This is a genomic window from Streptomyces albiflavescens (assembly GCF_014645835.1).
Taxonomy (GTDB): Bacteria; Actinomycetota; Actinomycetes; order Streptomycetales; family Streptomycetaceae; genus Streptomyces; species Streptomyces albiflavescens.
In genome coordinates this window covers 57,672-115,342 of sequence record NZ_BMMM01000026.1, presented here as the reverse complement: position 1 = coordinate 115,342, position 57,671 = coordinate 57,672, and the positions used below count along the sequence as shown (strand labels likewise).

The window sequence follows — 57,671 nt, the reverse complement described above, 5'->3', positions numbered from 1 at the left end:
CTGCGGCTCCGCGATGTTCTGCATGTGGTTCTTCATGACGCTGTACGCGCAGAACGTGCTCGGCTACTCGCCACTGGGCGCCGGGCTCGCGCTGGTGCCGAGTTCGCTCGCGGTGGTCCTGGGCTCGAAGCTGGCACCGCGCTTCATGCCGGTGGTCGGCGCGCGCAATGTGGCGGCCCTCGGCACACTGGTGGCCGCGGCGGGCTTCGGCTGGCAGTCGATGTTGACGGCGGACGGCTCGTACCTGACGGCGATCATGTTCCCGGGGATCCTGATGATGGCGGGCGCGGGCCTGGCCGCGACACCGCTCGCCGCGCTCGCGACCTCGGGGGCGGCACCACGGGACGCCGGCTTGGTGTCCGGGCTGGTCAACACCTCGCGCACGATGGGCGGTTCGCTCGGACTGGCGATCATGTCGACGATCGCCGCGGCCCGCACGGGGGACAGTGCGTCGGGGGAGGCCCTGACGGCCGGGTACGCGCTGGCGTTCCGGACAAGCGGGATCCTGCTGCTCGGCGGGACGGTGCTGATGCTGGTGTGGCTGCCGCGAAAGACATCCGGGATCTCCCGGGGCTGAGGCGACGAGCAATCCCGGGGTCGAGCGAATCCCGGGCCGAGGCGAATTCCGGGGCCGAGGCGACGAGGAAATTCCGGGGCCGAGGCAACGAAATCTGATCCTCGTGGACTCCTTTAGACATCTAGGAGGTGCCCATGGGGGATCGGAAGCAGGCTCGGGACGAGGAGTTCCAGAGCTTTGTCATCGGCCGCTGGCCTCGGCTGATGCGTACGGCATTTCTCCTCACGGGGGAGCAGCACGCGGCGGAGGACCTGGTCCAGACGACGCTGGAGCAGGTGTACGTGGCCTGGCGCCGGGTCGGCGCGGCGGATGACCCGGAGGCCTATGTACGGCGCGTGATGATCAACGCCCATGCCCGCAAACACCGCAGAAGGCTCAAGGAGTTCCTCGCGCCGAAGGACGACTCGGGCCTCACGCACGAGCTGCCCGACAGCGGTGACCGGATCGCCCAGGCCGACGACCGCAGCGCGCTGCTGATGGCGCTGGCCCAACTGCCCGCGCGACAGCGCGAAGCGGTGGTCCTTCGCTACTGGGAGGACCTGAGCGAGAGCCAGGCGGCGGAGGCGATGGGCTGTTCGGTGGGCGCGGTGAAGAGCAACGCGGCCAAGGGGATCGCGAAGCTCCGCGCCATACCGGGCCTGGCCGACATGGTGACGCACGGAGGGCGGAAGTGATGAGCGCGGACCGGGAGACGAACCACGACATGGCGACACACAGGGACATCGCCCTTCTGCTGGCCGAGGCCGCGGACGAGGTGGAGATCGGTATAGCCCCCTACCAGGCGGTGGTCCGTGGCGGCCGGCGCCGCAAGACCCGCCGCTGGGCGGTCGCGAGCGCCGCGGCACTGGTGATCGCCGGTTCGACGGGGGCGCTGGCGCTGGCCAGGACGACGGACGATGGCGGGGACCGGGTCGCGCCGGTCGCCACCCAGCCGCCGACGGCCGAGGAGCGGCATGTGTACGAGCCGCAGCGGAGCACCGTGGCGAGGGGCGTCGACCACGGCAAGGAATGGTTCGTCACCATTGACGTCTGGGGGGCGCCGAAGAACGCGGTGGAGGCGCAGAACCAACGGAATGCGATGAGCGAATACGGGGTCACGCCCACCGGAACGCGCGTCGCCTCGGATCTCATCGGCAAGGGCTGGGTGTTCGGCCACCTGCTCGTGGGCGACGGCCCCCCGACCACGGTGCTGGACGGAGCGGTCGAGAAGGGCGACTCCCTGTCGGGCAAGGACATCGAGGCTTTCGCGATGCCGCTGGAATCCGGCAACTCCCATACGGCCGGCGCATCCCATCGGCTCGTGATCGGCAAGGTCGCGCCGACCGCACAGCAGGTCACCTGCACCTGGAACGACGGCACGACGATCAAGGCCGAGAGGCCTGCGCCGGGCACGGGCCTCACCGGGGGCATCGAGGATCTGATCCGCCCGGTGGACGGCTCCCAGCCCGACTGGTTCGTGTGCCTGGGGGCGGAGGGCAAGAGCTTCAAGTCGGTGAAGGTGACGAAGTGAGGTAGGGGGAGCGGGGTCCGGCCTCGCGGCCGGGCCCGGCTGTCCGTGTCCCCCAGCTACAACCACCCCTGCTGGCGGGCCTCCCGCATCGCCTCCATGCGGTTGCGGGTGCCCGTCTTGCCGATGGCGGAGGAGAGGTAGTTGCGGACGGTCGACTCGGAGAGGTGGAGCTTGGCGGCGATGTCGGCGACGGTGGCACCGTCGACGGAAGCCTTCAGTACGTCGCACTCGCGGGCGGTGAGCGGATTGGGCCCGGCGCTCAGCGCCGCCGCGGCGAGCGCCGGGTCGATGACCGTCTCCCCGGTCAGCACCCGCCGGATCGACTCGGCCAGATCCTCCACGGGCCCGTCCTTGACGAGGAACCCCGCGGCGCCCGCCTCCATGGCCCGCCGCAGATACCCGGGCCGCCCGAAGGTGGTGAGGATCAGCACCCGGCAGTCGGGCGCCTGTTCGCGCAGTTCGGCGGCGGCGTCCAGCCCGCTCATCCCCGGCAGCTCGATGTCCAGCAGCGCCACATCCGGCCGGTGCGTCAAGGCCGCGTCCACGATCGCGTCCCCCGCGGACACCTGCGCGACCACCTCGATGTCCGCCTCCATCCCGAGCAGCAGAGCGAGCGCGCCCCGCATCATTCCCTGATCCTCGGCAAGCAGGACACGAATGGACTTGGCGGGCCGGTGGTCTTGGGGCATCTCGTTCACGGGGCAAGGGTAGGGCGCGGGGCGGGCTCCGGTGCCGGTGCGGTACGTCGGCGCTCAGGCCGATACCTCCGACACCTCCGTCAAGTCCGCCGAATCCACCGCATCCACCGGAAGCTCGGCCCTCACCCGGAACCCCCCGCGCGAAGCCGTTCCCGCCTCCAGTGAGCCGCCTGCCGTGGCCAGGCGTTCGGTGAGGCCCTTGAGGCCGGTGCCGCCGATGCCCTCCACGGGCTCCGCGGGGGAGGTACCGGTGCCGTTGTCGGTGATGGTCAGGCGGACCCGGTCGGGGGTGCCGTCGACGGTGATGTCGCAGCGGGTCGCGGCGCTGTGACGCAGGACGTTGGTGACGGCCTCGCGGAGCACCCAGCCCAGCAGGGCCTCGGTCTGGGGGACGAGGGGCGGACCGGACTGCCGTACGACCGGTTCGACGCCCGTCGCGGACAGCGCCGAACGGGCGCGGTCAAGTTCCGTGGCGAGGCTGCCCTCGCGGTAGCCGGTGACCGCCTCGCGGATCTCCGTGAGGGCCTGGCGGCCGACCGACTCGATGTCGGTGACCTGGACGAGGGCCGCGTCCAGGTCACGGTGGGCCAGTCTGCGGGCCGCCTCCGACTTCACCACGATGACGGAGAGCGTGTGGCCCAGCAGGTCGTGCAGATCGCGGGAGAAGCGCATGCGCTCCTTCTCCACGGCGCGGCGCGCCAGCTCCTCGCGGGCGGAGCGCAGTTCGCGTACGGCCTCGGAGAGGGAGAGGATCGCGGCCGTCACCATCGTCGACAGGAAGGTGCCGTACGCGACGTTCACCGCGTCCCAGCCCGCCCGGAAGACGGAGACCACGGCCGCCAGCGTGGTCAGGCCGAGGCTGATCTGACCGAGCCACGGCCCTCGCAGGACGGCCCCGGTGGCGAGCCCCAGCAGCGGGAAGAAATACAGCCAGCTGCCGCCGTACCCGATGGCCAGCCCGCAGGTGAGCAGGCCCATCAGGATGAGCGCCACGCGGGTGGAGCGGGCCTCGCGCGTCTCCCTCGTGAAGACGCGGAACGTCACATAGATGTACAGGGAGTTGAAGGCGAACAGGCCGATGCCGCCGATCCAGGGCTGTGGGGTCTTGCCCTGGAAGAGGTTGGAGAAGGCGCCCATGCCCATGAGCAGCCACGGCAGCAGCGCGAAGCCGGTGGGCGGCGGGCCGGGATTCTCGGGCATCTTCCCGCCGTTCTTGCGGGCGGCCCGCTGCTCGGCCTTGAAGCGTTCCATGTCGGCCTTCCAGCGCGTTCGTTCCGCCCGCCACTGGCTCACCTGGCAGGTGACCCCTCGGATCCAGGACATCTCCCACTCCCCCTGGCTCAGACGGTCCGTGCGGACCGACGGTACGAGAACACAGCGTACGAACCGAACGCCAGCAGCCAGGCCGTCAGCACCGCCATCGCGCCGAGACCCGGAGCGTGGCCGTCCGCGACCGACACGCCGAGCTGCGCGAAGCGGTTCGTGGGGGTGTACGCCGACAGGGAGCGCAGCCAGCCGGGGAACAGGGCGAGCGGGAACCACAGGCCGCCGATCACCGAGAGCCCCAGGTTGCACACCATGTTGGCGACACCCGTCGTCTGCGCGGTCAGCCGGTAGCCGTTGCCGAGGCCCAGCAGTGTGAACGGTATCGAGCCGAGCCACAGCAGCACCGCGATCGCCGCCCACTGCCAGACGTCCATCCGTACGCCGTTGACCAGTCCGCCCGCCGCCAGTACCGCGGTGATCGCGGGCAGCACGGTCACCGAGCCGGTCAGCGCCCGCCCCAGCACCACTTCGCGCGGTGTCATCGGTGTCACCCGAAGCTGCCGCAGCCAGCCGATCACCTTGTCCTCGGCGACTCCGCCGCCGGTGTTCAGGGCCGAGCCCACCGCGCCGTACGCGGCCATGCCGACCATCGAGGCGGTCTTCCACTCGCCGTCATCGCCGCCGCCGAGGTTGGTGAAGAGGAGGTACATCATCACCGGCATCGCGATGCCGCCGATCACGAAGCCGGTGTCGCGCAGCGTCCGGCGCACTTCGAGCCGCAGGTAGTCCAGCATCACACCGTCTCCAGAACATCCGAGGGCGCACTCGAGGTGAGCGCCATGAAGGCTTCGTCGAGCGACGCGGGGACGACCTCCAGGCCGCGTATCGCCCCCTGTTCGGCCAGCGCGATCACTGTCGCGTCCGAGTCGTCCGTCCGCAGCCGGGCGCGGTCCCCGCGCACCTCCACGGAGACCACGCCGGGCAGGAGGGTCAGCCCCTCCGTGCCACGGCCTGCCAGGTCGAAGGAGACCAGATTGCCGCCCACCGACCGCTTCAGCTGCTCCCCGGTGCCGTCGGCGACGATGCGGCCGTGGTCGATGACGACGATCCGGTCGGCGTGCGCATCGGCCTCCTCCAGATAGTGCGTGGAGAAGAGGACCGTGTGGCCGCGCCGGGCATACGCCCGCATCGACTCCCAGAAGGCGTGCCGCGCCTCCACGTCCAGTGCGGCCGTCGGCTCGTCGAGCACGATCAGCGCGGGGTTCCCGGCCAGCGCCATCGCGAACCGCACCCGCTGCCCCTGACCGCCCGAAAGCCGGTCGACGCGCCGCCCGGCCAGCTCGGCGATGCCCGCGAGCTCCAGCGCGTCGGGCACCGGCAGCGGCGCCGGGTAGCGCCCGGCGACGAAGGAGATCAGCTCCTGGACGGTGACGCGCGGTACCGGCCGCGTCTCCTGCAGCATCGCGCCGACCTTGCCGGCGCGCACCGCCGTCTCCGGGGGGCCGCCGAAGAGCGCGACCGAGCCCTCGTCCGGCTCGTTCAGGCCCAGCAGCAACGAGATCGTCGTCGACTTCCCCGCTCCGTTGCGCCCCAGCAGCGCGACCGTCTCGCCGCGTGCTATCTCCAGATTCACCCCGGCCACGGCGCGTACGTCCCCGAAGCTCTTGACCGCCCCCGTGAAGGACACGGCGGACGGTGTCCCAGTCGTCTGTGTCATGGGTACGACGCTATGAGCAGGGCGCCCGGTCCGGCAGATGCACATGTCAGCGATCGGCCGGGACAAATGTCACGGCCCACGGATCTGACATGGTGTCAGTAGTCTTCACAAGTGCCGGGTGCTGGGCTATACAAGGGGTCGCCGGACTGGAACGCGTTCTAGAACGGGCGGGTTCCGCGGCCCAGTGTCGACCTCGGTGCGGCCGACGGTGCGGACGGCCGCACCGAGGTCTCAGGCCCTAGTGATCAGGAGCCCCATGCCCATTGACGCCGCCAAGGCCGTCGCCGCAGAGCCCCGGACCGGAGAGATCACCTGGAATCACAAGGACGTCCAGCTCTACCACCTGGGCCTGGGCGCGGGCGTTCCCGCGACCGACCCCGACGAGCTGCGCTACACCCTCGAATCCAGGCTGCACGTCCTGCCCAGCTTCGCCACCGTCGCGGGCTCCGGCTCACCCGGCGTGATCAGCGGCCTCTCCATGCCCGGCGTCGAGGTCGACCTCGCCCGCGTGCTGCACGGCGGCCAGACCGTCCGGCTGCACCGCCCCATCCCGGTCGAGGGCAAGGCGCTCGCCACCGGGCGCATCGCGGCCGTCTACGACAAGGGCAAGGCCGCGATCCTCGTCATGCGCACCGAAGTCGCCGACGCCGAGGGCCCGCTCTGGACCAACGACGCCCAGATCTTCGTACGGGGAGAAGGGGGTTGGGGAGGAGACCGGGGGCCGTCCACGCGCCTCGAACCGCCGACGGGCGAGCCCGACAGGACCGTCGAACGCCCGATCCGCGAGGACCAGGCCCTGCTGTACCGGCTCTCCGGCGACTGGAACCCGCTGCACGCCGACCCCGAGTTCGCCAAGCTCGCCGGGTTCGACCGGCCGATCCTGCACGGGCTGTGCACCTACGGCCTGACGCTCAAGGCGGTCGTCGACACCCTGCTCGACGGCGACGTGACCCGCGTCCGCTCGTACACCACACGCTTCGCCGGAGTCGTCTTCCCCGGCGAGACCCTGCGCATCCGGATGTGGCGGCGGGAGGACGGGGTCCAGGTGGCGGTGAGCGCGGTGGAGCGGGACGACGCGCCGGTGCTGGCCGACACGATCGTCGAACACACCTGAGCCCAGTACCAGCACTTCAGTACGTCCGAGGGGATCTTCCGAGGGGAGCCGCACCATGCGCGCAGCCGTACAGCACGAGATAGGCCAGGACAAACTCGAAGTACTCGACGACGTCGAGGCGGTGGGCTTCGGGCCCGGCAAGGTGAGGATCCGGGTGCGGGCCACCGGGCTGTGCCACTCGGACCTGTCCGCGATGAACGGCGTACTGCCGCAGCCCGCGCCGTTCGTGCCCGGCCACGAGGGCGCCGGCGAGATCACCGAAGTCGGCGACGGAGTCGGCCACTTGAAGCCCGGCGACCGGGTCGTCGTCTGCTGGCTGCCGGCCTGCGGCGTCTGTCCCGCCTGCAAGCGCGGGCAGACCGAACTGTGCCTGGCCGGGTTCATGAACGCGGGCACGCCCAACTTCAAGCGCCCCGGCGGCGATGTCTTCGGCTTCGCCGGCACCGGCACCTTCACCGAGGAGGTCGTCGTCGACGCGGGCTGCGCGGTCCCCATCCCCGACGACGTGCCCTTCGACATCGCGGCCCTCATCGGCTGCGGCGTCACCACCGGACTCGGCGCCGCCCTCAACACCGCCGACGTGGAGGCCGGTTCGTCGGTCGCCGTCATCGGCTGCGGCGGGGTCGGCATCTCCGCGATCCAGGGCGCGCGGCTCAAGGGCGCCGCCGAGATCGTCGCCGTCGACCCGGTCGCCTCGCGCCGCGAGGCCGCGCTCAGGTTCGGTGCGACCAAGGCGGTCTCACCGGACGAACTCGCCGACGCCAAGCAGTCGGTGACCGGCGGCGAGGGCTTCGACTACGTCTTCGAGGTCGTCGGCAAGTCCGCCACCGCCCGCACCGCCTACGACAACACCCGTCGCGGCGGCACGTTCGTCGTCGTCGGCGCGGGCGCCATGGACGACTTCCTCCAGCTCAACATGTTCGAGCTGTTCTTCGACGAGAAGCGGATCCTGCCTTCGATGTACGGCGGCGGGGACGTCCTGCGGTCGTACGAGCGCACGGTCGCCCTGTGGCGCGCGGGCCGTATCGACCTGGAGGGCCTGATCACCCACCGGGTGCCGCTCGCCGAGATCAACGAGGCCCTCGACCAGATGCGTACGGGCACCGCCCTGCGTACCTGCATCGAGATCTGATCCCACAACCGCTAAGGACCTTGATGTCACTGCCACTTGAAGGTCTCACCGCGATCGTGACCGGCGCGGGGCGCGGCCTCGGACGGGCCGAGGCGCTGGAACTCGGCCGTCTGGGCGCGGCCGTTGTCGTCAACGACTACGGGCAGCCCGGGCGGGACGGTTCCGGCGAGGCCTCGGCCACGCCCGCCGAGGAGGTCGCCGCGGAGATCCGCGCGGCGGGCGGCCGGGCCGTCGCCCACACCGGGGACGTCGCCGACCACGAACAGGCCCGCGAACTCGTCGAGTTGGCGGTCACCGAATTCGGGAAGCTCGATATCCTGGTCAACAACGCGGGCATCCTGCGCGACCGGATGATCTTCTCGATGACCGAGGGCGAGTGGGACTCGGTCGTCCGGGTGCACCTCAAAGGCCACTTCAACACGACCCACTTCGCGTCCGTGCACTGGCGGGCACGCTCCAAGGCGGCCGACGGGCCCGTGTACGGGCGGATCGTGAACACCTCGTCGGAGGCGTACCTCGCCGGTTCGGCGGGGCAGCCCAACTATGCCGCGGCGAAGGGCGGAATCGTCGGGCTGACGACCTCGACCGCGCTGGCGCTCGCGAAGTACGGGGTGACGGCGAACGTCATCTGCCCGCGGGCGCGGACCCGTATGACGGAGGACGTGTTCGCCGGATTCGGGCAGCCGGAGGAGGGACTCGATCCGCTCGCGCCCGAGCATGTCGCCCCGCTCGTCGGCTACTTGGCCTCGCCCGCCGCCGCGCACGTCAACGGCCAGCTGCTCGTCGTGCACGGCGGCATGGTCGCGATCGTCGAACGCCCGCGGGTGGCCACCAAGTTCGACACCAAGCAGGACGTCTTCACGTACGACGAGCTGGACGCCCTGCTGACTCCGCACTACGCGGACCGCCCGAAGGGCGAGACGTTCGCGGCGGTGGAGGTGCTGGGGCTCAAGCACGAATAGCTTTTCGGAGCTTTCGGGTGTCGGCTACCGGCGTCTCGGACGCCGGGCGCCGGGCGCCGGACGCCGGGCGCCGGCAACCGGACGCCGACCACCGGACATGGGCTACCGGTGGCTACCGTTCCTTCGGGCGGCAGTGCACGGGCTCGCTCCCGCTCACTGCCCAGGAACGGTCGGTTCTCCCCTGGACAAGAGGGAGTCGACTCGACGGCGGGGGACTTGGACGTCGCCCACGCGTGGGGCCCGGGGGAGCCCCGCACGGAACGGCCCCGCTCGCCATGGCGCGAGCGGGGCCGTGTGCCGGGTTCGGCGTGCCGTCAGGCCGCGTTGTCCTGGTCGGACGGCTTGCGGTGGCGGCCGTGCGGGGTCGCCGCGTCGTCGTGGCCGGAGTTCGGGCCGCGGTGCCTGCCATGGCCTTCGGCCTCGGCCGTGGCCTCGTGGGAGTCGGCGCCCGGCGCATTCATCGTGCTGGTGTCGCTCATTGAAGTGTTCACCCCGTATGCAAGATCCTTCTTTTACAGCCGGGGGAGTCTAACTGGCGGTCATGGCGGGACTGTCGGTGGGTGAGCTTTCGTCGCCCTCCCTGCCCCGAACCTCACCCAAGCTCTCGGCTCCGCTCGAGCCGGGGAGACCCCCGTCGCTCCACGAGGCCGCTGCTCCCAGGCCCCCGCTGTCGGCCTTGAGGGCCTCGTCCTGGAACGCCGGACGGGCCAAGGGGCGCCGGACGGGGTGGAGTGTGTCGCCCGGGATGGGTGTCGGGATGGGTGTGGTGTGGTGCGCGGCCTGGTCTTCAAGCGCCGGACGGGCCTGGGGTACCCGGATGAACCTGCCCGGTTGTGGCTCTCGGCCCTTCAACCGCACCACCCGACCGGTCAGCGGGGCGTATTGGAGAGGGACCGGGCGGGCCGGTGGTCGTGACTCGGGGCCCTGGCCGGCGTCCCGGTCAAGGCCCCTTTCTTCCACCCCCGTGGGCGCTTCCACCCGTGCCACCCCGCACGGCACCGCCCCGGTCGCGTACGGGAGTTGGAGCACCCCCTCTCTGGTCCACAGGCCGGTGCCCGCCAACCAGCCCTCGGGGGCCGGGAGATGGTGGACGTGGCGTTCGGCGGGGCGCCAGATGCCCAGCCAGGTGCCCGCCGGGCCGTCGATGCGCAGGGCCACCGCGCAGGTCTCGGGGGTGAGCATCTGGCCCGGCTGGATCGCGAAGGGTGTCACCGCGCAGTCGGTCAGGCGCAGGCACTCCGGGAAGCGGATGGGCAGGGTGCTGCCGACGACGCCCCAGCCGAGGCGCTCGTGGCCCGGGGACGGGGCGTCGGAGCGGATGAGGAGGAGGCCGCTGTCGGCGTCCGCGAGGAGCAGACGGTCGTTGCTCTGCTCGGCGATCTGGAGGAACGGCGACATCTCGCCGCCGCGCTCCAGGTCGACGACCACCGTCTTGGTGCGGCCGTTCTGGTAGCGGTCCAGGGCGAGCAGGCGGCCGGTGCCGTCCAGCCACACCCCGCCCGAGCAGTGGCCCGGCACCTGGGCCAGGTGTTCGGGGCCGAACGCGCCGCCCGCCACCAGCCACACCGCCGTGGAGCCACGGCCCACGGCGAGGGCGTACGCGCGCTGCCCACCCGGTGCGGGCGGCAGCAGCCGCAGCCGGGTGCCCTCGTGGGGGCACTCCACCGCGCCGAGCGGCAGTTCGCCGGTGCCGGGCCCGGTCGGGTACAGCAGCGAGAAGACGTGCCGTCCGTCCGTCACCCGGTGGATCAGCACCCTTCCGTCGGTCAGCGGCTGCACCTCGGTGCCGGGTTCCTCCGGCTGGTGGGCGGGCAGCGGCACGGCGTACGGCTCGGGGCCGTCCAGCGTCCAGCGCTCCGGGTACCAGGAGTCGCCGGCCAGGGTGAGGCGCGCCGCGTATGTGCCGTCAGCGGTGATCACACAGGCGGGACGGGCGGTCCAGTCGTTCAGGTCGTCGTTCGCCTCATGGCGCGCGTCGTGGCTCTCGTCCTCGTTCTCTGCCATGGGCTCCGTCGCACAGGCCGTCATCGTTCGCTCACCTCCAGCGACGAAGCTAGTTTTCGCACGCACAGACGTGGCACCGACGGGCGGCGGCTTCACACATAAGGGTGGCCATGTCGGGATTCGCCTGAGGGAACGGGGGCGGATGTGCTGGACGGTGGTGGGGAGGCACGGGTGGGGGACCGGGCGGCGGAACCCGCGCGCCGCCGGGGCGCTGGTCGAGTGGCCCGCGACAGGTCGGACAGGGACGTAAGGCAGGTAGCCTTTCCCCGTGCCCCGTCTGTCTGAAGTCATCGCCGCGCTCGACTCCCTCTGGCCCCCGGAGAGGGCCGAGGACTGGGACGCGGTCGGCACCGTCTGCGGCGACCCCGACCAGGAGGTCACGCGCGTGCTGTTCGCCGTCGACCCGGTCCAGGACATCGTCGACGAAGCGGTCAAGCTGGGTGCGGATCTGCTGGTCACCCACCATCCGCTCTATCTGCGCGGTACGACGACGGTGGCGGCCACCAGCTTCAAGGGCCGCGTCGTGCACACCCTGATCAAGAACGACATCGCTCTGCACGTCGCGCACACCAACGCCGACCGCGCCGATCCGGGAGTCTCCGACGCCCTCGCGGGCGCACTGGACCTTCGTGTCGTACGCCCCCTCGTGCCGGACCCCACCGACCCGGACGGCCGCCGGGGTCTTGGCCGGGTCTGTGAGCTGGACCACCCGCTGACCGTCCGTGAACTCGCCGCGCGTGCCGCGGAGCGGCTGCCCGCCACCGCGCAGGGCATCCGGGTCGCGGGCGACCCCGAGGCGCTGGTACGGACCGTCGTGGTCAGCGGCGGCTCCGGCGACAGCCTCTTCGACGACGTGCGCGCCGCGGGCGCGGACGCCTTCCTCACCGCGGACCTGCGCCACCACCCGGCGTCCGAGGCCCGCGCCCACAGTCCTCTCGCGCTGCTCGACGCGGCGCACTGGGCCACCGAGTGGCCCTGGTGCGAGCTGGCCGCCGCCCAGCTCGACGAGATCTCCGACCGTCATGGATGGGGCCTGCGGGTCCACGTCTCGAAGACGGTCACCGACCCCTGGACCGCCCACGCGGCCTCTCACACCGACACATCAGGAGCCCCCAACTGAACGCCGCGCCCGCCGACCAGATCCGACTCCTCGACGTCCAGGCCCTCGACGTACGCCTCCAGCAGCTGGCGCACAAGCGGAGGTCGCTGCCCGAGCACGCCGAGATCGAGTCGCTGAACAAGGACCTCACACAGCTGCGCGACCTGCTCGTCGCCGCGCAGACCGAGGAGAGCGACTGCGCCCGCGAGCAGACCAAGGCGGAGCAGGACGTCGACCAGGTGCGCCAGCGTGCCGTCCGCGACCAGAAGCGCCTCGACTCCGGTGCCGTGTCGTCCCCCAAGGACCTGGAGAACCTCCAGCGCGAGATCACCTCCCTCGCCAAGCGTCAGGGTGACCTGGAGGACGTCGTCCTGGAGGTCATGGAGCGCCGCGAGTCCGCCCAGGAGCGCGTCGCCGAGCTGACCGAGCGTGTCTCCTCCGTCCAGTCGAAGATCGACGACGCGACCTCGCGCCGGGACGCCGCCTTCGAGTCCCTCGACGGTGAGACCGCGACGGTGACCAAGGAGCGCGAGGTCATCGCCGGCACGATCCCCGCCGACCTGCTCAAGCTCTACGACAAGCTGCGCGAGCAGCAGGGTGGCGTCGGCGCGGCCCGGCTCTACCAGCGCCGCTGCGAGGGCTGCCGCCTGGAGCTCAACATCACCGAGGTCAACGAGGTGAAGGCGGCCTCCCCGGACACCGTGCTGCGCTGCGAGAACTGCCGTCGCATCCTGGTGCGTACGTCCGAGTCCGGTCTGTAAGTAAGTCGGTAGACCTGCGGGTCTGCGAGAAGTCTGTAAGGGGCTTGACGCGTGCGGGAGTTCATCGTCGAGGCCGACGGCGGTTCCCGGGGCAACCCGGGGCCCGCGGGCTACGGCTCCGTGGTCATCGACGCGGCCACCGGGGAGACGCTGGTGGAGCGCGCCGAGTACATCGGCATCGCCACCAACAACGTCGCGGAGTACCGGGGGCTGGTGACGGGCCTGCGCGCGGCCCGCGAACTGGACCCGACCGCCGCGGTACGGGTCCGTATGGACTCCAAGCTCGTCGTCGAGCAGATGTCCGGCCGCTGGAAGATCAAGCACCCGGACATGAAGCCGCTGGCCGCCGAGGCCGCGCGGATCTTCCCGCCCGAGCAGGTCACCTACGAGTGGATCCCGCGCGAGCGGAACAAGCACGCCGACCGGCTCGCCAACGAGGCGATGGACGCGGGACGGCGGGGCGAGCAGTGGTCGCCGTCGGCGTCCACGGCGGAACTGGACGCGCGTGCGGCCCGCTCTGCGGCGCCCGAGCCGTCGGGTCCGCCCGGGGACGCGGCGGCGGGTGCGGCGAAGGCACGGGCGGCACTGGCAGCGGCGACGGGTTCGGGTGCGCCCCGTGAGGGGCGCGGGGAACCGCGCGACCAGACCGCGACGGCCCGCGGTCTGACGACTCCCGGGTCCACCCCGTCACCCGGCGGCGGAGCCGCACAGGCCGAAAGCGACATGAGGGCCGCGCAGAACGTGGCCGCCACCGCACCGACCGTCGGCTGGGGCGCAGCCCCCGACATGGGCGCCCCCGCCACCTTCGTACTCCTGCGCCACGGCGAGACCCTCCTGACCCCGCAGAAGCGGTTCTCGGGCAGCGGCGGCAGCGACCCGTCGCTGTCGGACGTGGGCCGGGAACAGGCCGAGCGGGTCGCCGCGGCGCTGGCCGCACGCGGCACGATCCAGGCGATCGTGGCGTCGCCGCTCACCCGGACCCGCGAGACCGCGGGCGCCGTCGCCGCCCGCCTCGGCCTCGACGTGGTCATCGAGGACGGGCTGCGCGAGACGGACTTCGGTGCCTGGGAGGGGCTGACGTTCGGCGAGGTGCGGGAGCGCTACCCCGACGACCTGAACGCCTGGCTCGCCTCGCCGAAGGCCGAACCGACCGGCGGCGGCGAGAGCTTCGCGGCGACCGCCCGTCGCATGGCCACCACCCGCGACAAGCTGATCGCCTCGTACGCCGGCCGCACCGTCCTGCTCGTCTCGCACGTCACCCCGATCAAGACCCTCGTACGCCTCGCCCTCGGCGCCCCGCCGGAGTCCCTGTTCCGTATGGAACTGTCCGCGGCCTCGCTCTCCGCGGTGGCGTACTACGCGGACGGCAACGCGAGCGTCCGGCTGTTCAACGACACGTCTCACCTGCGCTGATCACGTGCGCTGATCAGGCGAGCTGATCACGTGCGCTGGTCTTGAGTGCTGATCACGTGCGCTGGTCATGAGTGCTGATCACGTGCGCTGCGCGGCGCGCTTCCGCAGGATCTCCGCCGTCTCCCGGTCCGCCGGGAGGAACGCCTCCAGGTGGAGCTCGGCGAGCGTGACGTCCACTGCCGTCGCGAACGACGTCAGCGTGGTGAGCAGTCTCAACTCGCCCTCCGCGCAGCGCAGTCGCAGCGGTACGGCGAAGCCGAGGTAGTCCGCGCCGGGCGCGCTCGCCGGTACGTACTCCGCCAGCTCCTCGGTCAGCGCGTCGAGCCGGGGATCGGGGCTGCGGACGGCCCGGGCCCGCAGGTTCTCCACGATGTGCTGCCCCCACGCGTCCAGGTTCACCACCCGTGACGCCATCCCGCGCGGATGCAGCGCGAGGCGCAGTACGTTGACGGGCGGTGCGAGCAGTTCCGGGGCGACCCCCTCGGTGAGGACGTCGAACGCCTCGTTGGCCGCGACGAGTTCACCCCGTGGCCCCGCCACCACGGCCGGATAGGGCAGATGCCCTTCGAGAATGCTGTCCAGCGCCTCCCGTACGGGCTTCAGCGCGACCGCGTCGAGCGGTGACTCGGCGAACGCGGGCGCGTAACCGGCCGCCAGAAGCAGAGAGTTGCGCTCCCGCAGCGTCAGCTCCAACGACTCGGCAAGCCTGATCACGATCTCTCTGCCGGGCACCGAACGCCCACGCTCGATGAAGCTGACGTACCGCTGCGTCGTCCCCGCCCGCGAGGCGAGCTCCAGCTGACTGACCCGGCGCGCGGTGCGCCAGCGCAACAGCTCCCGGGCGAAGGGAGGGGGCTCGGTGGAGATGCTGGTGGTCATGGGATCAGTTGTACGTCACGGGTACGACATCGCGGTCTTTGCGACGTGGCCCGCGCCGGGACGACGGCCATCTCCGCGACGACAGTCGTCTCCAGGACATGGCACTCTCCGCGACGACAGTCGTCTCTACGACATCGCCGTCCTGGATCGCCGTCCCGGAGGAAGCGGCTTGCTTGCCCTGCGCCGGAGTCACCGCCTGGCACTCCCTGATGGGCGGCGAGCCCCTGGCCCCCGGCCAGACCGCGCTCACCCTGGGCACCGGCGCGCTGTCCCTCTTCGTGGTGCAGTTCGCCAAGATGCTGGGCGCCGAGGTCATCGCGACGACGTCGAGCGCCGCGAAGGCCGACCGTCTCAAGGCGCTCGGCGCGGACCACGTCGTCAACTACGCGGAGAACCCCGAATGGGGGTTGACGGTGAGGGAGTTGACGGGCGGTCGCGGTGCGGACCTCGTCGTCGAGACCAATGGCCCCGACACCATCGAGCAGTCGATGTGCGCCGCCGCGCTCTACGGCCAGATCGTGCTCCTGATCACCGGCAACCCGCGCAGGCCGGGCATCGAGATCTCCAACGCGGCGTACGCGGCGAGTCTGGCGACGATCCGCCGGGTGTTCGTCGGCAGCCGGGCGCACTTCGAGTCCATGAACCGGGCGCTGACGCTGCACGGGACGCGCCCGGTCATCGACCGCGTCTTCGGCTTCGACGAGGTCCACGAGGCCTTCCGCCACTACGAGAGCGGGGCGGCCTTCGGCAAGGTCGTCATCCGGGTGGCGGCCTGAGCGGCCGTCGTCCGAGCGGCGGCCTTGGGCAAGGTTGTCGTCCGAGTGGCCACTGCGCGGTCATGATCCGAGTGGCGAATGCTCGATCGTCATCCGAGTGGTGACGGCGCGGCCGTCATCCCAGTGGTGACCTGAGCGCCGCGGCCTCCCGCGCCAGGGCCTCGATCCGGCCCCAGTCCCGCCCGGCGACCGCGTCCTGCGGGAGCATCCAACTCCCGCCCACGCAGCCGACGTTGGGCAGCGCGAGGTACTCCGGCGCGGAGGCCGGACCGATGCCGCCCGTCGGGCAGAACCGCGCCTGCGGCAGCGGGCCCGCCAGCGACTTGAGATACGCCGTACCGCCCGCCGCCTGCGCCGGGAAGAACTTCATCTCGCGCACGCCCCGCTCCAGCAGCGCCACGACCTCCGACGTGGTGGACACCCCCGGCAGGAACGACACCCCGGACGCCTGCATGGCATCGAGCAGTCCGTCCGTCCAGCCCGGGCTGACCAGGAAGCGTGCGCCCGCCGCCACCGAGTCGGCCACCTGCTGCGGTGACAGGACCGTGCCCGCGCCGACCACCGCGTCCGGCACCTGGGCCGCGATCGCCCGGATCGCGTCCAGCGCGACCGGCGTCCGCAGCGTCACCTCGATCGCGGGCAGCCCACCCGCGACCAGCGCCCGCGCCAGGGGTACGGCGTCGGCGGCGTCCGTGACCACGACCACGGGGACCACGGGGGCGAGATCCAGTACGGAGGCAGGCGAAGGCGAGGGCAGTGGCGAAGTCATACGCCTCATCCTGCCCGGGGTGTGCAGCACGCGCAAAGGTCATTGCGCATGCTGCAATGCGCATCGATCGAGCGGCACTCGCAATCGATCGAGCGGCACTCGCAACCAATCGAGCGGCACTCGCAACCGATCGAGCGGCACTCGCAACCGATCGAGCCGCGCTCTCAGTGGATCTCCGTCACCACCACGTCCAGCGCCCACGGCCTGCCCGCCCTGCTGGGAGCCTCCGCCTCCACCACGTACCCGAGGTCCCGCAGCGCTTCCACCAGCTCGGCCGGGCCCTTCGGCGCGGCGCCCGCGCTGAGCAGGCTTCGTACGATCTTGCCCTTGGTCGCCTTGTTGAAGTGGCTGACGACGGAACGCTTCTCGACCCCGTTCACCATCTGGGAGTGCAGCACCCGCACGGTCGCCGTCCGCCCCGCGACCTCGCCCGTCGGCTTCCACGCCGACGCGTACGCCGAGGACCTCAGGTCCAGCACGAGCCCGCCGCCGGCGGCCTCCGGCAGCGCGGTGGCCATCGGCGCACGCCAGTGCGCGCCCAGCGCCCCGAGCCCGGGCAGCTTCACCCCCATCGAGCAGCGGTACGAGGGGATCCGGTCGGTCACCCGGACCGCGCCCCACAGCCCCGAGAACACGAGGAGCGAGCGCGCCGCCCGCCGCTTCGCCGCCGTGTCCAGGGAGGCCAGGTCCAGGGAGTCGTACAGGACGCCCGTGTAGATCTCCCCGGCCGAGCGGGCGCCCGCCGTCCGCAGGTCCACGTTCTTGGCGACCTCGCCGCGCAGGCCCTCGCTCAGTCCGAGCACCTCACGGGCCTTGTCCTCGTCGGCCGCGCACAGCTCGACCAGCTCGTCGAGGACCGCCTGGCGCGCCTCGGTAAGGCCCGGCAGGGACAGCGACTCCAGCTTCAGCGCGGTTCCCCGGCCGGAGGGCGCCTTGCCTTCGGAGGGCGGCAGCAGCACGAGCACGGTGTGGTTCTCCTAACGGCGGTGTGGCCCGGCGCCAGCCTAACAACGGCCAAAACAATGAGAGGGATCGCTCCTGACTGCCGTGTCCGGGGCGGGAGTCGAGCGTTCAGCCCGGGGTGGGGCCGTCGCTGGTCGATCGGGGCCGGGCCGGCTCGAAGCATCACTTGATCACGGACGGGCACGGCACCCCGCCGGCGGTCCTGCGGATGGGCGGCACTTGAGGGAGGGGGCAGGGGCGCGCGGGGTGCTGTGCGCTGAGCCTGTCCCTCGGAGTACTGGTATCGGTGAGATCTGGAACGCGACGATCCGGGTGGTGAGCATGGAGGCATGGCACATGTACTCGTCACGGGCGGAACCGGTTTTCTGGGTTCCCACACGATCGCGCAGCTCCTGACCGCCGGGCACACCGTCACGACCACGGTGCGGTCCGTGACACGGCGGCCCGACGTCGAGCGGATGCTCGCCGTGGCCGGGGCCCCGCACGCGGACGGTGTCTCCTATGTGGAGGCGGATCTGACGTCCGACCTCGGCTGGGACCGGGCCGTAGCGGGGGCCGACTACGTCCTGCACGTGGCCTCGCCGTTTCCCGGAGCGCAGCCGAAGAACGACGACGATGTGATCGTCCCGGCCCGGGACGGGGCCCTGCGGGTCTTGTGCGCCAGCCGGGACGCGGGCGTGCGGCGCACCGTGCTGACCTCCTCCTTCGCGGCGGTGGGGTACGGCCATGGCCGCACCGGGCGGACCTTCACCGAGGACGACTGGACGCAGACCGAAGGGCCGGGGGTGTCCGCGTATGTCAAGTCCAAGGCGGTTGCCGAACGGGCTGCCTGGGACTTCATCGAGGCCGAGGGCGGCGGCCTGGAGCTGACCGTGGTCAACCCCGTGGGAATCTTCGGCCCGGTCCTCGGGCCGGACTACGCCGCATCGATCCGCTTCGTCCACGCGATGCTGACCGGCGGGATGCGGGCCGCGCCGCCGATCTGGACCAACACGGTCGACGTACGCGACGCGGCCGACCTGCATCTACGTGCCATGGCCGCGCCCCACGCGGCGGGACAGCGGTACCTGGCGCTCGCGGGCGAGCCGATCTCCTTCCAGCACATCGCCCTCGCGTTGCGTGCCCGGCTCGGCGAGGCCGCCGTCAAGGCCCCCACGAAGTCGGCTCCGGCCTGGCTGGTGCGCCTGCTGGCCATGGTCAACCCCGCGCTGCGCGAGACGGTGCCGCAGCTGGGCGTGGTACGTCACGCCTCCCACGCGAAGGCCCGCAAGGAGCTGGACTGGTCCCCGCGCTCCAACGAGGACGCCGTCGTGGCCACCGCCGAGAGCCTGGTCCGCCTCGGGCTGCTGGGCGGCTAGCGTCGAGAGCATGGCGCATGAGATGGCCGACACCCTGGGCGAGTTCCTGCGGGCCCGGCGCGGGCAGATCAGCCCGGAACAGGTGGGGCTGCCCGCGGGCGAGCGGCGCCGGGTACCCGGACTGCGGCGGGAGGAGGTCGCCCAGCTGGCCGGCATCAGTCCCGAGTACTACCTGCGCCTGGAACAGGGCCGTAACCTCAACCCCTCCGAGCAGATCCTGGCCGCCCTGGCCGGCGCGCTGCAGCTCGACGAGGACGCGGTCGCCTACCTGCATCGCCTCGCCCACCCCGCCCCGCCCGCCCGCAGGCCGCGCACCCGCACCCGTAACCAGGGCGATCTCCAGCCGCTCCTGGACAGCTGGGCGCAGACCCCCGCCTACGCCCAGGGGCCTGGCGGACGCGTCGTCGCGGCCAATCGGCTCGCGGTGCTGCTGTGCCCCTTCTTCGCCGTGGGCCACAACCCCCTACGGGCCGCCTTCCTCGAACCCGAGATGCGCAGCCTCTACCCGCAGTGGGACGACATGACTGCCAAGGCCGTCTCCGGCCTGCGCGCCATGCTCAATATCGACGACGCCGACCCGGAGCTGCTGGAGACCATCGGCGAACTAACCGTCGCCAGCGAGCGTTTCAGCACTCTGTGGACCCGCCACGAGGTCCGCCGCCGCGACACCGGCTACACCCGGTTCAACCACCCGCTCGTCGGTGAGCTCGACCTGCACTACGAGAAGATGGTGCGCCCGCAGGTTCGCCAGCTGATCGTCGTCTACTACGCCGATCAAGGCTCCACCAGCGCCGAGCGCCTGACACTCCTGAGCAGCCTCTGACACCGTGCGAGGACGGCGAACTTCAGTGCCGAGCGCACTCGGGCAGCCGGGTGCACTCGGGGTGCCGGGTGAAGGAGCGCGTCCTACGCTCGCCGTATGCCTCGCCGCCACATCCGTGTCACCGGTGCACCGGAGGCTCCCCTGCGAGCAGCCCTCCGCGCGCTGCGGACCGAGCTGGGGGTGTCGGAGAGCTTCCCGCCCGACGTCCTCGCCGAGGCCGCCCGGCCACCCCGTCTGCCCTCCTACGACGCGACGGACATCCCCCTCTTCACCATCGACCCCCGGACGTCCACCGACCTCGACCAGGCGATGCACCTCGCGCGCCGCGAGAAGGGCGGCTATCGCGTCCAGTACGCCATCGCCGACGTCGCCGCCTTCGTCGCACCGGGCGGCGCCCTGGACGCCGAGGCCCACCGCCGCGTCATGACCCTCTACTTCCCGGACGAGAAGGTCCCGCTGCACCCGACCCAGCTGTCCGAAGGGGTCGCCAGTCTGCTCCCGGACCAGACCTGCCCGGCCGTGCTGTGGACGCTCGACCTCGACTCGGACGGCCGTACCGAGGCGACCGACGTACGCCGTGCCCTCGTACGCAGCCGCGCCAAGCTCGACTACACGCACGTGCAGAAGCAGATCGGAGAGGGGACGGCCGAGGAGCCGCTGGCCCTCCTCAAGGACATCGGGGAGGCCCGTGAGCGACTGGAGGTCGAGCGCGGCGGCATCTCGCTGAACGTCCCCGAGCAGGAAATCCGCGACGAGGACGGGACGTACGAACTCGTCTACCGCGCCCCGCTTGCCGCCGAGGGCTGGAACGCGCAGCTCTCCCTGCTCACCGGGATGGCGGCGGCCGAGCTGATGCTCTCGCACGGCACGGGGGTCCTGCGTACGCTGCCCGCCGCCCCGGACGGTGCGGTGGGCCGGCTCCGCCGCACGGCACAGGCCCTCCGCATCGACTGGCCGCACCATGTCTCGTACGCGGAGCTCATCCGCTCCCTCGACCCGCACTGGCCGCACCACGCGGCCTTCCTCCAGGAGTGCACGACGCTGCTGCGCGGCGCGGGCTACACGGTGTTCCGGGACGGCGTCCTTCCGGAGGTCACCCTGCACGCCGCCGTGGCCGCGCCCTACGCCCACTGCACGGCCCCCCTGCGCCGCCTCGTCGACCGCTACGCCTCGGAGCTCTGCCTCGCGGCGGCCGCGGATCAGCCGCCCCCCGAGTGGGTTCTCGCGGCCCTCGACGACCTCCCCGGGCAGATGGCCGACGGCGCCCGGCGCGCGGGCACCGTCGAGCGCGAGTGCGTGGACATCGTGGAGGCCGCGCTGCTCAAGGACCGGGTGGGCGACATCTTCGAGGGCTGCGTGGTCGACGTGGAGGAGCACGAACCCACCGTCGGCACCGTGCAGTTGGAGTCCCCGGCGGTCTTCGCGCGCGTCGCGGGCGGCACGACGGGACTGCCGCTGGGCGAGCGGCTCCGCGTCCGGCTCATGCAGGCCGACCCGGGAACGGCGAAGGTGCTGTTCGCGCCCGCGTGAGTGCCCGGCGGGCCAACCCTGACGGCGCTTTTGATCGTGCGCCACGATCGAGGGAACAGTCCCCGATCTCATGGACGGGTGATCCCCCGATGTCCCAGTCTGGCGATCGACCGAAGGAGGGGCGTGACATGACTGCCATGGCACACGAGCCGCTCACGCAGGCGGAGGTCCTGCTGGAGGGCTTTCTCGCCTTGGACACCCCGGAGGGTTTCCGGGCGGAACTGATCGAGGGGGAGATCGTCGTGACGCCGCCGCCGGACGGGGACCACGAGGACTACATCGGCCTGATCGTGAACCAGGTGATCAGGCGGTCCGCGACCGACATGCAATTCTCTGGGAACAAGGGCCTGAAACTGAAGAGCGGGGGCGCCTGCCCGAAGAACCACGCGATCCCGGACGGCACTTTCGCCCCTCTGGAGCTGCGTCTCTATCGGGGCGCCGACTCCTGGATGCCCTGTGACGGTGTTGCCATGGTCCTTGAGGTCACGTTCACCAAGCCGGGGGCCGACCGAGAGGCCAAGCGCCGCTGCTACGCGCGCGGCGGCATCCCGCTCTACCTGCTCATCGACCGCGACGCCTCATCACTGACGCTCTTCAGTGACCCCGAGAAGGACGACTACCGGCAGGTCTGCATGCTCCCCTTCGGCAAGTCACTCGCCCTCCCGGAGCCGTTCGCCTTCGATCTGGACACGACAGACTTCCTCTGAACGCCCTCGCTGACCCACCCCGACCGGTGCCGAACCCCGGCCGCGCCCGGGTCAAGCGCCGGCAGGCTCCCCGAACCATCGCCCCAGGGCCTCGACGAGCGCGTCCTCCGGATCCCCGGCCGACCCAGCGTGTGCACCGCCTTCGACGGGCTGGAGCGGGTGGTGTCGTCGATTCCTTGACGGCTAACGCCGTTAGCCATAGAGTCTGGCTAACGGCGTTAGCTTGACGTCGGGAGACCCCTAGGAGGCAGTCATGAGCACGGTCACCGCCGGCCCGTCCCGCTCCACCCTCGCCGTGATTCGCCGGACCGCCTGGCTGGCCTCGGCCCTGTTCTGGTCGGCGTTCGCGGTTCTCGAAGCCGTGAACCACGGCTGGCTCGCGGGCACACTCGCCCTCGCGTTCTTCGTCGTCCCGGACCTGACCTTCCTGGTGGCCCTCGACGACGCGCCGCGTATGGCGAAGGGGCAGCTGCCGCCCCGCGCGGTGCCGTACTACAACGCGCTGCACCGGGCCCTCGTCCCGCTCGCTCTCGTGGGGCTCTACGCGATCGGGCCCGTGACCTGGGCCCCCGCGTTCGCGGCCCTGTGCGGCTGGCTCGCCCACATCTCGTACGATCGCGCCTTCGGATACGGACTGCGGACGAAGGAGGGTTTCCAGCGTGGCTGAACGACTGACCGCACGGTCCGCACGGTCTCAGGAGATCGTGGAGGCCGCCCGGACGCTCCTGGAGGAGTCCGGCCCCGCCGCGCTCACCATGCGGGCCCTCGCCGACCACCTCGGCATCAAGGCCCCGTCCCTCTACAAGCACTTCCCCGACAAGCAGGCGGTGGAGGTCGAGCTGATCGCGCAGATGCTCGCCGAGTCCGCCGAGGCCATGGAGGCCGCCGAGGCGCGCGAGCCCGGCTCGCTTCCCGCGCTGGCCGAGGCGTACCGCGCGTACGCCCTCGCCCACCCGCACCTCTACTGCCTGGCCACCGAACGCCCCCTGCCGCGCGCGTCCCTCCCGGCGGGCCTGGAGGACCGGGCCGCCGCACCGCTGATGCGAGCGTGCGGAGGCGATCTGGACCTGGCCCGCGCGACCTGGGCATTCGCCCATGGAATGGTGATCCTGGAGATCCACGGGCGATTTCCGGACGACGCGGACCTGGACGCGGCATGGAAACGGGGGACACGGGCGTTGCACTGAGAGGACTGGAGGAACCGGGGGACAAGGACCGTGACCGTACGCGAAGAGGCCCGCTGGACCCGGGCCACTCTCGGCCGCGACGGCCGGCCCCTGGACCTGCTGACCGCCCGCTTCGACACGTTCCGCTATGCGCCGCACGCCCACGACGAGTTCACCATCGGCGTCTGCGTCGGCGGCTCCGAGGTCATTGACTACCGCGGCGGTCACATCCGCACCGGCCCGGGCTCCATCGTCGTCCTGGCCCCCGGCGAGATGCACACGGGCGGCCCGGGCAACGCCACCGACGGCTACGCCTACCGCGCCCTCTACGCCGAGCCCTCCCTCCTCACCGAGGGCACCCTCGGCGGCCTCCCGCACTTCCGCGACCCCCTCCTCGACGACCCCGAGCTGGCGGCCGCGCTGCGCACCGCGCACACCGAACTCAGCGTCTGCCCCGACCCGTTGGAGGCCGAGTCCCGCCTCCCGTGGCTGTTCACGGCCCTGGCCCGGCGCCACTCCACGGCTCGCCCGGCGTGCGACACGGTCCCGGGAGCGGCCCACATAGCCCACGCCGTACGCGACCGCCTGGCCGACGAACTCCAGGCACCCCCTTCCCTCGCCTCCCTCGCCACGGACCTGGGCTTGTCCCGCTACCAGCTCCTGCGCGCCTTCCGTACGACGATGGGGATACCGCCGTACGCCTGGCTGGCCCAGCACCGGGTGAACCGGGCCCGGGGGCTGCTGGAGTCCGGGCTGCGGCCGGCGGAGGTGGCCTCGCTCGTGGGCTTCGCGGACCAGGCACACCTGACGCGCTGGTTCCGGCGGGTGCTGGGGGTGACCCCGGCGGCGTACCGCGCGAGCGTGTTCCCGTCGCCGTAGCGCAACAGCGTTCAAGACGCCGCACGTCGAGGCGGCCGAAACTGCCCGCATGACTGCACGTGGCTGGTTCCTGTTCTCCCTGATGGGAGTGGTCTGGGGCATCCCCTACCTGATGATCAAGGTGGCGGTGGATGGCGTGTCCCCGTCCATGGTGGTGTTCACACGCTGCGCGGTAGGCGCCGCGCTGCTGCTCCCGTTCGCGATACGCCAGGGCGGCCTGACCCGAACCGTACGAACCCACTGGCGCCCGATGCTGGCCTTCGCGTGCATCGAGATCATGGTCCCCTGGTGGACTCTCACGGACGCCGAACGCCACCTTTCCAGCTCCACCGCGGGCCTGCTGATCGCGGGCGTGCCGATCGTCGGTGTCGCCGCGGCCCGCCTCTTCGGCGACACGGAACGACTCGGCGCCCGCCGCATGACAGGCCTGGCCCTGGGCCTGTCCGGCGTCGCGGTCCTCACCGTCCCGCACCTGACCGGCGGCGACGCCCGCTCGCTGGCCGAGGTACTGCTGACGGTCGTCGGCTACGCGACGGCACCCGTGATAGCCGCCCGCCACCTCAAGGACGTACCGTCGCTCCACCTCACGGCCCCGTGCCTGGCCCTGGCGGCGCTGGTCTACGCCCCCGCGGCGGCGGCCACCTGGCCTGCGGAGGTGCCGTCCGCCGAGGTCCTGTCCGCCCTTGCCGGCCTGGGCGTCATCTGCACCGCGGTCGCCTTCGTGGCCTTCCTGGAACTGATCAAGGAGGCGGGCCCCACGAGGGCGACGGTGATCACGTACGTCAACCCGGCGGTAGCGGTGGCGGCGGGAGCCGTCTTCCTCAACGAAACCCTGACCCCCGGCACCCTCGCAGCCTTCACCCTCATCCTGGCGGGCTCGGTCCTGGCCACGGCGACTGCCGGTCCTCGGCGCCCCGCCCGCCCGGTACCATGGTCGACACGGCAGACGAGCCGGGCGGACGGCCGCGTGGAGGTTCTTGTGGACCTCCCCGAGGAACGTCCGGGCTCCACAGGGCAGGGTGGTGGCTAACGGCCACCCGGGGTAACCCGCGGGACAGTGCCACAGAAAGCAAACCGCCGGGAGCTTCGGCCCTCGGTAAGGGTGAAACGGTGGTGTAAGAGACCACCAGCGCCTGAGGTGACTCAGGCGGCTAGGTAAACCCCACCCGGAGCAAGGTCAAGAGGAGCCGCTGTAAAAGGCGGCTCTGCGCGGACGTTCGAGGGCTGCCCGCCCGAGTCCGCGGGTAGACCGCACGAGGCCGACGGCAACGCCGGTCCTAGATGGATGGCCGTCTCCCCGGCCGCCGCGAGGCGACCGGGCGACAGAACCCGGCGTACAGCCCGACTCGTCTGCCGCTCCGTATTTCCGCAGGTCAAGGCGCATGTTTGCTCGTTGAACAAACTGACCGGGGCGAATCTGGGTCGAATCCAGGCTGTGTGGGTGGGTGACGGCGCGGAGATGGCTCGTATCGTCCATCCTGTCCTACTGATATGGGGTGTGCGGGGCATATGGGGCACCTGTCGGGTGCAGGATGCGGCCCCAAGCCAGTGGCCAGCGAGTTGGGACGCTTCGGACGTCTTCGAAAGTATCGTCCGGTGTGTCTCCCTGCTGGCGGGACTGGGCGCAGGTCATTCCGTCCGCTGTGACTCGCTGGTGGATCCGCTTTCGGGGGGTGCTTGCCTCACGCGTTGTGCTGCGTCGAGGTCTACCTCGATCGTCAGGTTCTCGCGGTTGTCGTTGATCCTCGCGGCGAGTGCCTGGATGGAGGTGGCGTCGAACCGGTATCGCGGTGGCCAGTCGAGTATGGGATTGACCGGTGGCCAAATCGGCACGGCAGAACCGTGAAAGTCCTCTAGGGGAGCGAGGTCCCCTTCGTGGAAAGGGATAAGCACCTGGAACGCAACCTTGACCACCGAGAAGGTGACGCACAGGCCGAGGAAGCCGTCACTTGAATCGTTCCCTGGCATGTAGATCGGGCGCGACACCACAGTCAGCGGGTTCACGTCGTGGTAGGCGGCGATCCAGACCCGCATCCCGTGATGAGGTTGGCGGAAGATCTCCAAGCCCTGCCCGGCGCCGTGAGGAACGATGTTGCTGCCTATCGCATCGAAGAGGATGGCCATCTTGGCGGCCCACAGGGCGAGTCGGCCTTGGGTGTGCTCGTCCAGCGATCTCACGTGGAAGAACATCGGGACAAGGATGTCCTTGACGTCGTTCTCCAGCGTTGACATCCATGTGTTGTTGCAGTGCTGGCAGACAGGTGTTGTCGGCCAGTTGATACGCCGCCGATGGGGATCCGAGCTCCGTACGCCGTGGCGCTCCATCTCGCGCACGAGCCACTTGGGGTAGATGTCCTCGTCGGTGGGCTGGGCGTGTGGGTCCTGGCAGAAGGGGCAACGGCCTGGTGGAGGGGCCATCCAGTTCGTGTGGGCCTGGCCTTCGAGACTCGTGTCGATATCCATCGTGGTCAGGATGTCGGCCAGTTGGGCTCTGCCCGCGCGGAGGAGTTGGACAGCCGTTCCGAGGCAAGCGCGGTGAGCTGCCCCCAACATATAGAGCGGTTCGTCATTCGGTGGTGGAAGGGGATCCGAGAACATGCGTCCTACGTCGACGCGTGTTCCGATCAACCAGCTCCCAGAGCGCGTGCCGCCGATCTCCACCCATGAGCCGCGGGCGCGCTTGACGAGCTCGCCGCAACCGGCGAGGCAGTCCAGTCTGCGCCAGTCCCAACTCCATGAACTCCATGCCGTCGCCATGGCTAAGCGTGACAGGGGCTGAGCTGATCTGTCCCGAAGATTTCTGCAGACAGCATTTGCCCGCAGCCGAATCCGAAAAGCGGCAAAGCTTCAGTGCCGGCCAGCAGCGGTGTGGGGCAGTTGACACCTGTCGGCAGCCGGGCGTGGTGTCAAGGCCGCCTGGCTGGCGGCGAGGCAGGTGGCAGGGATGGATCACGCCCAGCATTGCTCCGACGTGACCCACCTGCTGGCGCTTGGTAGTGATCGGGTTTTGACGCCGCTCAGTGGGTGAAGAGGTTGCCCAAGCCCAAACTCGGCCGGACCATGGAGTCATGGACTACCGTCCCCTCCTTGCTCAGCACGCTGTCCAGCTCACCCACGACACACCGCGGTGGGACGATGCCGCACAGATCGCCGGGCTCGACCCATACGTGTGCAAGGCCTCGTACGTCTGCGGTGTCATGCGCGAGTTCATGCAGGCCTCTGGGCTCAACTTCGAGCACAACTACCACCTAGGGTCGCTCTTCCTCGCCCTCGATGCCACCGAACTACTCGGCCGGATCGTCAGCGGCAAGCGTGGAACAGACGGCAGCACCGAAGTCCTTCGGACGGGTGTGAGGTACCTGGAGGGTCACGCTGATCCGCAGGCCAGGCCCTTGCCGCACTCCGCAGCGCAGTACGCGAAGCTGAGGAACTTTGCAGGGCATGGCGCAGCGCAGCTCGCGCGTACCGTGGCCTTCACCCCTGACTCGACTCAACTGCTGCTCCGGCACTTGGCCTACGTGTTGAACACGATGTGGGAGGATCCATCTCTGTCGGCCAACCTGGCCGCAGCTGAGATCCATCCGCTATTCACCGTGGTCAAGGGAAACCGACAGCCGGTGTATGTGCGCGACACCCAAGAGCACCTCATGACATCTCAGCCGGCCGACGGTCTAGAGCACGACTGCTGGCGATACGACGAGGCCGCGATCCTGGACAACTCATCTCCGTCAGCGAGTGGAACCGCTTGACCACGATGAACACGCCTCCAGCAAGTCCACCGCTCACGCCGGTCTACCCGTACAACAAACCGGGCCGGCCCATCCTCCTGCACGACGGCCCGATGGGTGGGCTCGGCACAGATGATGTCCCTGGCCGCGTCGAGCTGACCTGCTCAAACGGGTTCAACCTTGAGTGGGAGGTTGGCGGTGGCGCGACGCCGGGCTTCGCCAACCGAAACCAGGTTCCCCTGACGCTTCGTCGTCCCATGGGCGACATGACCCTGCCTGGGTTCCCCCGGAACGTCGATGGTGGTTGGTCGAACGGAGCCGTCTTCGGGAACTCCGATGCTCCCTTGAGCCGAATCCTCGTTCATTGGTTCAACCTGCCCAACTGGCATGGACCGTTGGGACTGGTAGAGGAGACGCCGCGCGGCAAGCATGAATGGTCGGGCCGATGGTCGCTCGAAGCCAATGGATGGAAGATCACGCTCGACGTTCGTCCTGACCACCAGCAGGTCTGGCAGGAACTCCACAAGACCGACGTGTACGTGATGACGCACGTCATGGAGGTGCGTCGCGCCGATGATTCCGTCTTTACGGCCGACGAAGCCGACCCGTTGCTGACGGCGCTGCACGTCGGGATCTCGTTTGCCCTCGGTCGCTGGGCTGCCCCGATGCTGCCCGTGGGAGAAGACAGCGACGGTCGAGTGGTCTGGGAGCAGTGGCGAGCCGCTCACTGCGACCCGGCACGCTCGAACAGCGATGGCTGGTGGTACGACCAAGATCACGAATCGCTCGGCGACTTCCTGCGTCTGGCGATCGCCGCCTTCCTCGACCCGGACAAACTCACGCCCCTGCGATTCCAGATGATGTACGCGATCTCGGCCTTGCGGAGCCGAGACTTCGTCGAGCCCCGAATCATCATGGGGACAGCCGGCTTGGAGCACATCATGTGGCAGAGCCTCGTCTTGAGCGGCCCCCTGACCGAGCGGGAGTACAAGCGGCGGCCAGCTCACGACCTGCTCCGCACGGTGCTGCGCGCCGCCCAGATTCCGGTCGCCATCAACTCTGGCCCGTTGACGGCAGCCGCGCAGCACGCCGCCGAGGTGAAGGCAAAGGAGAACAAGGACATCGACGGGGCCGATGTCGTCACGTGGGTCAGGAACCGGCTGGTACACCCGCAAGAATCGCAGGAACGGGTCTACGGACTGGACGGGCTGACGCGAGATGCATGGCTTCTCGCTCGCCACTACCTCGTGTTGCTGATCCTCAACTCGCTCGGATATACCGGAAATTACCGGGACCTCACCTGCATCGCGGGCTGGGTAAGCGACGTTGCCAAGGTGCCTTGGAGCTGAACGCAGTGGGGCGACCATGGGCCAGGCTCGGACGGATGCCCGTGAAGGGCCGTACTTAAGGTTGTTGGCCGCAAGCCGTCAACGACGCCAACCAAGAAGAGGCTTCCGAATCATCAGGTCAAGCCCGCCACTTTTGTTAGGAGTCGTAAAGAGAATCGAGCGCTACACGCGGCAGCTGTCGATGTGGGTGACTTCGCGGTAGTCGACGATGGTGGGGCTGGCCATGGACTCTCGGTAGACAAGGACGGCACGGCCGTAGGGCCAGGCAGTGTCGTTGCCGAAGTTCTGCTGGGCTTCGGAGCAGCTGCCGAACATCAGGCCGCGGACGATGTCAGTGAATCCGGTGTCGTCACGGTAGTCCTGTCCTTCCGGGTAGATGCCGGGGCCGAAGGTGACGAACATGGTCTGGGCTGCGGGGTTGAAGGTCACGGTCACGGTGTCGCCCATGTATTGCTGTCCCTGAAGGATTGGCGCTGCGTCCGTGATCAGGTGCTGTGCGGCAGTCTTCTCGGCCGAGGTGGCTGGGAGCCGGGCTGAGGCCCATTCGTCCACGTTGGGCTGGGCGTTGTCGCTGCGGGTGTAGGCGGGGGAGGGGATGGTAGCGCGCTGGGGGGTTTGAGACGTCGCTGGCGCCGAGGGGGAGGCCGTAGCAGGGCTCGTTGCCTGGGAGGTGGACTGCTGGGCCGCGACGGTGGCAGTGGCGGCGTTCGTGTGACTGCTCGATGTGGGGGCCTGGCCGTGGGCGGAGTTTGATGATTGGGAGGCAGCCGCGAGGGCACCGCCGAGACTGCCGAGGACGGCGGCGGCCACGGCGACCGTCAGATACAGGCGTGTGCGGTTACCGTGCCTGGGCGGGGTGGGCCAGGCGGGTTCGGCTTCAGGTGTCAGGTCCCTGTGCGCGCTGACGAGGTCGGATATCAGGGTGGGCTGCTGGTCGTCAGACGTGAGAACGGCGGTCGCCTCGGCTGAGAGCAACTCGGTGCACTCACCCGCGAGTTCAGCGGCACTCGGCCTATCGGACGGGTCCTTGGATAGAGCCTTCTCCACCAGGCGCCGCAGGCTGGTCGGTACGCCCTCCAGGTCTGGCTCGGCTTGCATTACGCGGAAGGCCACCGCATCAGCGGCGCCGCCGCCGAAGGGGAGGCGGCCAGTGGCTGCGTAGCCGAGGAGGGCTCCCCAGGCAAACACGTCGGCTGGGGAGCCGACGGCGCCGGTGCGGTAGTGCTCGGGACTGATCCAGCCGGGCGTGCCGGTCATCACTCCGGTGCGGGTGACCGAAGTGCCGTCCAGGGCGTGGGCAATGCCGAAGTCCAGGACCTGTGGTCCGGAGGGGGCCAAGATGATGTTCTGCGGCTTCACGTCCCGGTGGATGACGTCCTGCGCGTGTACAGCGGCGAGTGCGGCCGCGGTGCCGGCGGCCAGCGCGTACAGACGCCCTCCGGACAAGGGGCCGTTGGCCGTCACGTGCTCGTTGAGGGTGAGGCCGGGGATATAGGGCGTGACGAGCCAGGGCGTCGCAGCCTGGGTGTCGGCGTCGCGGACCGGAACCAGGCACGGCCCGGTGACGCGCTGGGAGAGCTGCACTTCCCGCCGGAATCGAGCACGGAACTCATCGTCTGCGGCCTGAGCTGGATGCACGACCTTGACGGCGACACGCTCGCCAGTAGCTGTGAGAGCGGCGTACACCGTGCCCATACCGCCGGATCCCAGCCGCCCCACGATGCGGTAGGGACCCACCCGGCGCGGATCGCGGGGCTGGACCGGCTGAACATGGTTGGACACGACGGCTCCCCCCAGATGACTCACGGCCGACATCGGCCGCAACAATGGGCAGATCGTATCGATGTAATGCGCCGCGTAGCTCAAGAACCACAGCCCGCCCCAGCCGTGCGCCCGCCCAGGCAGCGACGGAAGAGTCGTAGCGTTCGGTCACAGGTACGCGGCGAACGAGATGCTCGCGCTGCACTCAACATCCCTTGGGTTGCTGCAGGATCGAGTGGAATGCCTGGCCGAAAGCGGTCACCGTCAGACCTTCTGCAATCTTCGGCGGGCGGGCATAGGTGTCCCAGGTTTCGGTGAACCGGGCGTGACGTGAGAGCGATTGGACTGTCTTCGGATCGTGCTGGCCAGGGCCGCCGAGGGTGGTGGTGTAGAAGCTTTTGAGATCATGGAAACGGGCGTGTTCAGGGAGACCGGCCCGGGCGACGACCCGTTGCCACTTCTCGTTGAAGTCGCTGCTCTGCACGGGCCTCCCGTATCTGTTCGTCACGATGAGTCCTTCGTCAAGTAGCTCTACGTGACCCCGATCCCGACGCTTGCGCGCCGCGTCGCGGGTGATCGGTTCTGGCTCGCTGAAGTTGGCCACATGGGCCGCCAATTGCTCGATCAGGAAATGATCCACAGGCAGGGTCGCATAGCTGGCCTTCGTTTTGAGCGGTGCGGCCTTGCCGCGCTGACGTTGCTCTTGGATGTAGAGCAGGTCTTCCTGCCAGCCCACGCACGCCCGCGTCAGGCCCAGGGCCTCGCCGGCACGTAGTCCTGCGCATGCGCCGAGCCAGACCAGGATCTCGTAGCGCGGCTCGATCTCCCGCATGGCCACGGCAGCTGCGGTCACCTCCGCGGGAGTCAGGGAGACTCTTCTGTTGTCGATTTCGGGAAGCTCGATGCGGGACACGATGTTTGCGGGCAGCGGAATGTCTTCGTCCATCATGTAGTGGATGAGAATGCGCCACGTCTTGAAAATCTGGACGATCGTGCGGGCTGATCTGAGGCTGGGTTTCTCCAGCAGATGATCGATGAAGGCCATCGAATCGCGACGCCGCAGTGATGCTGGAAGGCGGTTTCCCGCGAACGGGAGAATGTGGTTGTGGAGGTGGCTCTCGTAGGTGTTGATCGTGCTGGGTCTCTTTTGCTTCTTCCGCTTGCGCTCGATCATCTGCGCTCCGAAGAATGCGACCCGTGGACCGCGTGCCGACTGGCTCGCGCCCGTCGCGGTCACATCTTGGTTCGCTAGTTGGCCGAGCCGGTCGAGGGCTTCCTGCCAGGTAGCGAACGACTCTCTTTGCTCTTTCCTGAGGTGATCGACGTAGCGAGCCTGCCAGCGGAGCCCCCGTCCGTGGTCCGCTGACGGGTAAAGGGGACGGTTCTTCGTCCCGCACCTAACAGGGTGTGTCACCTCGGTGGGGTTTTGGATATGACTTGTGCCATCGATCGAATGGCAACACGAGTCTGGCCATATGTTCTCGTTCATTGCTAGTGAGCTAGTGGCCTGCTGTCACACCTGGGTCTGGTCGTTTACGTCGGGCGAGGTGCATGGGCGAGTGGTGCCGTAGTCGCGCGATCATTCGCGTGTGCTCACATGCAGGATTTCCAGCGCGAAGCCCGATCATGCACAGCTGTTCATGGTCTGGAGGAAGTTACGCGGGTGATGTCGCTGTGTGCCACCACGCGAACCGTCACCAGATCCCCGACTCCTGTCCCTTGGTATGCAGATTCGACGTCTCAGGGAAGGTCGCGGATACAGCCTGGAGCAGCTCGCAGAGCGCAGCGGGTTGAGTTTCCGCGGACTCATCTATATCGAGCACGGGCAGCGCAGCCCCAGCGTGCTCACTCTTCTGGACATCGCTGCTGGACTTGATGTAGAGCCGGGGGAACTCGTCAACCACATCACCCGGGAGGAGTCCGGCAAGCCCGGGTCTCAGTAGTCCGGGGCAATCGGATGGCCTCGAATTCTTCCTGGGGTGTGATGAGCTCGTAGGGGCTGTTGGGCGTCGCGATTCCTCCGGAAGATCCGCGCAGGCGGTGCGCGTGAACCCGCCGAGGCCCCCAATCTGCACCCCATCGCCTGGCCGTGCACAGGTACCTTCCTGCTGTGGGTTGCGTCGGCCGTGGAGGTCCGCCATCCCCTTCCGACGGCGCGCCGCGATGACGGTCCAGCCCTGCTGCTGGAGTTGGATATCTGACGTGTCCATTTCCAGCTTTTGGATTCGCGGCCTGCGTCGTCTCGTAGCGCGCTGCACTGAGGCCACTGCTCCCTCCATGGCCGGCAGACGTAGAGAGAGGCACGCCGGACCGTCCTCATGTCCGGAAATGGTTGTGCGCGAGTTCCATCACATTGCCTGGCGGGCAGTAGCCATGGATCCTGAAAGGCTTGCCACAGTGGCAGGCGTTTGGGGGATGTGATGGCCCGCCCGGCAGTACGAGATGGCAGCGATCCCAAAGCCGTCCGCGACACTCGCGTATTGATCGACTGTCTGCAGGAGCTGGTGCGGGGCGCCGTCTCCAAGACCATCCGCAACTGTGACAAGTACTTGGAAACGGTGTGGCTCGCGGATGTCCCCGACGGGACCGTGCGCCGTGCTGCGGACGCCGATCCTCGCATCGTGGTCGTCAAGCACCGTCCGCCCAAAGAACCACCGCAGCTGCCAGCGATACTGCACGGCAGGGTGTCCACCGAGGCCGCCTCAACGGCTGGTCCGCAGGCCCCCGGACTGATCGACGACACGTCGAATGAGCGCCAACCGGCCGACGAAGTCCAGGCTGGTGCGGAGGAAGACCAGCTGGCCCTGGAAAGCGGCAGCTCCGCCGAACGCAAGGCGTACGAGGCCTGGGCCGCCAAGTGGATGCGATGGTCGCAGGATGAGCTGGCGGCCGAGCCCCAGCGGCGACTGCACCAGCGTCTGTACCGAATGGCCAAGAGGGTCGAGCAGGACAGCGACACCTTCGAAGTGGTCCTGGCCGTAGGTCTTTTGCAGCTCGGGGCCGATCGTCCCTCGGCCCGGGTCCGCCGGCACATCGTGACAACACCGGTGACCCTCACCGTGGAGCCGGCATCGATCAACGTGACCGTTTCTCTGCTGCCGGATCACCCCGGCCGTCTGGAAGACACCGACTTCCTCAGTGAGTCCGACGGCTATACGTCGGAGCTGCTGGGGGTCGTGCGCTCCGCTGTCGAGGACGTTCCCTTCCACCCGCTGTCGGACCGGGCGGCACAAGCCCTGCGCTCGTGGGCGCAGCGGGCTTTCGGGGTCGACCGAGTGCTCCCGTTCGACCCAACCGGGCAGCATCCCGATTTGACCACGGAACCCCAGGTGCGGTATCTGCATCATGCGCCTGCGCTCATCCTGCGCGAACACAGCCAGCGTTCCGTGCTCGGCTTCTACGAGAGTATCGCCCGCGCGCTGAAGCGTCCCGGAGCACAAGCTCCTCTGGGGCTCGCACAGTTGTTGTATGACCTCGAACCGGAGCACAGGACAGCCTGGGGGAGCAGGAGTGGCTCCGTGCCGCCTGCGCTGGGACCGGATCCGCTGTTCCCGATGGTCACCAACGCTGCCCAGCGCGATGTCCTGGACCGACTGCAGTGCGACACCAGCGTCGTGGTCCAGGGCCCGCCGGGCACCGGAAAGACGCACACCATCAGCAATCTGGTCGCCGCGCTCCTCGCCGACGGCAAGCGCATCCTGGTGACCAGCGCGAAGAGCCAGGCCCTGAATGTGCTGCGTGACCAGCTTCCGTCCAAGCTGCGCAGCATGTGCGTGATCCAAAGCGATCAGTGGCAGGGCGGGAACTCCGATCTGAGCCAGTCACTGGGCGCCCTGGCGCACTTGAACGCGACAACGAGCCTCGATCGACTCCAGCACCGCATTGACGACGCTCACACCCAGAGGCACCAGCTCATGGGCGAACAGGCCAAAGTCCGGGACAGCCTGCGGCAGGTACGTGAAGTCGAGTGGTACGAGCACTCCGAGATCGCGCCCGGATACCGGGGGCGGCTCGACGACATCGTGCAGGCAGTGGAGCAGGGCGCAGCCGAGTACGAGTGGCTGCCGCCCCTGGATGCCCAGGCCGCACAGGTACCGCCCCTGACCGCGGATGAAGCGCAGCGACTGTGGCTGCTCGTCACCCAGCACGGCCCCGGAATCCTCGACGCCCACGTCCAGTACTGCCCCGACCCGGCCACTCTGCCCGATCCGACGGATCTCTCCCGCCGCATCACGGAACTCCAGGCAGCTGAACAGGCTCTCGGCCCGGAGCCCGTCACCCCCCTGGCAAAGACGCTGGCGGACCACGGTGATACGCGGCTCACCTCGTTGGAAACGCTGCTTGACCGAGCCCAGCAGGCCCTGCAGAGAGTAGGGCTGTCTGCGGACCCCGCATCCTGGCAGGCGGACACCTGGTCCACACGCGCCCTGCAGGACGGCATCGCCCAGCGATGGCAGCAACTGTGGGACAGCATCCGAAACGCCTCACACCGTGCACAGCAGACCCACGACGAGATAGCCGCCGCCTCCTTCTTGGAGGTGGAGATCCCTCGCCTCTCCGAAAGCGAGGAGAAGGAACTCCTGATTGCGGCCCGCAATCTGGAGCAGCATGTCCTGCGCACCGGGAAACTGAACACGCGATGGCCGCGGCCGGCTGTCGTCAAACAAGCCCGCTTCCTCCTCGAACAGTGTCGGGTAGAAGGCATGGCGCCAGCCGGCCGAGACCACATCATCGCGGTCGTACGGCATCTGGAGATGCGCGCCCACGCCCGCACCCTGCGCGGCCGGTGGACCGGAGTCGGATCGGCCGTCGGACAGGACACCTCCGAACTGCTAACGTCCGAACTCCTGGACAGGGCCGTCGTTCTGCAGGCCATCGACACCTGCGTGGAGGTCATCCGCCAGGTCCACGCAACACTGCTGGCCGACGGCATCCAGACACCGGTCACCACCGCCGAGCAGTGGTGCGACATCCGCAATGCGACAGCTCAGGCCCGCCAACTCCTGCACATCAGGACCGCAACACAGCGCTTCGAAGAGATCCTCAAGAGCCTTCCTCAACCCCACCCGCATGGCGTCGAAGAGCTCCAGCGCGCGGTGGAAGCTGCGGCAGCCCGAGATGCGCATGCCTACGTACTTGCGGTGGAGGCACTGGCCGTGGCGTACCAGCGTGAGGCAGACCGGCGTGAGACCGGGAAAATCTTCCAGTGCCTTGCCGAGGCCCATCCTGATCTTGCCAAGGACTTCGCCGGCGATGCCCTCGCCGCGCACTGGCGCTCGCGGTTCGCGGTCCTGCCCCAGGCCTGGGCCTGGCGGCAGGCACAGGAATTCCTGGAAACGCACCTGCTCCCGGGACGCGAAGAGCAGCTCGAAGGCGCACTTACCCAGATCGAGGCCCGGCTGCACGACGTCGTGGAACAGCTGGTCTGCGACCGCGCAGCGCATCACTGCGTCAGCCGGATGACCACCAAACACAAACAAGCCCTGGCGGCCTATGCCAGCGCTATAGCCAACGCAGGCCAGGGAACCACCGAGTACGGCAAACGCCACCAGCGCCATGCGCGCTCAGCCATGCAGACAGCGCAAGGAGCAGTACCGGCGTGGATCATGCCGCTGAACCGGGTAGCGGAAACGATCAGCCCCGAACCGGACTCCTTCGACGTCGTCATCGTCGATGAAGCAAGCCAAGTGGGCCTGGACGGCCTGCTGTTGCTCTGGCTCGCGCCGCGCATCATCGTCGTCGGAGACGACCGCCAGTGCGCCCCGTTCTACAGCGGCAGCAAACACGACCGCATCACCCAGATCTTCGACGAACGCATGGCCGCCCTCGAACCCTGGCAGCGCGAAGGCTTCGACCCCAAGTCCAACCTGTACGACCTGCTGCAGTCCCGCTTCACCGAAGTGATCCGTCTCACCGAGCACTTCCGGTGCATGCCGGAAATCATCAAGTGGTCCTCCATGCAGTTCTATCCCGACAACCAGCTGGTCCTGCTGCGTCAGCACGGTTCCGACCGCCTCCCGCCGCTGAAAGTCGTCCACGTGCCCGAGGGCCACTGCGAAGGACGCCGGGACAAACTCATCAACCGGCCGGAGGCAGAGGCCGTCGTCAACGAACTGCACCGCCTCACCCAGGACCCGGCCTACGCCAACCGCAGTATCGGCGTGATCATCCTGCGCCACGGCGACCAGACCCGCCTGGTGCAGAACCTCGTCGACCAGCGCATCGACGTGTCAGCCCGTGAACGCCACAGCATCCAGGTGGGCACCCCCGAACAGTTCCAGGGAGACCAGCGCGACGTCATCCTGCTGTCGATGGTCGTCGACGGAGCCAACGCCATCGCCGCGACCGGCCGGAACCACGAACGACGCTTCAACGTGGCCGCCAGCCGCGCCCGCGACCAGATGTGGCTCTTCCACTCCATGACAGCCGACCAGCTCAGCAGCAAGGACCTGCGGCGCTCCCTGCTCACCTACATGGTGAGCCCGCCACCCCCCTACACACACCCCCACCAGCCCACCAACGTCAGCGCGGACCGACACTGCGAGCCCTTCGACTCACTCTTCGAGCAGCGCGTCTTCCTGCGCATCAAGGAACGCGGCTACGACGTAATACCCCAGTGGGAAGTCAACGGGAAACGCATCGACCTCGTCGTCACGGGAGGCCACGGACGCCTCGCAGTCGAGTGCGACGGAAGCCCCTACCACTCCACCCCGAAGCAGATCCAAGACGACGCCGAGCGCGAGCGGGAGCTACGGCGTGCCGGCTGGACGTTCTGGCGCATTCGCAGCAGCGCCTTCGCCCTCTCACCCGAAGAGGCCCTGGAGCCTTTGTGGGAACGCCTGACCGAACTGGGCATCCACCCGCGCACCGTCCGCGAGACAACCGACGACGACGCACTGACAGACCTGACCTGGACTCCGGTCGGCCTGGCCGAGGCCGAGCCCGACGAAGACGCGGACCCCTACGACGGCGAACCGGACGAAGACAGCGAGGGACACTGACATGGACAACTTCGACGACAGCACGCTCGAAGAACTCGCCGCCATGATCTGCGGAGACGAGCCGGGCATGAAACGCCGAGCCGGCTGGGAACTCGCTCCGTTCCTCCGCCGGGCCGGCTGGCAAGACGTCCCTGACCACGACGGCAGCCCGCGCCACCGCTGGATCTACACCATCCTGCGCGAACGGCAGGAAGACCAGGCAGGAGACACCGAACTTGTCATCCTGCGACTGGCCGACCGGCGCGAATACCAACAACAACTCGCCGACTACGACGCCGTCATCCAACGCCTCCAGGAAGTCCTCGCCCTCGAAGGCCGCCGCGTCGACTACCGCAAGGGCAACCCGGTCCTCGTCGAGTACGACCCCGACGAAACCCCTCGCCCCCAGCGCGTCGAGCTGAAGGTTGCCATCACCGACATCGTCTCCGACCCCGACCTGGCCCGCGCCGTTCAGCTACGCCTCGATGAAGCCCGTATCTGCCAAGAACACGGCGCCTACACCTCCGCCGTCATCATGCTCGGGAGCCTCCTCGAAGGTGTCCTCGTCCACGCCGCCGACGTCAGGCCCGCGACCGTGCCGCTGACCCGGTCCGCCCGCGACACCCGGCTGCAGGAGCTCATTCAGCATGCCCACACCAACCAGTGGATCGACCAAGACGCAAAAATGGCTTCGGACCTGCTACGGACCTACCGCAACCTGGTCCACCCTCTCGCGGAAAAGCGAGCCAAACACAGCGCAGACTTCGACACAGCCGACCTCTGCTGGTCCACAGTAAACGCCGTGCTCAACGACCTGGCAGCAAGCAACCCTCATTAGAGGACCGGGGGGATCTTGCTGGGGGGCCTCCTCCTCTGCACTCTGCCCTGGTCGGCGGAGTCATCCAGGGGCGCGGGGTCTCGGCGTGGCGCTCCTCCTATCCTGCGGGTTGCGAAATCCGCGGGTACGTAGATCATCACATCGATTGGGTCACGCGGTGAGCATGCTGCCGGCACGGCTTGGGCCTGGACATGCCGTGTGGTCTCACTCGGTGCGAGAGTGGCCGTGGCCGCACTGGCGGGCGTCCAGTGCGTCACAGCAGGCCCAGATCCGCAACCATTGCATAGAAATAGTTGCGATGATGGAGATTGGTTGCGACACTGGTAGCGCAGAGATGGGCGGCGTGAGGGGAGGCGGCTATGCGAGGCGGACTGACAGGCATGGAAGCGCTGGGTTCGTTGCTTCCTGCAGAGCCCTTGACCCGGACTGTAAGCCCTGCCGACGTCGGTCGCCGAGTCGGACAGGCCCGTACCCGCCGCGGACTGACGGGTGATGCCCTCGGTGCGCTCGTCGGGCTGGGTAAGGACCAAATCTCAAAGATCGAAAACGGTCGGCGCAAGATCGGTGTCCGGGAGCTGCCGAAGTTCGCGGAAGTCTTGGGCGTCTCGGTAGCCCATCTGCTCGGACAGCCTTCCCGGCCGACTTTGGCCATGGCTCACCGGCTGGCGGGCGACACCAGCCCAGACGAGGACAGCAACGCCAAGCGCCGCGCCCTGCAGTTGCTTGAGGTCGAGGACGTTTTGACTCAGCGCGCGGCGCCGCCTCCCGCCTTGCCGACTGCAGCAGGGCAGCAGGTTTTCGACTACGCACGCAAGGAACTGTCCCAGCGTCCGCGCAACAAGGCCGAGGCCGAACGTCAGGGCAAGCACCTGGCCGAGCAAATGAGACTCCGACTTGGCCTGGGGTCGCACGAGCTGGGTGACCTGCCCGGACTGATCGAGCGGCACTTCGGGGTCGACGTAGCGTTGTCTCCGCTCGGAACTCAGACGGATGGGCTGTGCATCCATGGTGACGGTGTGGCCCTGATCGTGGCCAGCACTGACTTCTCCCAAGGTCATGTGCGGTTCACACTCGCTCACGAACTGGGCCATCACCTGCTCGGTGACCCTCGAGACGTCATCAACGAGGGCGAGCGGGACATGTTCGCGGACAATCTGCAAGAAAGGCGTGTCAACGCCTTTGCGGGCCACTTGCTGATGCCCGAGGAGGGCATTCGTGAGACCCTGAAATGGCTAAGTGCCGGACGTGTCACCGAGCGCAGCCTGGTTGCACTCATGGAGCAGTTCGGTGTCTCCCTGGGGGCCCTGGTCTACCAGCTCTGCGTCATGGGCTTGATCACCTACGATCAGGGCAAGCGCCTGCGCAGCCAGAGGGTGGGAGATCTCGTCGCACGCCACGCCTCGGTGGCTCCCACTGGTGCGGGGATTACGGTTCGGCAGACAGTCCGCGCGCCCGAGCGTCTCTTGAGCGCCGCGGTAGACGCGGCACGCAACCAGCACGTGGGCCTGGGCGTAGTGGCGACCTTGCTACAACGCGAGGACGACGATGCTCTGTGGGATGCGGTGATGGAAGCTGATCCCGAGGTGCTCGTCTGACGCCGGCCAGCGCGGTGACGACTCCCGCGCCCGCAAAGCCTGCCCTGTGGTTCGTCGACACCTCCTCGCTGTTATCCCTTGCTGCTGATGACAACTTGCGCCAGACGGTCCAGGGTGAACTGGTATCGCAGCGCCGCGTCTTGCTGGACGTCGTCGTCGGCGAACTGGAACGCCTGGCAAGCCAGGGCCTACCGGGCATCAAAGACCTGGCGGTAGCAGCGCTGCGGCAACTCGACTGGCTCGGAGAACCCGTAGACACCGATGAACTTGTCGCGGCGGAGCGGGTCGTGGAGATTCAGGACATCATGCGCAGCGGTAGGAGCCTGAAACATCCGGCGGAACACTGGGCAGAGTCAGTGATCATGGCCATGGCAGAGCGGCTACAGCAGATGGACCCGTACATGCTGTGCGAGGACTACAACGCACGCGTTGAATCACTCCACCACAACCTCACGCCCTTCAGCATCCACAAGCTGCTGGCTCGCATGGTCCAAGGTGATCGCCTCGCCGCTGACGGAGCGGTTACTTTCGCCGATGCTCTCCAGACTGCTGAGCGAGGGAAGGACTATACGGCCGGGGAGTTCATATCCGGCCGGTTGGGACGTGTGGGCCAGCCCTAGCCCAGGTCTAAATCGCCTGTGTGATGGTATTCCTATACGGAAACAGTGCTTGTGTTCGAATCAAGAGGCTGCGTCGTCGTTGGCTAAGCAGCATCGAGTATGGAGCGCGTGGATGCTATTCGAAATGGCGTACATCGCGGAGTGAGTGAAGGTAAAGGAGTGCGCCTTTGACGACCTGGCTGCCCTGTGTTCCATCTGTCATATCCATTATGACAGTGGTGGCATCGAAGAGTGATGCTTCAATTCAAGTTGAACCTCGTAATCCTGCAAGAGTGGCAGTGTAATGCAAAGGTTGTGCTTCTCGCGGAAAAGGGGCGTGAATTTCTCGCGCACTGGATCAAGGCGGAGCCGACGGTCTAGGGAATCTTTGTCCTGACGCTCGCTGGGCGACGCCTTCTTGTATTTCAATATGTTGCCCGCTGGTGCGGGTTAGGATCGAGGCCGTCCGGCGCCGTCACCCCTGAAGCAGTCGGTGCCGGCCTGGGGGCGTCTCGGCAGCCGCATTCGCGCTCTGAGGCAAAGCGACAAAGAGGGGCAGCAGGGGTTGAGCTTCAAGACACTTCGTGCTTGGAACGGTGAGCAGAGCCGCGCGTTTGAGGAGCTGTCGTACCAGCTTCTCAAGAACCGAGTGCCAGTGGGTACCCGTGCCATCCGAACCGGCAATCCCGATGGCGGTGTGGAGTGGTACGCCACGCTCCAGGACGGCACGGAGTGGGGCTGGCAGGCCAAGCATGTGGAGGGCATCGATCCGCTGCTGACCGCCATGACGGATTCGGTGAAGCGCGTAGCCAAGGAGCGACCGGAACTCCGCAAGCTGACGTTCGCGATCTCCTGGAACCTGGCCACCGGCACGCGCGGCGGGGAGCGCAAGTCTCAGCGACAGAAGTACGAGGCAAAGGTCGCGACCTGGAAGGAAACGATCTCCGGCGCCGACAGGATTCAGTTCGAACTGGTGCAGGAGAGCGATCTGCTGGACGAGCTGTCCAAGCCGGAGCACCGTGGTCGGCGCTGGTTCTGGTGGCATCACGTCGTGCTCGGGCGCGACTGGCTGGAGCAGCGCTACAAGGAGCAGGCCGACGCTGCCGGCGAGAAGTACCGGCCCGATCTGCAGGTCGACGTACCCATCCAGGAAGACCTCATCGCCCTCGGCTTCGACCAGGCGGTCCTCACTCATTTCAATCGTCTGCGCCGCGACGTCGTCACCGCCGTAAACGATCTACACGCCCTGGTCAAGGATGAGGACGCCCCTGGCGCCTTCGTCTACCAAGCCATCCATGACGCGGCAGCAGCCCTGAAGTCGACCACGAGCGCCATCGCAGCACAAGCTGGGGATCCTCCAACTACCCTGCTGAACCTCACAGATCAGCTGTCGAACACTGCTGAAGCCATTGAAGCTGCCAGGGACTACGAGCGCAGGGCGAAGGCCGAGTGGCGGGAGCTGCCGAGCGATGACCCCAAGCGGAACCAGAACCCTCCGGAACGCGCCGAGGGCTATGGCGTCGGTGTGCTGGGCAAAGCGATCAACGAACTGCACTCATGGCTTGACTCTTCGGTCGGCCGAGCCTTCCGCCAGCGCACCTACTTTCTGACAGGGAAAGCAGGGTCCGGCAAGACGCACCTGTTTCTTGACGCCACCCACCGTGCTTTGCTCGCTGATCGGCCCGCAGTGTTCCTGGCCGGTGCGCAGTTCGGCAGGGGCGACCTCTGGGCGAGCGTCGCGGACCAACTCGGCTTGGAACCTGTCGGCGGCGATGTGCTCCTGAGCGCCATGGATGCCGCCGGCGAAGCTGCCTCGACGTCTGGTAGCCGTTTCGTGATTTTCATCGATGCGCTCAACGAGACGACACCAGCGGACTTCTGGCGAACGCACCTCCCGAGGCTGAGGGCTGCCGTCGCGCGGCATCCGCACGTCGCCCTCGTCGTCTCTTGCCGTGACACCTACCGTGATCTCGTGCTGGAGGGCACCGAGGACAAACACTATGTCCACCACACACATCCGGGATTCGCCGAGAGGGAAGTCGAGGCGACACAGCGCTACTTCGATCACTATGGTCTCGAAGCACCCAAAATCCCGCTCCTGACGCCCGAGTTCACGCTGCCGCTTTTCCTCCGCCTGTACTGCGAAAGCCTCTCGGATCCCAACACCCGCTCGCTTCCCACCGGCCACCAGGGCCGCGTCGCCATCTTCGAGCGCTACCTCGGCGCAAAGATCCGCACCGTAGCTCGCCGCCTCCGCCCCGACGCAACCTCAAGCTACGAACTAGAGGCGGCACAGACTCACGTCCGCCATGCGTTGAACGCTCTCCTTGACGAGTTGTCCCGGCTTGGCCGCGAGAGCATGAGCGCCGCCAGCGCCCATGAAACAGCCGGCTCGTCGATCGAAGACCCCCGAATTGACGCTGTGCGGCTCATGGGCCTTCTGCAGGAGGAGGGAGTGCTCACACGCGAGCGTCTCCACCTGGGAAGCGGACAGTCCGGGGAAGGTGTTCGCATCGTCTTCCAGGCCTTCGCTGACTTCCTGCTCTTGAAACGTCGCCTTGCCCTGTCCGGCGACCCGCTGAACGACGAAGCCGTCAGACAGTGGCTGACGGAGGAGAGCAGTTGGGGGATCCACGAGGCAGCGACTATCCTGTTCCCCGAGGTCTACGGCCTGGAGCTGCTGGACTACCTGAGTATCAGGATGACCGAGGCGCCCGACGGACACGAAGACAGGGACGCATGGAACCGGCACCGGCGCGCCCGCCGGCTCTATGAGGTACTTGTGGAGACCCTGCCGTACCGTGCCTCGGTAGCAATCACTCAGCGGACGATCGACCTGCTGAACGATGCCCAGCGCTATCTGCGTCGTTCAGAACTCTACGAAATACTCTTCGCCCTCGCACCGCAGCCCGACAACCGACTCAACGGCGAGGGACTGCACCGGTATCTCCTCCAGCGGAAGATGCCCGAGCGCGACAGCGACTTCGGTATCGCGATGTATCACGCGCTGTCCGACGCCTCGGGAACGACAGCCCGACTCGCCCGCTGGGCGGCAGCGGGACCCTATCCTGCCTACGACCCCAAGGTGGTCGAGCTTGCCTGCATCCCCCTGTGCTGGCTCCTTTCTTCGCCGAACCGATTCATGCGCGACTGGACCACCAAAGCCCTGGTCCACCTGCTACGTGGGCATCTCGACGTCATACGCGCACTCGTCGAGCGTTTCTGGGCGGTCGATGATCCTTACGTGGTCCAGCGTGTAGTCGCGATCGCCTACGGTGCACTCCTGCGCAGCTCTCCTCAACAAGCTGATCAGGCAAAATCTCTCGTAGAACTGGTTCACCACCTGGTCTTCACCCCACCCGTCCGACCGGACGAGCTGCTCCTCGACGCTGCCCGCGGCATCGTCCGATGGGCCGTAGCGCAGCAGCTGCTACCGGAGTCGGCGCTTGATACGTCCCGACGCCCATACGGGCTGGCGGTGCCTGGCCCGTCACCGACGGAGGCGACGATCAAGGCCAAGTACGGTGGGCGCGAGGGAGAATCCGCTGACGAGAGTTACTTGTCGATCTATGTCTCATTGATGGGCATGGGTGATTTCGCCCGCTACGTTGTCCAGTCTGGCATTCATCACTTCTCGCGCTACCGCACCGGGCAGACGTACCCCGAACGGCAGCCCCGGAAGCCGAGGTTCATCAAGAGCCGCTGGGAGAAGTTCGTCGCGTCGCTCAGTGAAGAACAGAAGGTGACGCTGGCCGACCAGTTGCGCAACCCTGAAGAGCAGGCACTGAGCCGGCTCAAGTCTCTTCTGCGACGTGTAGAGGATCCGCTGAGCGAAGAGCAGCGAAGGCTTTGGGATGCCTCGTTCGTGTATCCCAAGCCGGTGAACCACGACTATCCGGCAGACGTCGCGTGCCGCTGGATCTTCCGCCGCACGATGAGTCTCGGGTGGACACCCAGACTGTTCGGAGACGAAGACCGACGCATCGGCCGTGGGCGCGGTGGAAGAGAAGGACACAAGGCCGAACGCTGGGGCAAGAAGTACCAGTGGATGGCCTACCACGAACTGCTGGCCCGGGTTGCGGACAACTACCAGGCATCCCGACACTTCGGAGACAGCGAGCCTTACGAGGGCTTGCACCAGATCATCGGCGACCGCGAAATCGATCCCAGCCTGCCCCCGATCGACTACCACGCCTTCAACGAAGAAGGCGGCAACGGCGCAACGGCATGGATCCCGCCGCTGATCAGCTTCGAAGCGTGGCCACCAGCCCCCCTCGACTTCAGCCGATACCGCGGAGACATCAGATGGCTGTTGGCCGATACCGCCTCCGAGCCGACCGTTGCCGACTCCCTGTTCCTGAGTGACCGAGAAGGCCACGAATGGGTAGCACTTGAGAGCTTCGTGAACAAGGTCGATCCGATGGCCGACCAGGGATGGCGTGGCCTGCAGGAGAAGAGCACCATCCACACACTGCTCGTCAAGGCCGGTGATGCCAACACCCTCCTGAAGGCCCTGCGAGACGAATCACGTCACGACACCCGTGATCTCCTCGACTCACACGGCCACACCGACTGCTGCTATGTCGGTGAAGTGGGCCGTATCGGGCCGAAATGCCCGCACCGGCACGACACCCTTCGCCGGGTATTGATCGGCGGAAAAGAGATCGAGGTCGTACCCACCATCGAGGAGTACACCTGGGAAGGTGGCATTCTCGACTGCTCCATTGGCGACACCGCCAGCCTTCTCCTGCCCGCGACCTTCATCCAACAGGCCGCAGGATTGACCTTCGATATGCGAGGTCCGGGCTGGCTTGATACTGCGGGTGCACCCGTGTTCACCCATTACGAGGAACCCGGGGATGAAAGCCGGGCGCTTCTGGTGAAGAAGTCCTTCCTGGAGAACTTTCTCGTGGAGCACAGTCTTGAGCTGGTTGTGTGGCACTGGTTCGAACGGATGCAGCTACGAGACGACTACGACCAGGGCAGCAACCCCTATGTGGAGTCGAGCGTCTGCGCCCGGCTGGGGGCGGACATGAAGATCCGCCGCGATGACCCACGCCGGACGGAACGTGACTTGGAACGATCGGCAGAGTAACCATCACTCTGAAGTTTTCGACAGTCGCGCCGGCCCCTGTTGGTCGGCCCTGGCACCGTGATGTCGCCTTGCCGGTTGGGCCGTCCAGGGGCGTGCCTTCCTCGGAGCGACGCGCCGTGGACAGCTGGGTATGTCAGGAGGGTGTCCGGGGGGTTGCGTCGGCGGATGCGTTCTCTGCCAGCACTCAGTAGGTCGGATAGGAGTGCCCAGATCTGGCCGCGTCAGAGGCCAAGCGGCGCCAACTACAGCGCGCCGTGTCTACGATCACCGCACCGTCACGGGGCCGGACGGGAGGACACCTTCGCGTTCGGCATTGTGTGGACGGGCGCGATGACGAGGGGCCTCCGGCTGGACTGTGGCGATCGGTATCGAGGCCACTTGGCGAAACGTGCGTAACGCGGCCCCTACCGCGTAAGCGCCTCGTTCGCCACGACCGATGGTGCCCGGGGCGCGCTTCACGGATGGACCGTGCCCGAAGCGAACCAGTCGCGAGCTGTTGCGTCCGCTCCGTCTGGGAGATTGTTGATGAAGACCACGGCCAGGCCGCGGCGGGCTCGTGAGCAGCAGACGTAGAAGAGGTTGCGTGAGCGCTCAGTGCGCTCAGGTTTGTCGGTGCCGGCAAGCATCTTGCCGATGTTGTACATGGTCCAGACGGAGTCGTCGATCACGACGACGACATTCTCGAACTCGTCTCCCTTGACGCCATGTTGGGTTGAAAAGGGCGTGAGTTCATCGATGAATTGGGTGACGCTGATGACTTCCCGGTAGGAGACGTCACGGATGTTGTTGGAGAAGTCTGCTTGCCGCTTGTGTCGCTCGTCGAGGTCGGCTGCGGTTCTGCGGCGCTCGCGGTCTTTCACCCTTCCCGGCATGGCCAGGAGTGGGCTGTCGGCCATGAGGTCCAGCACGTCGCCGATGGTCCCGGTCGCGCGCACCGTGTCGAGCTCGCGAATTGCTTCGTTGATGATCCTCTTGTCGGTGTGCTGGGTGATGCGTCTCCTTCCCTGGCTCAGCAGGTCTGTCAGTTCCACGAAGTCCCGGGCCTGGTAGGCCGTGCTGAGGGCTTCGATCTGTGTCAGGTACTGGATGTAGGGCTCGTTGCGTGCCATGAGGTCATCGGGGCCGTGGCTGCCGAGCTGCCGGTACTGCTCCAGCAGGTTGGCGTATTCGAGTGTGCCCGCGATGCCGCGATGGGTCAGCAAGAGGTACTTCGCGTTCTCAAGTGACCAGCCCCTGCTCGCGAGGGTGGCTTGAGCGGCATCCAGCCGTCGCGGGCCGGGCGGCACGTCGGTGCTGAGGAAGAGGTGTACCTCGCCCTCCTGCTGCTTCCCGGAGGCCTGCTGGCGGAGTTCGGGCCGCATCTTGTTGAGAACGTCGACTACAGGGCGCGAACACCGGTAGTTCTCGATTTTAGTGATGGGCGTGAGCTTGTCGTGCCGGACTGCCCCGACGCCGGATCGGTAGATCTTCTGCATGGAGTCGCCGAAAAGGCCGATTACACAGGGGTCCTTGCCTACTCCTGCCAGGTGGTTCAGCAGCAGGTCGATCGTCTTCGGCGAGGTGTCCTGGTACTCATCGACGAAGATGACGGGATACTTGCTGGTGATGATGCGTATGAGTTTGGGGTGGGTAGCGGCGAGCCGCAAAGACAGAGCGATGACATCGTCGTGGGATATGCGACCCTCGCTCAGCTTTCGCCCGCGGTCGGAGTACTCGATCACTGAGGGAGCGGCCACCTCAGTGAGGTCTTCAGGCTTTGACAGGGTCTCGTTGTAGTCGAGGATCTGCTGCCAGAGCTCGCGGGGGTAGGCCTGGATGACGCTCCAGAGGAACTCGTGGATGGTGCCGACGGCGACGAGAGGGTCCGACGAGATGCGTTCGAGGATTTTCTTCTTGGCGACGTTCGTGTATGTGATGCAGGCGATCAGCCGACCGTGCGCCTCAAGTTCCGAACGCCGGCGGTTAAGGAGGTATTGAAGGGCGTGGACAAGATCGGTCGTCTTGCCGGCGCCTGCTCCTGCTTCCACGAGGAAGCTGCGCCGGGCGTCCAGCTCTTCGACCACGGCTTCGAGGGTGTTCAGGCGAGCCACTGGAGTCCTTCGGCGATGTAGCGGGGGACGGCCCAGTCCTCCAGGAGCATGACGTCGAACGCGAAGTCGGTCTTGTGCTTGGAGAGCCGTTTGGCGATGGCGAACGCGTGGCCTTCGATGTCTTCAGGGGCGGGGTCGGCCCCGACTTCCTGAACGAAGGCTCTCTTCAGCTCCAGATGCCTGAGGTCTCGGGCGAGGACTGCGGCGTTGGCGATGATGAAGGCGTCCTCGAAGCTGCGCGCACAGACGCCTGCCTGCTTCTCCGGGACCTGGTAGGCCACGCGCACGTGACCCTGCTCCTTCTCGTGCGTGCCGACGTCGAGGAGTTTCGCGATGCTGGAATGACCCGGAAGCCAGTTCTTCAGTGTGGAGTTCGAGGTGACCGCCTGCGCGGTGCTCGGCGGGCAGGCCTTCTGATCTGTGGAGCTGACGGAGTCGATGTCGGTGATGACCAAGGTCTTGACGTTGAGGAAGTCGAGCAGTTCACGGAATCGGACCGCGTAGGCGTCACCGACCTCGATGACTGATACGTACTGGTGCAGGAGGCCTTCGGCGCACCGACGGACCATCTCCGGCAGCAGCAGTCGCTCCGCGGTGCCCTCGATGAGGATCACCTTGTCGGCGAAGAACATGTCGCAACGGTGCAGGACCATGTACTGGCGCAGGAACCGCAGCGTCTCGTTACCGTCAGGAGTGGCCTTGACCTTTGACTGGAAGGTAGAGAGGTCCTTGACCTTGCCGTCCGGCTCGGAGCGGTCGAAGTACCGCACTGAGTGAAACCCGCCGCTGGCGACGATGTGCGAAGAGTGCGTGGTGATGACCACCTGCACTTTCCACGGGGCCTTGCGCTTGATGAAGTCCTGAATGTTCTTGATGAAGACCTCCTGCATCTGGGGATGCAGGTGGGCCTCGGGCTCCTCGATGAACAACACCTGGAGCGCCGGCTTCGGGGCAGCACGCTCGTACGCCTGGTGAAAGCTGATGACCTGCAGAATCGTGAAGATCAGCTTGCTGTAGCCGAGCCCGTTGTGGCCCTCGGGAAGGTGGTAGTCGCCGTCTCCAGACGGATACTGGAGCCGTGTGCTGCCCCTGAGGATGCCCGAGCCCTCCATGAGAGACACGATGCGGGGCTTCTCGACGGGTGTGATCGTCCCAACCCCGAAGCTACGGAGGTCTTCGAAGACCGGGTCAAACAGCGATTTGTAGCTGGTGTCGAGCTCGAGTGACGCTGCGGCCAGAGCATCCTCGATCTGCTCGATGCTCTGATGACGCCCTTCAGGCCCGCTCTTGACCTTGTAGTAGGTCTCGAACGTCTTGGACAGCGTGCGGGCTTTGTCTCCTGGGGTGTCGTCGACCTTGGTCTGCGCGTAGACGAACTTGACCGAGACGATCGCCTGCGCGGCACTGCGCTTGATCTCCTTCGTCACCTTCTCGTCGAGCGGGCTCACTGCTCGGAAAACGGGGGCGAAGTAGTCCGTGAAGTTCTTGCGCAGCCACTTGATGGGCTCGAGTTTCGGCCTCTGACTTGCCGTCCAGAAGTCCTTGAGCAGGTCGTGCGGCCGTACTGCCTCCAGCGCCGCTTCGATCTTGACCGTGAAACAGGAGTCGTCGAGGTCCAGGATCACGTCCGTGAGCGGAGCGAGGTCGTCGTCCTCGGCGTACTCGATCGTGAGTCCCAGCCGGATGGACGGCACGAGCTCGTACGCCTTGGCCAGCAGGCCTTCCCGCGTCTCCTGATCGCCTTCGGCCGCATGCCTCTGGGCTTCACCGAAGATCTGAAGTGCCTGCTCGATGTCGGGGATCCGGCAGGTGGAGAAGTCCTCCAGCATGAACCGTGTGTCGTCGTCGCCGAAGAACTTCTCGAAGAGGTTGACGAAGGATGTCTTGCCGCTGTTGTTGCGTCCCACGATGAGCGTGGTTTGGTGATCGATCCGCACGTCCGCCTTGTCCAAGGCGCGGAAATTGATCACGTTGGCATGGGTCAGCTGCATCGCACTCCCGACATCGTTCCACCCCCCACGGGCGGACGCACGCCTGCGGCCACCGCGAGTCAAAGCAGTATCTGACACTGAAGGGACAGAGGTGTTTGCTTGGCTCAAAGTGGCCGATGGTGCCTCAGAACGTATCCTCGCAACCACCTGGATCGTCGAGCGTTGGCCCGACTGCACAAACCCCTACCTGATCGTCAGCAGGCGGTCGGCTGTCGACGACATACATCCATAGGACAGCAACGAGGTCATCAGGACCCCACTCCAGTCAGCGGATATCCGACCGGACACAATCTGCCAGGACCGGCTCCTCAACGAAGCCCGGAAGACCGCCAACCCGGCTCGCCTCATGCGTGTGTTCGGTGTCTGCAACGTGGCTGAGACGAGACACGGACCTTGATCCACACCCATGTCGGCTGAACTCCACGACTCTCGCGTGGTGTTGCCGTCGTCTCGATAGTCACGCCACCTCCAGTGTGCTGTCAGAAACAGAGCAGCGACGCTGGTGCCGACGACTGTCAATGCAGTAGCTGAGAAGGCTCTCCAGCTGGGCGCGAGGCAGGTGCATGCTCGGGCAGGCGCGTGTTGCGGGCGTTTAGGAGCGGGTGAGGCGACGGGTGAGGCTAGTGATCACGGTGGTGCCGAGTAGCCAGCCGGAGAGGGAGCTGATCCAGACGATCCAGGCAGTGCTGTCGACAGGGGTGAATGCCTTTTCCTGACCCAGGTCGAGGACGGGCAGGATCAGGTCGAGGGAGAAGACGATCGGTTGGAAGGACGGTCCGTGGGATTGGGCGGGCCGTGGTGGTGCTGCTGAGAAGGCGATGGCAGCGGTAGCGACAAGGGCCAGCAGCCATATCAGCGCGCGCCCCGGTCTGTAGCCGTATCCGACAGTGGCGTCTTCGATGTAGCCCCAGAGCCGGGCAGGCCTTGGCAGGCTACGCCGCCGTTGTCGATGCCGGGCCAGGAGGACTGTGCGCGCGTCGTCGTCATGGCCAAGTTGACGGTAGTAGGCGGCCAACTGTTCGTAGGGCTGCGGGTGGTAGTCAGCGCTGCGCTGCAGCCAGGGCAGACGGTGAGCGGCCGGCATCACCGGGTGGAGGGCTTGATAGGTGAGTGCGGCGAGCGCAATCTGTGCGGGCCACGAGTCAGCGGCATCGGTGATGGAAACGATGGTCGCAGCGCTCAGGTCGAGGGTGGCGGGCGGCGCAGTGAGGGCCTCCAGATGGAGCGCTCCGAGGACGGCGCGGTGCAGGTCGACGGTTGCTCCCTCCGCGAACGTTGTCCCGATGAGCGAAAAGGCGCCCTTGACCTCGGTCCGGGTGAGATCGATGGTTCCTGCGACGCGTGTCGCGTTGTCCAGCGTGATGTTTGCTTCCACTCGGGCTCCGGGAGCCCGAAGCGCGAACTGGCGGTAGGGGAGGAGCGTGCTGGCGGTGAGTTCTATCGATTCGCCGACGACTGCAGCGAACAGATTGACACCCCCCTCGACCGTCAGTCCGTCAGCGTAGATACCACCACCGACGGTGAGCGTCGGAGCGCTGACGGCCCACCCAGTAGCAGTGCGTATGTCGGCACGGGCAAGCCAGCATTGGCCGCCAATCGTTGCGCCGAACAGGCGGACGCCACCGCCGTCGACCAACAGGTCGGTACAGCCGAGGTCTTGAACGAGGTGGAGGCCGTCGCCACGGAACGCCGGATGATCCTCCTCCCCGGACAGGCGGGCCTGGGTGAGCTCAATGGTGAAGGCCTGGGCGCCCCACAGGTTCAGCCCGCCTGTCACATGAGCGGAGTGCGCGTACAAGCCGCCTTCGACGCGGAGCTGAGGCCCATTCACGGCAAAGCCGGATCCGTTGCCTGTGATGCGGGCGGAAGTGAGCCACAGATCGCCCCTGATCTGCGCGCCGAACAGGTCCACTCCGCCACTGACCAGCTGGTCGAGCGTCAGATCGCCGTCCACGCGCAATCGGTCGGCGCTCAGCCGAGGTAGGTGACAGCCGGTGAAGTCCGCCGCGCGTAGGGAGGCGTCGGCGAGTTCCACCGGCTCGTCGAACCGACAATCGCGGAGGGAGAAGGGGATCTCGACCGCGGCGTAGTGCAGCTCAAGGCGTCCGGTGATTTGCGCACCGATCAGCTGCAGCCGCGACACCGCTCCCGGCTCCGGCGCAGGGGGCTGCAGTAGGAGAACGGCAATGACCTCGGCAGGGACTTCCTGGCTCATGGAACTCGGGTCTTGCGTTGTGCCGTCGGGTGAAGCAGCAGTGAGATCAAGAGGAGCGCCGTTGCGTACTGCTTGCCATAGACGTTGTGAGATCGGATCCCAGTGGGCGGGTGGTGTGGTCACCCTGACGATGGTGCCCGCCCTCGACTGCCAAGTGTGAACTGCTGGACACGCTTTGGGCGCTGCGGAGCCGTCAGCGCGCGTGCCAGCTTCGGCGTGTGTAGGTTCGAATCGGCTCGCCAGTTGCCCCGCATCTCGGCAGGCTGCCACCCACACTGTAAAGCCCGGTACTCCAGTGCCTTCCGTTGTGAGACCTCTGGTTAAGGGACTTCTGTGCCCAGTGGCCTCAGGTCCGGCGGGTAGCCCTTCGCACGGAGCCAGGCGTCCAGGGCGAGTGTAACGATGTCTCCGTGAGGGATGTCGGTGTCGGCATTGCAGCGGCGGATCCGGCGCTGGAACTGCAGCACTTCAGGGACGGCATGGTTCAGCTGCCCTCGCTTGGTATGCCGGTCCTTGACGACGTTCAGGGTGTCCGGGTGCGGAGTGAGAGCGTCGTCGGTTGGCTGGAACTCGGCGTCGAGCGCGTCGGCGATTTCACGTAGTCGGGCAGCGTAGGGCGAGTGATCGGGCACGAGAATTGCTCCGGTCGGTCCGGCTAGGCGGATAGCTATCCGCCTACTGGGCTATTGGAATGGTCGGCAGGGGCGGCCGCACCCCGACCTGGGGGCGGCCGCCTCGTCTACTGCGGTCGGGTTCAAAACCCGCGGGCGGTGAGCCACTCGTCCAGGGCGACTGAGACGATGTCGCCGATGGGCAGGTGGTCGAGTTCGTTGTCCAGCGCGAAGCGCTTGAGCCGCTTCTTCAACTTCAGCGCCGCAGGGACTGACGAGTCGAGACTCTCGCGCGTGATGATGCGCTGGTTGAGGAGGGCGGCAAGGTCGGGGATGTCCTTGGGACGGCCAGGACCGTGGGCGTAGGGGGCTCCCTCGCTGGGCGCTTCATGAGCTCGCGCATGCTGTTCTTGGTGAGGATTTGGACTGTCGGTCCTCACCGGGAATGCCGAACTGCCTGCCATCGGAGGCACAGAAGGGCGAACGGCCACCTCGGCGGACGGGCCGGTGGAAGAAGGCGAGGACGCGATGTGGGATGAGCCCGGCTCCAGAGGCTGGGCCTGCTGGGCGGGGTGGACCGCAGGTGCTGCGGGCCCGGTAGCCGGAACCGCAGGCGGCGCCTGTCGCTCTGGTGGCTCACCTGCGGATTCCACACCTTCCTGGGAGGTAACGACTGAGTGGACTGGCTGACTGGGAGCAGGTTCCTGCGCAGAGTTGATTGGAGCTGCAGCGGCGGTCCCCGAGGCCGCGTTGTGTGTCGCATCGGACACCGTTTCGGTCCCGGCCTGCGCTGACGTCTCGATAGGAGCGCTGGATGGAGCAGGCGGAACCCGCGGCGTGCTGGGCGTGGGCCGGCCTTCGCCCTCGGCAGCGGCTTCCTCAGCAGCGAACTGCTCGGGGGTGAGTTCGGCGGCCGGGGGAGTAGGCGGAGGGGTCGTCTTCTTGGCTCCGCCCAGGGCGCGCCCGCCCGTGCGGCGTGTTGGCGGCTTCGGCCGCTCGTTCTTCTCGCTCATGCGGTGAGTTCCTTCATCAGGTTGGCGTACTCGCTCAGTTCGGTGGGGATCTCGCCGAAGGCCTCCATGTAGTGCACCCAGGAGTGGATGGTGGTCTCGGCGAGCGGGAACGCCTCGTCGCGGTCGGGGCCGATGCCCTCGCCCTCGACGGGCTCCAGCAGCTGCTCCTTGGCCCGGCTGGGCAGGCTGGTGCGGTCATCGGCCTTGACCATGACCACGTGGGCCGTGACGCCGTGCTCGTTGCGTGCGGCGGCGCGCTCGGCCTCGTCGAAGGTGGCCACGAGTTTGCGACGCTCGATCTTGGTGGGGGCGACCGGGACGAGCAGCAGGTTCGCCTCGGTGACAGCCTCGTGGAAGATGCGGGCGCTGCCGCCGCCGGCGTCGACCACGATCGCGCCGAACTCGGCGCGCTTGGTGCGGATGTATTCGGCGATGTCGTCGAACGGGTAGCGCTCGACGACCAGGTTCGCGGGGATCTCGAAGCCGGTGGCCTGGGCGACCTTGAACCAGTCGTAGGCGGACTGGCTGGTCGCGTCGGCGTCCAGCAGCAGGGTGGGCAGGCCGAGGACGACGGCGTAGTAGAGGGCGATGAACCAGGCCGAGGTGGTCTTGCCGGTGCCGCCCTTGAGCATGCCGACCACGATGACGAAGGCGTCCCAGGTGCTGGCCGCAGCTGCGGCCAGGGTCTTGGTACGGGTGTTCTCACTCACGAGTGCTTGATCTCCTGAATCGGGACAGGGGCGTTGACGTGCGTGCGTCGGCGAGAAGGCCGACGTTCGGTATCTGCTGAGCGTGGGCGAAGGAGGACCCCGAGCAGCGCTGTATTCGGGATGGCTCGCCTTCGGTTCCGTGACCTGCCGGGCCCGGCAGGGGACCCGTTCGAGGGCGCTCATGAGCGCTTCCTCGGGGCGCGGGCCGGGCCGTGGTTGTGCTTGGGCCGCATACGGGTGCCCGCTTGGTGCAGGAGCCGATAGACGGTGCCGACGGAGTAGCTGCACTCTGCGGCCAGGTCCGGCACCGTGGCGCCGGCCTCGTACCGTGCCCGCAGGGACAACGCGAGCTTCATCCGCCGCGCGGTACTGGCTGCGGAACGGATGCGCAGCGTCTGCTGGGTGCTGCGGGGCGTGCCCCCGGCCTCGATCAGCAGCCGCCGAGCGACCCGTCGCGTCACGGACCCCTCCACGGCCAACTCCGTGAGGGTCGCGCCCTGTTGCTCGTAGAGGCGGCGCAGGCGGGCCGCGAGGTTGCGGCGGGCCTGCCCGTCGCGCAGCCTGCGCGTCTGCCACGAGGTGCGCATCACGGTCTTGGCCTCGTGCAGTCGGTTGAGGACCGTGCCGTAGGACAGGCCACTGCTCGCCACGAGTTGGTTGACCGTGGCGCCGGACTCGTACTGCTCACGCAGCGCGTGCGCAGTGACCTGGTCGTTGTGATCGGCTGTGGGCTGAGGGGGTGGGTTCACGCTGCGGACTCCCATTCGCTGAGGGCTTCGGCATGGGCGGCGGCCAGCTCGTCGTAACTGCGCTGGTCGGCAGGGGTGATGAGGATCAGCCGTCCGTCGGTGGCGATCCGCCAGTCGGGAGCGGCGCGGCCGGTGGCCGGATCGAGGACACAGCCGTCCGGGGCGTGGCACGCGGTGGGAATCTCGTCGGGCCGCGGCGCGGGAACGAGGACCTGGTGCCCGTCGCGGACGAGCACCACGGCTTTGCTGCGGTGCTCCGACAGCCGTTCCAGCGCCTGCTGGTACGCCGCGCGCTCGGCGGCGTGCACCGCCTTGCGCCGAAACGCGACGCCCGCGGTCCCGTGCCGCGTCGCGACTGCGCCCCAGCCCCGAGCCAGCTCGGCGATCTCTTCGGCCGCAGCCTCCGGAGGGTGGTCGCCGAAGCCCTCCAGAGCATGAGGTGCCAGGGTCCAGGTCTCACCGCTGTGGGTGACGAGGCCGTGGTCGGCCAGGCGCCGCAAGGTGCGGTAGAGGGTGGCGCGGGAGACGGAGGACGAGCCGACAAGCTCGGCGACCGTCTGCGCCGCATGGGCGTGCAGTGCACCGATGATCACCAGTGCGGCGCTGCCGAGACCGCGGTGGGCGAAGGCGTCGTGGCCCATCAGCTGGCCGATGACGGTGGAGTCGAGGTCGGCCGTCAGGCCTGTCTCAGGGGTGGGCCACTCCTCAAGTGCCAGGTCGGGGGGGTACTGAGTGGTTCCGAATCGAGATTGCGCTACGGGGATGGTGTGGCGGCCAGCGTTGCCCTCGGCGAGGTACCAGGTCGAGCCCTCGCGGCCGTGGCCGACGCGCAGACGCCGCAGCCAGCCCCGCGGCTTGAGGACGGTCTCGTAGACGACCCGGAGGGTCGTGCGGGATACCCCCGCTTCCTCCGCGGTCTGCCGCTCGCTGGCGTGGTGCAGGGGACCGCCCGCGATCTCGGCGAAGTTCAGATGCGCCCGCAGGACCCGCAGCGCGGTCCGCCCACGTTCCCCACGCCAGGGCGTCGTCTCGATGCGGTCGCGCAGCGCGGCAAGCAACTCGTACGCGTGGTGCCGCGATTCCAGCATCGTCGTGCTGCTGACCGCGGCCGAGGCGCTGGCCCATACCCGGCCGATGTACGCCAGAGCACGTGACTGCCCGGACCGCAGCGCGATGCTCCGGGCGTGCCGCCCGCCTTCGTGCTCGGGGTGCAGCAGTAGCTGCGTCAGCTGGTCGACGGTGCCGCTGGCGCGAGCGACATGGCAGGCGATGGCCGCCGTTATCCGGTGCCCGTGCTCGGCCGCGCCCCGACGGCTCTCGCGCAGGGACACACTCTGGGCGTCGGAGGAGAGCTTGCTGTAACTGCCCGCCGCGTAGCGGCCGGTGAGATCCCCGAGCAGAATGAGATCGGCCGCAGCCGTAGGCAGATGGTGAAGACCCAGTCGCTCGCGTGGGTGAAATGGGTGTCGGGGAGAACCTGTCTGGTGGGTGCTGTGTGGCACTGTGGAGCCGTCCCGCAAGGACAGGGACGCCACCCAGGCCCGCTAAAACCACGGGTGGTGTCCGGTACCGACCTCCAATCGGTGCCAGCGAAGCCTCCAGGATGGCCATCCTGGAGGCATTCGTATGCCTGGCTGCGGTGCTGGAGGCAGGCGTCCCCATCGCGGCTCGACCGAGATCGATTCCGAGTGCCGTCAGCGGGTCCACAGCCTGATCAACGCCGTCTGACCTGGGCCGACTCGGACCAAAACAGAGGGCGATTGCCTCTGATCGGCTCCGAGCAGCTCGGTTCGAATCGGGGTCGAATCAGAGCGGTTTCCTCTGACTGCCTCCGGTCGCCTCTGCAACCCGACCTAGCAGGTCACAGCCGATCCGATCCGCGAAGCCGCAGGTCAGAAGGGTGCGTCAGGAATACCCGGCGTATAGCCCGACTCGTCTGCCGGCTGGGCTCTCAGCAGGTCGTAGGCCTTGGTCGGGGCCCTTTCCCGTTTCGAGGGACTTCCCGCATCTGCCCGGGAGCTCCCACGCAAGTGTGCACGCGCTGTGTTCGTCCACCGGGCGCCAGGTGCATGTCGGTGGGCCGTGAACGACGCACAGGTGGCAGCCCAGGGGGTCGGAACTGGAACAGGGGCTCGGTCGTCGGGGTTCAGGCCGTCCCCTTTGCCGGTCAGCATCGACTGTTCGAAAATGGGCTGTCGCGCGGCCAGGTCCTCTAACAGGCCGTGGAGGGCGGCTTCCTCTTCG

Annotated in this window: 44 protein-coding genes, 1 other RNA gene and 3 pseudogenes (1 of these 48 only partly in view); 29 read left to right on the top strand and 19 right to left on the bottom strand. The window is 67.7% G+C overall.

Translation table 11 applies throughout. The features are described from left to right. The 3 genes from IEY95_RS44035 to IEY95_RS44025 form a co-directional block, all read left to right on the top strand. On the top strand, window positions 1–577 hold the end of the coding sequence (locus IEY95_RS44035) for an MFS transporter (protein WP_189191908.1). Its footprint begins 863 nt before the window's first position; the window shows 577 of its 1,440 coding nt (coding positions 864–1,440); its start codon lies off the left edge, out of view; it ends in the stop codon at window positions 575–577. A 134-nt stretch (window positions 578–711) separates the two neighbouring features. Next, entirely contained in the window at window positions 712–1,251 is a 540-nt protein-coding gene (locus IEY95_RS44030; protein ID WP_189191907.1) for a SigE family RNA polymerase sigma factor, read from the top strand. Then, entirely contained in the window at window positions 1,251–2,087 is an 837-nt protein-coding gene (locus tag IEY95_RS44025; protein WP_189191906.1) for a hypothetical protein, read from the top strand. The genes IEY95_RS44030 and IEY95_RS44025 overlap by 1 nt, the downstream gene beginning before the upstream one ends. Before the next feature lie 56 nt (window positions 2,088–2,143). Here the strand turns inward: IEY95_RS44025 and IEY95_RS44020 are convergent, their stop codons facing one another. From IEY95_RS44020 to IEY95_RS44005, 4 genes are all read right to left on the bottom strand, one after another. Next, complete coding sequence (locus IEY95_RS44020; protein WP_189191941.1) at window positions 2,144–2,776, bottom strand: response regulator transcription factor; 633 nt, start codon at window positions 2,774–2,776, stop codon at window positions 2,144–2,146. A 63-nt stretch (window positions 2,777–2,839) separates the two neighbouring features. Next, entirely contained in the window at window positions 2,840–4,108 is a 1,269-nt protein-coding gene (locus IEY95_RS44015; protein ID WP_189191905.1) for a sensor histidine kinase, read from the bottom strand. Window positions 4,109–4,125: 17 nt separating this feature from the next. Then, the gene (locus tag IEY95_RS44010) at window positions 4,126–4,845 is read right to left on the bottom strand and encodes an ABC transporter permease (protein WP_189191904.1); all 720 of its coding nucleotides are present in this window, start codon (window positions 4,843–4,845) and stop codon (window positions 4,126–4,128) included. After that, window positions 4,845–5,768: an ABC transporter ATP-binding protein gene (locus IEY95_RS44005; protein WP_189191903.1), complete on the bottom strand. Its 924-nt coding sequence runs from the start codon at window positions 5,766–5,768 to the stop codon at window positions 4,845–4,847. The genes IEY95_RS44010 and IEY95_RS44005 overlap by 1 nt, the downstream gene beginning before the upstream one ends. Before the next feature lie 256 nt (window positions 5,769–6,024). Here IEY95_RS44005 and chsH3 point away from each other — a divergent pair, with 256 nt between their 5' ends. From chsH3 to IEY95_RS43990, 3 genes are read left to right on the top strand one after another with little or no spacing between them, the layout of a single operon-like run. Continuing rightward, window positions 6,025–6,882, top strand: a complete 858-nt coding sequence (gene chsH3 / locus IEY95_RS44000) for an enoyl-CoA hydratase ChsH3 (protein WP_189191902.1) — start codon at window positions 6,025–6,027, stop codon at window positions 6,880–6,882. A gap of 55 nt (window positions 6,883–6,937) precedes the next feature. Further along, the gene (locus IEY95_RS43995; RefSeq protein ID WP_189191901.1) at window positions 6,938–8,014 is read left to right on the top strand and encodes a Zn-dependent alcohol dehydrogenase; all 1,077 of its coding nucleotides are present in this window, start codon (window positions 6,938–6,940) and stop codon (window positions 8,012–8,014) included. Between the two features lie 23 nt (window positions 8,015–8,037). After that, window positions 8,038–8,976 (top strand): 3-oxoacyl-ACP reductase, encoded by a 939-nt coding sequence (locus tag IEY95_RS43990; RefSeq protein WP_189191900.1) that lies wholly within the window; start codon window positions 8,038–8,040, stop codon window positions 8,974–8,976. 314 nt (window positions 8,977–9,290) lie between these two features. Here IEY95_RS43990 and IEY95_RS43985 read toward each other — a convergent pair whose 3' ends face one another. Together IEY95_RS43985 and IEY95_RS43980 are read right to left on the bottom strand one after the other, a co-directional pair. Beyond that, on the bottom strand, window positions 9,291–9,455 hold the full coding sequence (locus IEY95_RS43985) for a hypothetical protein (RefSeq protein ID WP_189191899.1): 165 nt from the start codon (window positions 9,453–9,455) through the stop codon (window positions 9,291–9,293). 373 nt (window positions 9,456–9,828) lie between these two features. Beyond that, window positions 9,829–11,004: pseudogene (locus IEY95_RS43980) on the bottom strand (hypothetical protein); the annotation flags it as partial. A 244-nt stretch (window positions 11,005–11,248) separates the two neighbouring features. Between IEY95_RS43980 and IEY95_RS43975 the strand changes: the two are divergent. The 3 genes from IEY95_RS43975 to IEY95_RS43965 are packed head-to-tail and all read left to right on the top strand — an operon-like array spanning window position 11,249 to window position 14,253. After that, window positions 11,249–12,100: a Nif3-like dinuclear metal center hexameric protein gene (locus IEY95_RS43975; RefSeq protein ID WP_189191898.1), complete on the top strand. Its 852-nt coding sequence runs from the start codon at window positions 11,249–11,251 to the stop codon at window positions 12,098–12,100. Continuing rightward, entirely contained in the window at window positions 12,097–12,840 is a 744-nt protein-coding gene (locus tag IEY95_RS43970; protein ID WP_189191940.1) for a zinc ribbon domain-containing protein, read from the top strand. The genes IEY95_RS43975 and IEY95_RS43970 overlap by 4 nt, the downstream gene beginning before the upstream one ends. A gap of 51 nt (window positions 12,841–12,891) precedes the next feature. Next, on the top strand, window positions 12,892–14,253 hold the full coding sequence (locus IEY95_RS43965) for a bifunctional RNase H/acid phosphatase (protein ID WP_189191897.1): 1,362 nt from the start codon (window positions 12,892–12,894) through the stop codon (window positions 14,251–14,253). A 78-nt stretch (window positions 14,254–14,331) separates the two neighbouring features. Here IEY95_RS43965 and IEY95_RS43960 read toward each other — a convergent pair whose 3' ends face one another. Then, entirely contained in the window at window positions 14,332–15,132 is an 801-nt protein-coding gene (locus IEY95_RS43960) for a helix-turn-helix domain-containing protein (protein ID WP_189191896.1), read from the bottom strand. A gap of 173 nt (window positions 15,133–15,305) precedes the next feature. On the opposite strand from IEY95_RS43960, the gene IEY95_RS43955 reads away from it, so the two are divergent. Then, window positions 15,306–15,908, top strand: a complete 603-nt coding sequence (locus IEY95_RS43955; RefSeq protein WP_229703788.1) for a zinc-dependent alcohol dehydrogenase family protein — start codon at window positions 15,306–15,308, stop codon at window positions 15,906–15,908. A gap of 115 nt (window positions 15,909–16,023) precedes the next feature. Here the strand turns inward: IEY95_RS43955 and eda are convergent, their stop codons facing one another. Together eda and yaaA are read right to left on the bottom strand one after the other, a co-directional pair. Next, window positions 16,024–16,677, bottom strand: coding sequence for a bifunctional 4-hydroxy-2-oxoglutarate aldolase/2-dehydro-3-deoxy-phosphogluconate aldolase (gene eda, locus IEY95_RS43950; RefSeq protein ID WP_189191894.1), 654 nt, complete (start codon window positions 16,675–16,677; stop codon window positions 16,024–16,026). A 164-nt stretch (window positions 16,678–16,841) separates the two neighbouring features. Further along, window positions 16,842–17,642 (bottom strand): peroxide stress protein YaaA, encoded by an 801-nt coding sequence (yaaA, locus tag IEY95_RS43945; RefSeq protein WP_189191893.1) that lies wholly within the window; start codon window positions 17,640–17,642, stop codon window positions 16,842–16,844. 116 nt (window positions 17,643–17,758) lie between these two features. Between yaaA and IEY95_RS43940 the strand changes: the two are divergent. The 10 genes and pseudogenes from IEY95_RS43940 to rnpB form a co-directional block, all read left to right on the top strand. Next, a pseudogene (locus IEY95_RS43940) lies at window positions 17,759–17,857 on the top strand (IS5/IS1182 family transposase); the annotation flags it as partial. A gap of 112 nt (window positions 17,858–17,969) precedes the next feature. Beyond that, window positions 17,970–18,998, top strand: a complete 1,029-nt coding sequence (locus IEY95_RS43935; protein ID WP_189191892.1) for an NAD-dependent epimerase/dehydratase family protein — start codon at window positions 17,970–17,972, stop codon at window positions 18,996–18,998. A 10-nt stretch (window positions 18,999–19,008) separates the two neighbouring features. Further along, window positions 19,009–19,821 (top strand): helix-turn-helix domain-containing protein, encoded by an 813-nt coding sequence (locus IEY95_RS43930; protein WP_189191891.1) that lies wholly within the window; start codon window positions 19,009–19,011, stop codon window positions 19,819–19,821. 96 nt (window positions 19,822–19,917) lie between these two features. Next, window positions 19,918–21,351, top strand: coding sequence for an RNB domain-containing ribonuclease (locus IEY95_RS43925; RefSeq protein WP_189191890.1), 1,434 nt, complete (start codon window positions 19,918–19,920; stop codon window positions 21,349–21,351). Between the two features lie 128 nt (window positions 21,352–21,479). Continuing rightward, the gene (locus IEY95_RS43920) at window positions 21,480–22,058 is read left to right on the top strand and encodes a Uma2 family endonuclease (RefSeq protein WP_229703787.1); all 579 of its coding nucleotides are present in this window, start codon (window positions 21,480–21,482) and stop codon (window positions 22,056–22,058) included. Between the two features lie 253 nt (window positions 22,059–22,311). Then, window positions 22,312–22,725, top strand: coding sequence for a DUF4260 family protein (locus IEY95_RS43915; RefSeq protein ID WP_189191889.1), 414 nt, complete (start codon window positions 22,312–22,314; stop codon window positions 22,723–22,725). Window positions 22,726–22,729: 4 nt separating this feature from the next. Beyond that, the gene (locus tag IEY95_RS43910; protein WP_189191938.1) at window positions 22,730–23,245 is read left to right on the top strand and encodes a TetR/AcrR family transcriptional regulator; all 516 of its coding nucleotides are present in this window, start codon (window positions 22,730–22,732) and stop codon (window positions 23,243–23,245) included. Between the two features lie 30 nt (window positions 23,246–23,275). Further along, window positions 23,276–24,103: an AraC family transcriptional regulator gene (locus IEY95_RS43905; protein WP_189191888.1), complete on the top strand. Its 828-nt coding sequence runs from the start codon at window positions 23,276–23,278 to the stop codon at window positions 24,101–24,103. A gap of 49 nt (window positions 24,104–24,152) precedes the next feature. Continuing rightward, window positions 24,153–24,932, top strand: a pseudogene (locus tag IEY95_RS50915) (DMT family transporter); the annotation flags it as partial. Between the two features lie 118 nt (window positions 24,933–25,050). After that, window positions 25,051–25,456: RNase P RNA component class A (gene rnpB, locus IEY95_RS43895), an RNA gene on the top strand. Window positions 25,457–25,732: 276 nt separating this feature from the next. Here rnpB and IEY95_RS43890 read toward each other — a convergent pair. Continuing rightward, window positions 25,733–26,566 carry a hypothetical protein gene (locus IEY95_RS43890; protein ID WP_189191887.1) on the bottom strand — a complete coding sequence of 278 codons (834 nt, stop codon included), beginning with the start codon at window positions 26,564–26,566 and terminating at the stop codon, window positions 25,733–25,735. A 605-nt stretch (window positions 26,567–27,171) separates the two neighbouring features. On the opposite strand from IEY95_RS43890, the gene IEY95_RS43885 reads away from it, so the two are divergent. Both IEY95_RS43885 and IEY95_RS43880 read left to right on the top strand, forming a co-directional pair. Next, entirely contained in the window at window positions 27,172–27,852 is a 681-nt protein-coding gene (locus tag IEY95_RS43885) for a hypothetical protein (protein WP_189191886.1), read from the top strand. Between the two features lie 5 nt (window positions 27,853–27,857). After that, window positions 27,858–29,180, top strand: a complete 1,323-nt coding sequence (locus tag IEY95_RS43880; protein ID WP_505994279.1) for a YopA family protein — start codon at window positions 27,858–27,860, stop codon at window positions 29,178–29,180. Window positions 29,181–29,342: 162 nt separating this feature from the next. Here IEY95_RS43880 and IEY95_RS43875 read toward each other — a convergent pair whose 3' ends face one another. Then, window positions 29,343–31,046, bottom strand: coding sequence for a serine/threonine protein kinase (locus IEY95_RS43875; RefSeq protein ID WP_229703784.1), 1,704 nt, complete (start codon window positions 31,044–31,046; stop codon window positions 29,343–29,345). A 100-nt stretch (window positions 31,047–31,146) separates the two neighbouring features. Then, a complete protein-coding gene (locus tag IEY95_RS43870; RefSeq protein WP_189191884.1) occupies window positions 31,147–32,115 on the bottom strand; it encodes a tyrosine-type recombinase/integrase in 969 nt (322 codons plus the stop codon). Between the two features lie 550 nt (window positions 32,116–32,665). Here IEY95_RS43870 and IEY95_RS43865 point away from each other — a divergent pair. The 6 genes from IEY95_RS43865 (at window position 32,666) to IEY95_RS43840 (ending at window position 46,048) form a co-directional block, all read left to right on the top strand. After that, window positions 32,666–32,884: a helix-turn-helix domain-containing protein gene (locus IEY95_RS43865; protein WP_229703783.1), complete on the top strand. Its 219-nt coding sequence runs from the start codon at window positions 32,666–32,668 to the stop codon at window positions 32,882–32,884. A 537-nt stretch (window positions 32,885–33,421) separates the two neighbouring features. Then, window positions 33,422–37,942 (top strand): PDDEXK-like endonuclease domain-containing protein, encoded by a 4,521-nt coding sequence (locus IEY95_RS43860; RefSeq protein ID WP_229703782.1) that lies wholly within the window; start codon window positions 33,422–33,424, stop codon window positions 37,940–37,942. Window position 37,943: 1 nt separating this feature from the next. Beyond that, complete coding sequence (locus tag IEY95_RS43855) at window positions 37,944–38,759, top strand: hypothetical protein (protein ID WP_189191882.1); 816 nt, start codon at window positions 37,944–37,946, stop codon at window positions 38,757–38,759. Window positions 38,760–39,139: 380 nt separating this feature from the next. Further along, the gene (locus IEY95_RS43850) at window positions 39,140–40,354 is read left to right on the top strand and encodes a helix-turn-helix domain-containing protein (protein WP_189191881.1); all 1,215 of its coding nucleotides are present in this window, start codon (window positions 39,140–39,142) and stop codon (window positions 40,352–40,354) included. Between the two features lie 14 nt (window positions 40,355–40,368). Next, window positions 40,369–40,974, top strand: a complete 606-nt coding sequence (locus tag IEY95_RS43845; RefSeq protein ID WP_189191880.1) for a hypothetical protein — start codon at window positions 40,369–40,371, stop codon at window positions 40,972–40,974. Window positions 40,975–41,518: 544 nt separating this feature from the next. After that, window positions 41,519–46,048 carry an NACHT domain-containing protein gene (locus tag IEY95_RS43840; RefSeq protein ID WP_189191879.1) on the top strand — a complete coding sequence of 1,510 codons (4,530 nt, stop codon included), beginning with the start codon at window positions 41,519–41,521 and terminating at the stop codon, window positions 46,046–46,048. 455 nt (window positions 46,049–46,503) lie between these two features. On the opposite strand, the gene IEY95_RS43835 is transcribed toward IEY95_RS43840, so the two are convergent. From IEY95_RS43835 to IEY95_RS43825, 3 genes are all read right to left on the bottom strand, one after another. Continuing rightward, on the bottom strand, window positions 46,504–48,138 hold the full coding sequence (locus IEY95_RS43835) for a UvrD-helicase domain-containing protein (RefSeq protein ID WP_189191878.1): 1,635 nt from the start codon (window positions 48,136–48,138) through the stop codon (window positions 46,504–46,506). After that, on the bottom strand, window positions 48,126–50,129 hold the full coding sequence (locus IEY95_RS43830) for an ATP-dependent nuclease (protein WP_189191877.1): 2,004 nt from the start codon (window positions 50,127–50,129) through the stop codon (window positions 48,126–48,128). Before IEY95_RS43830 ends, IEY95_RS43835 begins: the two co-directional genes overlap by 13 nt. A gap of 592 nt (window positions 50,130–50,721) precedes the next feature. Continuing rightward, the gene (locus tag IEY95_RS43825; RefSeq protein WP_189191876.1) at window positions 50,722–52,344 is read right to left on the bottom strand and encodes a hypothetical protein; all 1,623 of its coding nucleotides are present in this window, start codon (window positions 52,342–52,344) and stop codon (window positions 50,722–50,724) included. Between the two features lie 410 nt (window positions 52,345–52,754). On the opposite strand from IEY95_RS43825, the gene IEY95_RS43820 reads away from it, so the two are divergent. Beyond that, window positions 52,755–52,946: a hypothetical protein gene (locus IEY95_RS43820; RefSeq protein ID WP_189191875.1), complete on the top strand. Its 192-nt coding sequence runs from the start codon at window positions 52,755–52,757 to the stop codon at window positions 52,944–52,946. Window positions 52,947–53,098: 152 nt separating this feature from the next. Here IEY95_RS43820 and IEY95_RS43815 read toward each other — a convergent pair whose 3' ends face one another. From IEY95_RS43815 to IEY95_RS43800, 4 genes are all read right to left on the bottom strand, one after another. After that, window positions 53,099–53,419, bottom strand: coding sequence for a hypothetical protein (locus IEY95_RS43815; RefSeq protein ID WP_189191874.1), 321 nt, complete (start codon window positions 53,417–53,419; stop codon window positions 53,099–53,101). A gap of 545 nt (window positions 53,420–53,964) precedes the next feature. Beyond that, window positions 53,965–54,678: a ParA family protein gene (locus tag IEY95_RS43810; protein WP_189191873.1), complete on the bottom strand. Its 714-nt coding sequence runs from the start codon at window positions 54,676–54,678 to the stop codon at window positions 53,965–53,967. Window positions 54,679–54,857: 179 nt separating this feature from the next. Continuing rightward, window positions 54,858–55,427, bottom strand: a complete 570-nt coding sequence (locus tag IEY95_RS43805) for a helix-turn-helix domain-containing protein (protein WP_308429414.1) — start codon at window positions 55,425–55,427, stop codon at window positions 54,858–54,860. Then, window positions 55,424–56,962: a helix-turn-helix domain-containing protein gene (locus IEY95_RS43800; RefSeq protein WP_229703781.1), complete on the bottom strand. Its 1,539-nt coding sequence runs from the start codon at window positions 56,960–56,962 to the stop codon at window positions 55,424–55,426. The genes IEY95_RS43805 and IEY95_RS43800 overlap by 4 nt, the downstream gene beginning before the upstream one ends. Window positions 56,963–57,671: the final 709 nt, after the last annotated feature.

What these genes read in the sequence shown, in the direction of transcription:
- IEY95_RS43850 (WP_189191881.1), top strand. Translation starts at nt 39,140, where the DNA reads ATGGAAGCGCTGGGTTCGTTGCTTCCTGCAGAGCCCTTGACCCGGACT.
- IEY95_RS43880 (WP_505994279.1), top strand. Translation starts at nt 27,858, where the DNA reads ATGAACACGCCTCCAGCAAGTCCACCGCTCACGCCGGTCTACCCGTAC.
- IEY95_RS43815 (WP_189191874.1), bottom strand. Translation starts at nt 53,419, where the DNA reads ATGGCAGGCAGTTCGGCATTCCCGGTGAGGACCGACAGTCCAAATCCT.
- IEY95_RS43995 (WP_189191901.1), top strand. Translation starts at nt 6,938, where the DNA reads ATGCGCGCAGCCGTACAGCACGAGATAGGCCAGGACAAACTCGAAGTA.
- IEY95_RS43830 (WP_189191877.1), bottom strand. Translation starts at nt 50,129, where the DNA reads ATGCAGCTGACCCATGCCAACGTGATCAATTTCCGCGCCTTGGACAAG.
- IEY95_RS43825 (WP_189191876.1), bottom strand. Translation starts at nt 52,344, where the DNA reads ATGAGCCAGGAAGTCCCTGCCGAGGTCATTGCCGTTCTCCTACTGCAG.
- IEY95_RS44030 (WP_189191907.1), top strand. Translation starts at nt 712, where the DNA reads ATGGGGGATCGGAAGCAGGCTCGGGACGAGGAGTTCCAGAGCTTTGTC.
- IEY95_RS43990 (WP_189191900.1), top strand. Translation starts at nt 8,038, where the DNA reads ATGTCACTGCCACTTGAAGGTCTCACCGCGATCGTGACCGGCGCGGGG.
- IEY95_RS43870 (WP_189191884.1), bottom strand. Translation starts at nt 32,115, where the DNA reads ATGATCGAGCGCAAGCGGAAGAAGCAAAAGAGACCCAGCACGATCAAC.
- IEY95_RS43885 (WP_189191886.1), top strand. Translation starts at nt 27,172, where the DNA reads ATGGACTACCGTCCCCTCCTTGCTCAGCACGCTGTCCAGCTCACCCAC.
- IEY95_RS44020 (WP_189191941.1), bottom strand. Translation starts at nt 2,776, where the DNA reads ATGCCCCAAGACCACCGGCCCGCCAAGTCCATTCGTGTCCTGCTTGCC.
- IEY95_RS43935 (WP_189191892.1), top strand. Translation starts at nt 17,970, where the DNA reads ATGGCACATGTACTCGTCACGGGCGGAACCGGTTTTCTGGGTTCCCAC.
- IEY95_RS43890 (WP_189191887.1), bottom strand. Translation starts at nt 26,566, where the DNA reads ATGGATATCGACACGAGTCTCGAAGGCCAGGCCCACACGAACTGGATG.
- IEY95_RS43920 (WP_229703787.1), top strand. Translation starts at nt 21,480, where the DNA reads ATGACTGCCATGGCACACGAGCCGCTCACGCAGGCGGAGGTCCTGCTG.
- IEY95_RS43960 (WP_189191896.1), bottom strand. Translation starts at nt 15,132, where the DNA reads ATGACCACCAGCATCTCCACCGAGCCCCCTCCCTTCGCCCGGGAGCTG.
- chsH3 (WP_189191902.1), top strand. Translation starts at nt 6,025, where the DNA reads ATGCCCATTGACGCCGCCAAGGCCGTCGCCGCAGAGCCCCGGACCGGA.
- eda (WP_189191894.1), bottom strand. Translation starts at nt 16,677, where the DNA reads ATGACTTCGCCACTGCCCTCGCCTTCGCCTGCCTCCGTACTGGATCTC.
- IEY95_RS44005 (WP_189191903.1), bottom strand. Translation starts at nt 5,768, where the DNA reads ATGACACAGACGACTGGGACACCGTCCGCCGTGTCCTTCACGGGGGCG.
- IEY95_RS43985 (WP_189191899.1), bottom strand. Translation starts at nt 9,455, where the DNA reads ATGAGCGACACCAGCACGATGAATGCGCCGGGCGCCGACTCCCACGAG.
- IEY95_RS43865 (WP_229703783.1), top strand. Translation starts at nt 32,666, where the DNA reads ATGCAGATTCGACGTCTCAGGGAAGGTCGCGGATACAGCCTGGAGCAG.
- IEY95_RS44025 (WP_189191906.1), top strand. Translation starts at nt 1,251, where the DNA reads ATGAGCGCGGACCGGGAGACGAACCACGACATGGCGACACACAGGGAC.
- IEY95_RS44015 (WP_189191905.1), bottom strand. Translation starts at nt 4,108, where the DNA reads ATGTCCTGGATCCGAGGGGTCACCTGCCAGGTGAGCCAGTGGCGGGCG.
- IEY95_RS43855 (WP_189191882.1), top strand. Translation starts at nt 37,944, where the DNA reads ATGGACAACTTCGACGACAGCACGCTCGAAGAACTCGCCGCCATGATC.
- IEY95_RS43915 (WP_189191889.1), top strand. Translation starts at nt 22,312, where the DNA reads ATGAGCACGGTCACCGCCGGCCCGTCCCGCTCCACCCTCGCCGTGATT.
- IEY95_RS44010 (WP_189191904.1), bottom strand. Translation starts at nt 4,845, where the DNA reads ATGCTGGACTACCTGCGGCTCGAAGTGCGCCGGACGCTGCGCGACACC.
- IEY95_RS43925 (WP_189191890.1), top strand. Translation starts at nt 19,918, where the DNA reads ATGCCTCGCCGCCACATCCGTGTCACCGGTGCACCGGAGGCTCCCCTG.
- IEY95_RS43930 (WP_189191891.1), top strand. Translation starts at nt 19,009, where the DNA reads ATGGCGCATGAGATGGCCGACACCCTGGGCGAGTTCCTGCGGGCCCGG.